55 protein-coding genes and 1 tRNA gene (2 of these 56 running past the window's edge) are annotated in these 57,671 nt (G+C 42.5%); 22 read left to right on the top strand and 34 right to left on the bottom strand.

Annotated features, from left to right (window positions below; genetic code table 11):
* The 4 genes from HY58_RS06260 to HY58_RS06250 form a co-directional block, all read right to left on the bottom strand.
* Window positions 1-1,887: the 5' portion of a 4-alpha-glucanotransferase gene (locus HY58_RS06260; protein ID WP_039129341.1), read on the bottom strand. Its footprint begins 804 nt before the window's first position; 1,887 of the gene's 2,691 nt are visible here — the first part of the coding sequence; it begins with the start codon at window positions 1,885-1,887; its stop codon lies off the left edge, out of view.
* A gap of 126 nt (window positions 1,888-2,013) precedes the next feature.
* Window positions 2,014-2,169, bottom strand: coding sequence for a hypothetical protein (locus tag HY58_RS19605; RefSeq protein ID WP_172644609.1), 156 nt, complete (start codon window positions 2,167-2,169; stop codon window positions 2,014-2,016).
* 137 nt (window positions 2,170-2,306) lie between these two features.
* Complete coding sequence (gene dnaK / locus HY58_RS06255) at window positions 2,307-4,202, bottom strand: molecular chaperone DnaK (RefSeq protein ID WP_039129338.1); 1,896 nt, start codon at window positions 4,200-4,202, stop codon at window positions 2,307-2,309.
* 164 nt (window positions 4,203-4,366) lie between these two features.
* Entirely contained in the window at window positions 4,367-4,876 is a 510-nt protein-coding gene (locus HY58_RS06250; protein WP_039129336.1) for a GtrA family protein, read from the bottom strand.
* A gap of 60 nt (window positions 4,877-4,936) precedes the next feature.
* Here HY58_RS06250 and argS point away from each other — a divergent pair, with 60 nt between their 5' ends.
* On the top strand, window positions 4,937-6,712 hold the full coding sequence (argS, locus tag HY58_RS06245) for an arginine--tRNA ligase (protein WP_156123593.1): 1,776 nt from the start codon (window positions 4,937-4,939) through the stop codon (window positions 6,710-6,712).
* 22 nt (window positions 6,713-6,734) lie between these two features.
* Here the strand turns inward: argS and HY58_RS06240 are convergent, their stop codons facing one another.
* A complete protein-coding gene (locus tag HY58_RS06240; protein ID WP_039129334.1) occupies window positions 6,735-7,760 on the bottom strand; it encodes a tetratricopeptide repeat protein in 1,026 nt (341 codons plus the stop codon).
* A 5-nt stretch (window positions 7,761-7,765) separates the two neighbouring features.
* A complete protein-coding gene (gene glgB, locus HY58_RS06235; protein WP_039129331.1) occupies window positions 7,766-9,721 on the bottom strand; it encodes a 1,4-alpha-glucan branching protein GlgB in 1,956 nt (651 codons plus the stop codon).
* Window positions 9,722-9,863: 142 nt separating this feature from the next.
* Between glgB and HY58_RS06230 the strand changes: the two genes are divergently transcribed.
* Window positions 9,864-12,629 carry an outer membrane beta-barrel family protein gene (locus tag HY58_RS06230; RefSeq protein WP_039129328.1) on the top strand — a complete coding sequence of 922 codons (2,766 nt, stop codon included), beginning with the start codon at window positions 9,864-9,866 and terminating at the stop codon, window positions 12,627-12,629.
* Between the two features lie 37 nt (window positions 12,630-12,666).
* Window positions 12,667-13,410 (top strand): GLPGLI family protein, encoded by a 744-nt coding sequence (locus HY58_RS06225; protein WP_039129326.1) that lies wholly within the window; start codon window positions 12,667-12,669, stop codon window positions 13,408-13,410.
* Between the two features lie 32 nt (window positions 13,411-13,442).
* Here HY58_RS06225 and HY58_RS06220 read toward each other — a convergent pair whose 3' ends face one another.
* From HY58_RS06220 to HY58_RS06205, 4 genes are all read right to left on the bottom strand, one after another.
* A complete protein-coding gene (locus tag HY58_RS06220) occupies window positions 13,443-15,293 on the bottom strand; it encodes a glycoside hydrolase family 13 protein (protein WP_039129323.1) in 1,851 nt (616 codons plus the stop codon).
* Window position 15,294: 1 nt separating this feature from the next.
* Window positions 15,295-16,701, bottom strand: a complete 1,407-nt coding sequence (locus HY58_RS06215; protein ID WP_253271512.1) for an MFS transporter — start codon at window positions 16,699-16,701, stop codon at window positions 15,295-15,297.
* A 177-nt stretch (window positions 16,702-16,878) separates the two neighbouring features.
* A complete protein-coding gene (locus HY58_RS06210; RefSeq protein WP_039129320.1) occupies window positions 16,879-18,156 on the bottom strand; it encodes a glucose-1-phosphate adenylyltransferase in 1,278 nt (425 codons plus the stop codon).
* Window positions 18,157-18,179: 23 nt separating this feature from the next.
* Window positions 18,180-19,598 carry a glycogen synthase gene (locus HY58_RS06205; protein ID WP_039129317.1) on the bottom strand — a complete coding sequence of 473 codons (1,419 nt, stop codon included), beginning with the start codon at window positions 19,596-19,598 and terminating at the stop codon, window positions 18,180-18,182.
* 149 nt (window positions 19,599-19,747) lie between these two features.
* Here HY58_RS06205 and HY58_RS06200 point away from each other — a divergent pair, with 149 nt between their 5' ends.
* Window positions 19,748-21,355 carry an MFS transporter gene (locus HY58_RS06200; RefSeq protein ID WP_039129315.1) on the top strand — a complete coding sequence of 536 codons (1,608 nt, stop codon included), beginning with the start codon at window positions 19,748-19,750 and terminating at the stop codon, window positions 21,353-21,355.
* Between the two features lie 21 nt (window positions 21,356-21,376).
* Entirely contained in the window at window positions 21,377-22,366 is a 990-nt protein-coding gene (locus HY58_RS06195; RefSeq protein WP_039129313.1) for an ROK family protein, read from the top strand.
* Window positions 22,367-22,481: 115 nt separating this feature from the next.
* On the opposite strand, the gene lipA is transcribed toward HY58_RS06195, so the two are convergent.
* Together lipA and HY58_RS06185 are read right to left on the bottom strand one after the other, a co-directional pair.
* On the bottom strand, window positions 22,482-23,417 hold the full coding sequence (gene lipA / locus HY58_RS06190; RefSeq protein WP_039129310.1) for a lipoyl synthase: 936 nt from the start codon (window positions 23,415-23,417) through the stop codon (window positions 22,482-22,484).
* A gap of 16 nt (window positions 23,418-23,433) precedes the next feature.
* On the bottom strand, window positions 23,434-24,237 hold the full coding sequence (locus HY58_RS06185; RefSeq protein WP_156123591.1) for a hypothetical protein: 804 nt from the start codon (window positions 24,235-24,237) through the stop codon (window positions 23,434-23,436).
* A gap of 50 nt (window positions 24,238-24,287) precedes the next feature.
* On the opposite strand from HY58_RS06185, the gene HY58_RS06180 reads away from it, so the two are divergent.
* A complete protein-coding gene (locus HY58_RS06180; RefSeq protein ID WP_039129305.1) occupies window positions 24,288-24,695 on the top strand; it encodes an OsmC family protein in 408 nt (135 codons plus the stop codon).
* 40 nt (window positions 24,696-24,735) lie between these two features.
* Here the strand turns inward: HY58_RS06180 and HY58_RS06175 are convergent, their stop codons facing one another.
* The 6 genes from HY58_RS06175 to HY58_RS06150 are packed head-to-tail and all read right to left on the bottom strand — an operon-like array spanning window position 24,736 to window position 28,746.
* Entirely contained in the window at window positions 24,736-25,992 is a 1,257-nt protein-coding gene (locus tag HY58_RS06175; RefSeq protein ID WP_039129302.1) for a DUF2851 family protein, read from the bottom strand.
* 49 nt (window positions 25,993-26,041) lie between these two features.
* Window positions 26,042-26,605, bottom strand: coding sequence for a nucleoside triphosphate pyrophosphatase (locus HY58_RS06170; RefSeq protein WP_052323906.1), 564 nt, complete (start codon window positions 26,603-26,605; stop codon window positions 26,042-26,044).
* Window positions 26,605-27,564: a geranylgeranylglycerol-phosphate geranylgeranyltransferase gene (locus tag HY58_RS06165; protein WP_039129296.1), complete on the bottom strand. Its 960-nt coding sequence runs from the start codon at window positions 27,562-27,564 to the stop codon at window positions 26,605-26,607. Before HY58_RS06165 ends, HY58_RS06170 begins: the two co-directional genes overlap by 1 nt.
* A gap of 57 nt (window positions 27,565-27,621) precedes the next feature.
* Window positions 27,622-28,137 (bottom strand): HAD family hydrolase, encoded by a 516-nt coding sequence (locus HY58_RS06160; protein ID WP_039129294.1) that lies wholly within the window; start codon window positions 28,135-28,137, stop codon window positions 27,622-27,624.
* Window position 28,138: 1 nt separating this feature from the next.
* Window positions 28,139-28,381: a Fe-S cluster assembly protein IscX gene (iscX, locus tag HY58_RS06155; RefSeq protein WP_039129291.1), complete on the bottom strand. Its 243-nt coding sequence runs from the start codon at window positions 28,379-28,381 to the stop codon at window positions 28,139-28,141.
* A 26-nt stretch (window positions 28,382-28,407) separates the two neighbouring features.
* Window positions 28,408-28,746, bottom strand: coding sequence for a 2Fe-2S iron-sulfur cluster-binding protein (locus HY58_RS06150; RefSeq protein ID WP_039129290.1), 339 nt, complete (start codon window positions 28,744-28,746; stop codon window positions 28,408-28,410).
* Window positions 28,747-28,821: 75 nt separating this feature from the next.
* On the opposite strand from HY58_RS06150, the gene HY58_RS06145 reads away from it, so the two are divergent.
* Complete coding sequence (locus tag HY58_RS06145; RefSeq protein ID WP_039129286.1) at window positions 28,822-29,838, top strand: SRPBCC family protein; 1,017 nt, start codon at window positions 28,822-28,824, stop codon at window positions 29,836-29,838.
* Window positions 29,839-29,843: 5 nt separating this feature from the next.
* On the opposite strand, the gene HY58_RS06140 is transcribed toward HY58_RS06145, so the two are convergent.
* Window positions 29,844-30,602 (bottom strand): Rossmann-like and DUF2520 domain-containing protein, encoded by a 759-nt coding sequence (locus HY58_RS06140; RefSeq protein WP_039129284.1) that lies wholly within the window; start codon window positions 30,600-30,602, stop codon window positions 29,844-29,846.
* 17 nt (window positions 30,603-30,619) lie between these two features.
* On the opposite strand from HY58_RS06140, the gene HY58_RS06135 reads away from it, so the two are divergent.
* Window positions 30,620-31,462: an alpha/beta hydrolase gene (locus HY58_RS06135; protein WP_039129282.1), complete on the top strand. Its 843-nt coding sequence runs from the start codon at window positions 30,620-30,622 to the stop codon at window positions 31,460-31,462.
* Between the two features lie 10 nt (window positions 31,463-31,472).
* Here HY58_RS06135 and HY58_RS06130 read toward each other — a convergent pair whose 3' ends face one another.
* Window positions 31,473-32,138, bottom strand: coding sequence for a protein-L-isoaspartate(D-aspartate) O-methyltransferase (locus tag HY58_RS06130; RefSeq protein ID WP_039129280.1), 666 nt, complete (start codon window positions 32,136-32,138; stop codon window positions 31,473-31,475).
* A 66-nt stretch (window positions 32,139-32,204) separates the two neighbouring features.
* Complete coding sequence (locus HY58_RS06125; protein ID WP_052323881.1) at window positions 32,205-33,965, bottom strand: phospho-sugar mutase; 1,761 nt, start codon at window positions 33,963-33,965, stop codon at window positions 32,205-32,207.
* Between the two features lie 97 nt (window positions 33,966-34,062).
* On the opposite strand from HY58_RS06125, the gene HY58_RS06120 reads away from it, so the two are divergent.
* Window positions 34,063-34,977 carry a DUF2279 domain-containing protein gene (locus HY58_RS06120; protein WP_156123590.1) on the top strand — a complete coding sequence of 305 codons (915 nt, stop codon included), beginning with the start codon at window positions 34,063-34,065 and terminating at the stop codon, window positions 34,975-34,977.
* On the opposite strand, the gene HY58_RS06115 is transcribed toward HY58_RS06120, so the two are convergent.
* Complete coding sequence (locus HY58_RS06115; RefSeq protein WP_039129277.1) at window positions 34,974-35,477, bottom strand: phosphoribosyltransferase family protein; 504 nt, start codon at window positions 35,475-35,477, stop codon at window positions 34,974-34,976. The two genes, HY58_RS06120 and HY58_RS06115, sit on opposite strands and share 4 nt — an antisense overlap.
* An 83-nt stretch (window positions 35,478-35,560) precedes the next feature.
* Here HY58_RS06115 and HY58_RS06110 point away from each other — a divergent pair, with 83 nt between their 5' ends.
* The 3 genes from HY58_RS06110 to HY58_RS06100 all read left to right on the top strand — a co-directional run bounded on the left by HY58_RS06110 (window position 35,561) and on the right by HY58_RS06100 (window position 38,364).
* Window positions 35,561-36,874: a (Fe-S)-binding protein gene (locus HY58_RS06110; RefSeq protein ID WP_039129275.1), complete on the top strand. Its 1,314-nt coding sequence runs from the start codon at window positions 35,561-35,563 to the stop codon at window positions 36,872-36,874.
* Between the two features lie 85 nt (window positions 36,875-36,959).
* Window positions 36,960-37,709: an SDR family NAD(P)-dependent oxidoreductase gene (locus HY58_RS06105; RefSeq protein WP_172644608.1), complete on the top strand. Its 750-nt coding sequence runs from the start codon at window positions 36,960-36,962 to the stop codon at window positions 37,707-37,709.
* 55 nt (window positions 37,710-37,764) lie between these two features.
* Window positions 37,765-38,364 (top strand): SGNH/GDSL hydrolase family protein, encoded by a 600-nt coding sequence (locus HY58_RS06100; RefSeq protein ID WP_039129273.1) that lies wholly within the window; start codon window positions 37,765-37,767, stop codon window positions 38,362-38,364.
* Window positions 38,365-38,396: 32 nt separating this feature from the next.
* On the opposite strand, the gene HY58_RS06095 is transcribed toward HY58_RS06100, so the two are convergent.
* Window positions 38,397-38,473: transfer RNA gene (locus HY58_RS06095), tRNA-Pro, on the bottom strand.
* 116 nt (window positions 38,474-38,589) lie between these two features.
* On the opposite strand from HY58_RS06095, the gene HY58_RS06090 reads away from it, so the two are divergent.
* The 8 genes from HY58_RS06090 to HY58_RS06055 are packed head-to-tail and all read left to right on the top strand — an operon-like array spanning window position 38,590 to window position 46,108.
* Window positions 38,590-39,861, top strand: coding sequence for a dihydroorotase (locus HY58_RS06090; RefSeq protein ID WP_039129270.1), 1,272 nt, complete (start codon window positions 38,590-38,592; stop codon window positions 39,859-39,861).
* Complete coding sequence (locus HY58_RS06085) at window positions 39,858-40,373, top strand: DUF4199 family protein (RefSeq protein WP_039129268.1); 516 nt, start codon at window positions 39,858-39,860, stop codon at window positions 40,371-40,373. Before HY58_RS06090 ends, HY58_RS06085 begins: the two co-directional genes overlap by 4 nt.
* 14 nt (window positions 40,374-40,387) lie before the next feature.
* Window positions 40,388-41,335: a glycosyltransferase gene (locus HY58_RS06080; protein ID WP_039129265.1), complete on the top strand. Its 948-nt coding sequence runs from the start codon at window positions 40,388-40,390 to the stop codon at window positions 41,333-41,335.
* A gap of 15 nt (window positions 41,336-41,350) precedes the next feature.
* Window positions 41,351-42,487, top strand: a complete 1,137-nt coding sequence (locus tag HY58_RS06075) for a glycosyltransferase (protein WP_039129263.1) — start codon at window positions 41,351-41,353, stop codon at window positions 42,485-42,487.
* Window positions 42,488-42,491: 4 nt separating this feature from the next.
* Entirely contained in the window at window positions 42,492-43,067 is a 576-nt protein-coding gene (locus HY58_RS06070) for an SIS domain-containing protein (protein WP_039129260.1), read from the top strand.
* Window positions 43,064-43,621, top strand: a complete 558-nt coding sequence (locus HY58_RS06065) for an HAD-IIIA family hydrolase (protein WP_039129257.1) — start codon at window positions 43,064-43,066, stop codon at window positions 43,619-43,621. The genes HY58_RS06070 and HY58_RS06065 overlap by 4 nt, the downstream gene beginning before the upstream one ends.
* Window positions 43,618-44,682, top strand: a complete 1,065-nt coding sequence (locus HY58_RS06060) for a hypothetical protein (protein ID WP_039129254.1) — start codon at window positions 43,618-43,620, stop codon at window positions 44,680-44,682. Before HY58_RS06065 ends, HY58_RS06060 begins: the two co-directional genes overlap by 4 nt.
* Window positions 44,669-46,108 (top strand): oligosaccharide flippase family protein, encoded by a 1,440-nt coding sequence (locus tag HY58_RS06055; protein WP_156123589.1) that lies wholly within the window; start codon window positions 44,669-44,671, stop codon window positions 46,106-46,108. Before HY58_RS06060 ends, HY58_RS06055 begins: the two co-directional genes overlap by 14 nt.
* A gap of 7 nt (window positions 46,109-46,115) precedes the next feature.
* Here the strand turns inward: HY58_RS06055 and lepA are convergent, their stop codons facing one another.
* The gene (lepA, locus tag HY58_RS06050) at window positions 46,116-47,909 is read right to left on the bottom strand and encodes a translation elongation factor 4 (RefSeq protein WP_039129248.1); all 1,794 of its coding nucleotides are present in this window, start codon (window positions 47,907-47,909) and stop codon (window positions 46,116-46,118) included.
* Window positions 47,910-48,013: 104 nt separating this feature from the next.
* Between lepA and HY58_RS06045 the strand changes: the two genes are divergently transcribed.
* Window positions 48,014-48,268 (top strand): acyl-CoA-binding protein, encoded by a 255-nt coding sequence (locus HY58_RS06045; RefSeq protein WP_039129245.1) that lies wholly within the window; start codon window positions 48,014-48,016, stop codon window positions 48,266-48,268.
* Between the two features lies 1 nt (window position 48,269).
* Here the strand turns inward: HY58_RS06045 and HY58_RS06040 are convergent, their stop codons facing one another.
* Window positions 48,270-49,304, bottom strand: a complete 1,035-nt coding sequence (locus HY58_RS06040) for a hypothetical protein (RefSeq protein ID WP_156123588.1) — start codon at window positions 49,302-49,304, stop codon at window positions 48,270-48,272.
* Between the two features lie 46 nt (window positions 49,305-49,350).
* Here HY58_RS06040 and HY58_RS06035 point away from each other — a divergent pair, with 46 nt between their 5' ends.
* Window positions 49,351-50,496: a hypothetical protein gene (locus tag HY58_RS06035; RefSeq protein ID WP_039129241.1), complete on the top strand. Its 1,146-nt coding sequence runs from the start codon at window positions 49,351-49,353 to the stop codon at window positions 50,494-50,496.
* Here HY58_RS06035 and HY58_RS06030 read toward each other — a convergent pair.
* The 9 genes from HY58_RS06030 to HY58_RS05990 form a co-directional block, all read right to left on the bottom strand.
* The gene (locus HY58_RS06030; protein WP_039129239.1) at window positions 50,432-51,367 is read right to left on the bottom strand and encodes a glycosyltransferase family 9 protein; all 936 of its coding nucleotides are present in this window, start codon (window positions 51,365-51,367) and stop codon (window positions 50,432-50,434) included. The two genes, HY58_RS06035 and HY58_RS06030, sit on opposite strands and share 65 nt — an antisense overlap.
* 28 nt (window positions 51,368-51,395) lie before the next feature.
* On the bottom strand, window positions 51,396-53,276 hold the full coding sequence (locus tag HY58_RS06025; RefSeq protein ID WP_039129237.1) for a monovalent cation:proton antiporter-2 (CPA2) family protein: 1,881 nt from the start codon (window positions 53,274-53,276) through the stop codon (window positions 51,396-51,398).
* A 3-nt stretch (window positions 53,277-53,279) separates the two neighbouring features.
* The gene (locus HY58_RS06020; protein WP_039129235.1) at window positions 53,280-53,888 is read right to left on the bottom strand and encodes an NAD(P)H-dependent oxidoreductase; all 609 of its coding nucleotides are present in this window, start codon (window positions 53,886-53,888) and stop codon (window positions 53,280-53,282) included.
* A 39-nt stretch (window positions 53,889-53,927) separates the two neighbouring features.
* Complete coding sequence (locus HY58_RS18745) at window positions 53,928-54,395, bottom strand: hemerythrin domain-containing protein (RefSeq protein WP_082022061.1); 468 nt, start codon at window positions 54,393-54,395, stop codon at window positions 53,928-53,930.
* A gap of 7 nt (window positions 54,396-54,402) precedes the next feature.
* Complete coding sequence (gene tpiA, locus HY58_RS06010) at window positions 54,403-55,164, bottom strand: triose-phosphate isomerase (protein ID WP_039129232.1); 762 nt, start codon at window positions 55,162-55,164, stop codon at window positions 54,403-54,405.
* Window positions 55,165-55,179: 15 nt separating this feature from the next.
* Window positions 55,180-56,367 carry a putative sugar nucleotidyl transferase gene (locus tag HY58_RS06005; RefSeq protein ID WP_039129230.1) on the bottom strand — a complete coding sequence of 396 codons (1,188 nt, stop codon included), beginning with the start codon at window positions 56,365-56,367 and terminating at the stop codon, window positions 55,180-55,182.
* 82 nt (window positions 56,368-56,449) lie between these two features.
* Entirely contained in the window at window positions 56,450-56,698 is a 249-nt protein-coding gene (locus HY58_RS06000; RefSeq protein ID WP_039129228.1) for a type B 50S ribosomal protein L31, read from the bottom strand.
* A 135-nt stretch (window positions 56,699-56,833) separates the two neighbouring features.
* Complete coding sequence (locus tag HY58_RS05995) at window positions 56,834-57,328, bottom strand: YajQ family cyclic di-GMP-binding protein (protein WP_039129225.1); 495 nt, start codon at window positions 57,326-57,328, stop codon at window positions 56,834-56,836.
* Window positions 57,329-57,415: 87 nt separating this feature from the next.
* Window positions 57,416-57,671, bottom strand: the 3' portion of a protein-coding gene (locus HY58_RS05990) for an outer membrane beta-barrel family protein (protein ID WP_039129222.1). 2,204 nt of this gene lie beyond the right edge of the window; 256 of the gene's 2,460 nt are visible here — the last part of the coding sequence; its start codon lies beyond the right edge, outside the window; its stop codon occupies window positions 57,416-57,418.

Raw genomic sequence — 57,671 nt, 5'->3', positions numbered from 1 at the left:
AAACCACTGCTCAATTTTGCGCTGAGTGTCAAATGGTGGTTTGAAATCAAATTGTCCGAAGCCCCTGTCATCGAGGAATTCTTCTTTAACGAATGTTGCCGATTCACCAAATCGTTCTTCAAGTATCTTCTCTGTAATAAATGGCTTGGTATAACGGTAATGGTTAAACCATATTTGCCTTTCACCAAATTCTTTCACATCAACCGGAATGGCTGGAACAAAATGGCCCATAATTCCTTCCACTGCGTCAAAGGGGATTGACCATATCCGGAAAAACCCGAGTATATGATCTATGCGGAATGCATCAAAATATTCACTCATCTGGCTGAACCGTTGTTTCCACCAGGTGAAACCATTCTCCTGCATCTTCTGCCAGTTATAGGTAGGGAAGCCCCAGTTTTGTCCCTTAATGGCAAAATCATCAGGTGGCGCACCAGCCTGCTGGTCCATATTATACAGTTCGGGACTCATCCATGCATCACAGCTATGGCGGTAAATGCCAATTGGAATATCGCCCTTAACGATGATGCCATGTTTATGGGCATAGGCAGTGGCGCTCTTCAATTGCAGGTGGAGATGATACTGAATAAAGTAGTGGAAACCGATCTGGTCGAAATGCTTTTGTTTGGGTGATACAAATTTCTCAATGGCCGCAGCATCATAGGTATTGTGTTGCTTCCATTGACTGAAATCGGCCGTATCATGTTTATCGCGTAGGAAACAGAAAGCAGCATATGGTACCAACCAATGTTTATTATGTTCAAAGAATGCCTGGTAATCTTTGTCTTCGGCCCAGCTTTCTTTTTGTGATTCATACAATTCTGTGAGCACGGCTATCTTGAACTTCATTACCTCTTCATAGTCCACCTCAGTTAACTCATTGAGTTCTTTTTGCTTTTTCCGGAAGGGCTTTAGGATTGAAGCATCTTTCTTTCCCGCAACCTCTTCAAGATTTACAAATACAGGATGGAGGGCAAAAGCAGATATCGCTGCATAGGGATAAGAATCTAGCCAGGTGCGGGTTGCAGTAGTATCATTGATTGGGAGAAGCTGAAGCATCTTCATGCCTACCGTGCGGGCCCAGTCTACCAGTAAATGCAGGTCGGTGAATTCACCCACGCCAAAGCTGTTCTTAGAACGCAAACTGAAAACAGGGATGGCTACCCCGGTACCTTTCCAGGTATCATTGGGAAGATGCACAAATCCGTCATGCACCAGTGTGATCTTTTTTTCGAGGGCATCTCCAAAAAGCGATCTGTTATCTCCTGCTTCAAAACGAATCAAGGTTTTCTCGTGAGTATCATAAACTCCATATTTATAATAAAGGGGGAAGCCTTCTTTGGGCAGGTCGAGGGTAATGGTCCACCAATTACCATCAGTATACAGTTGCAATGGCTTTATCTCATCCCATTCACCCAGCGCGGGAATACTTCCCACGATGCAAATCACTTCATGTTTTTTAAGAAGCGGTGCCTTTACTTTAAATATATGGGTGAAGTGCTTTGGGTGTTTTATCTTTTTATGTTCATGGTTTTCCAGTAATGTTTTTTGGAAGGGAGCGGTATAAAATGCGTTTTCGAATTCACCGGCATAGTTCCAGGTATCTACCACCTGCAACTCATCCGCCTTAAGGTCATGAAGTGGAATAACCCTGTCGTTCCCCCATTCTGAGATGATCCTGCCATTTTCATCAACAAGCTGGTATTGGTAATTAATCTCACGATTTCCGGATGGATCAACAACTACAGTTGCCTGCCAGAATTCCTCATTGAGGTAATTCATATTTACAGGATGGATTGTTTCACTGGAAGAGGAACTGAAATTGCCGGTTATCTGCAAGTGCTGCCCCATACGGGTACTATACCGAAGGAAAAAATGAATCTTCATACTGGTTGTTTGGCAAGACAAATAAAAGTAAAATTAAGAAGATTTGTGTATAATATACACATTTGGTTTTGAGGCCAATTAAAAAGGCCCCACCAGGTGGAGCCTTTACATATTTTCAGGATTCCGTTAAATAATATCCATGGCCTTTACAAAGCTGGTGAGGGCAAACGGAATGATCATTGTCAGGTATTCCCAGTGAAGAAAAATGGCGGTCAATAACAAAGCTGTGGATACGAAAAAACCGATCCACCATAATCCTGTATTCTTTTTTTGTGTTTCCATGCTTCAAAAAAATTTATGCTGCGAAAATAGCGCAAACATTTAAGAGGTAAGAGGTAAGATTTGGAAAAAAAAATGGACTCCGGTAAAAAACCGAAGTCCATCCACTATGTAATTCTTAAAATCTTACCTCTTACCTCCTACTTGACTTCTTCGAATTCTGCATCGGTCACATTTTCACCGCTGGCTCCCTGCTGGGCTCCTGCATCGGCTCCTGGCTGTTCGCCACCAGTTTGCTGTGCCTTGTAGATCTCTTCAGAAGCGGCGGTCCAGGCAGTATTCATTTCTGCAACAGCTGCATCAATGGCTGCGATATCCTGGCTTTTATGTGCCTCTTTCAGTTTAGTGAGGGCCGTTTCGATAGGCTCTTTCTTGTCGGCCGGAATCTTTTCACCGAATTCCTTCAACTGCTTCTCTGTCTGGAATATCAGACTGTCGGCCTGGTTGATCTTCTCCACTCTCTCCCTTGCCTCCTTATCGGTTGATTCATTGGCCTTAGCCTCTGCCTTCATCTTTTCGATCTCCTCTTTGGTAAGTCCGGATCCTGCTTCAATGCGGATCTTCTGCTCTTTACCGGTTCCCTTGTCCTTAGCCGTTACATGAAGAATACCATTGGCATCAATATCGAAGATCACTTCAATTTGTGGTACACCGCGTGGTGCAGGTGGAATTCCATCGAGGTTGAACATACCCAGGCTCTTGTTCTGGGATGACATGGGGCGCTCTCCCTGAAGAACATGGATTTGTACGCCGGGCTGGTTATCACTGGCGGTAGAGAATACTTCTGATTTCTTGGTCGGGATCGTTGTATTTGATTCAATGAGCCTGGTCATTACGCCGCCCATTGTTTCGATACCCAGGCTAAGCGGGGTAACGTCGAGCAGAAGCACATCTTTCACCTCACCTGTGAGAACTGCGCCCTGGATGGCAGCACCTACTGCTACAACTTCGTCGGGGTTAACACCCTTATTAGGTTTTCTTCCAAAGAATTTCTCAACGATCTCCTGCACTTTAGGGATACGGGTAGAACCACCTACCAAAATCACTTCGTCTATTTGGCTAGTACTCATACCGGCATCTTTCAATGCAAGCTCACAAGGCTTCAGGCAACGCTCAAAAAGTGTATCGGCAATTGCTTCAAATTTAGCCCGGGTAAGCTTTTTAACGAGGTGCTTGGGCACTCCGTCAACAGCAGTAATATAAGGAAGGTTGATCTCTGTTTCGGAAGAAGAAGACAATTCAACTTTTGCTTTCTCTGCCGCTTCTTTCAGACGCTGCAGGGCCATAGGGTCCTTGCGCAGGTCGATGCTTTCGTCTTTCTTGAATTCTTCTGCAAGCCAGTCCATGATCACTTTATCAAAGTCATCACCACCGAGATGGGTGTCACCATTGGTGGACTTCACTTCAAATACCCCATCCCCAAGTTCGAGGATGGAAATATCGAAAGTACCACCACCGAGGTCAAATACCGCGATCTTCTGGTCCTTGCCTTTCTTGTCCATTCCATAAGCCAGTGCTGCTGCTGTTGGCTCGTTAACGATACGGCGCACATTAAGACCAGCAATTTCACCAGCTTCTTTGGTAGCCTGGCGCTGAGCATCATTGAAATAAGCGGGAACGGTAATAACCGCCTCAGTTACTTCCTGGCCCAGGTAATCTTCTGCAGTTTTCTTCATTTTCTGCAAAACCATTGCGCTGATTTCCTGTGGCGTATAAAGCCTGCCGTCAATATCTATGCGTACCGTATTATTATCGCCTTTGGCAACTTTATAACTCCAGTGGCTTATCTCTTCGGTTACTTCGTCAAAACGACGACCCATGAATCGCTTCACAGATGTAATAGTGTTATGCGGGTTAGTGATCGCCTGGCGTTTGGCCGGGTCACCTACCTTGCGTTCTCCGTTCTTCAGAAATGCTACCACCGAAGGTGTTGTTCTACGTCCTTCATCGTTAGCGATCACGACGGGCTCATTGCCCTCCATAACCGATACACAACTGTTGGTAGTTCCCAGGTCAATACCAATGATCTTTCCCATATGTTTATTTTTCCTTTTATGAATGTGTTACGCTTATGATTGTCAATAGATATGCCAATGGAGGGAACTGTGCAAAAATGGCAGAAATGTCAGTGATTTAGCCGGTATACTGACAAATTACCCCTCAATATGGCGAGGTTATGGCGGCGGGGGGACAAATTGCCTTATTTATCTATGCGCTTTCGGAAGGTGTAATTACGCTGGGCCAGGTAACTGAATGTCACAACAATGAGTGTGGTTAACATTTTGGCAATAGTTGGAAAAATACCGAAAACCTCAACAAAGAGTTTAATGAAGGCATAATTGAGCAGAATATTCACTGTTACCAATAACATGTACCTGAAAAGCTGGACCCTTCCCCTGAGGTCGGAATCATGGAAAACCACTTTGCGGTTCAGGTAAAATCCAAGGGGGAAACTTACAAAAAAAGCCATGAAAAAGGCCATGATATGGGGACTTACTGCCAGTTCCTGCCCTCCCACCATTATGCCAAGAGACACTACCTGCTTTTGAAGGATAAAATTGTAGGAGATAAAATAGATGATGATATCCAGCAATGTATTACCACCACCGCAGGCGATATAACGAAAGGTCTGAAGAGGTATATACCGCCGGAATGGCGGATAGAAAAAGTCAATGAAGTCACTGACATTGCGTACAAACCAATTGGACATGGGCGCAAAAATAGTATATGCGTTCGATGTTTAGGGCTTCACCCTATATCTTTGCCTCTTATGGCAATCACTCAACATCTTCAGACCATTGTTAGCAACGCAATTCAGATTTTATATCCGCAGGTTACTGACCCCGGCGCTTTCCAGGTGAACCAGACCAAACCGGAATTTGAAGGCGATTATACTATAGTTCTTTTTGGTTTGGTGAAACTATTAAAGAGTTCCCCTGAAGCCATCGGCAATACACTTGGTGAATACCTGGTAAAGGAAAGCAATGGTTTTTTTACATCCTATAACCTTATCAAAGGATTTCTAAACCTGGTGGTTGCAGATAAATACTGGATTGAATTGCTGGAAGAGCACTATAATAATGACTCATTTGGAAAGGCTGCTTCCAATGGACAAAAAGTAATGGTGGAATACAGTTCGCCCAATACCAACAAGCCACTACACCTTGGGCACTTGCGTAATAACTTCCTGGGATGGAGCATAGCGGAGATCCTTAAAGCTAATGGTTACGAGGTTATCAAGAGTTGTATTGTGAATGACAGGGGTATACATATCTGCAAGAGCATGATTGCCTGGCAACGATTCTCTGATGGAGAAACACCCGGATTGGCACAGAAGAAGGGAGACCATTTTGTGGGCGATTATTATGTAAAGTTCAATGATGTTTATAAGGCTGAAGTTGAATCACTTGTTGCATCGGGTATGACCAGGGAGCTGGCAGAGAAAGAAGCACCATTAATGAAGGAAGCGCAACAGATGCTGGTTGACTGGGAAGCGGGAAAGCCCGAGGTTACCGATCTCTGGAAAATGATGAATGGCTGGGTGTATGAGGGTTTTGATCAAACCTATAAGCGCATAGGAAGTGATTTTGATATTGTGTACTATGAAAGTGAAACTTACCTGCTTGGCAAGAAGATCGTACAGGAAGGTTTGGGAAAAGGAATTTTTTACCGCAAGGAAGATGGAAGTGTGTGGATTGACCTGGTTGCTGAGGGTCTCGATGAGAAACTTGTTCAGCGCAGGGATGGCACTTCTGTTTATATGACACAGGATATTGGATTGGCTGAGCAGAAATATGAAGAATACCAGATAAGCCAGAGCATTTATGTTGTGGGTGATGAGCAGAATTATCATTTCAAAGTATTGAAACTTATTGCACAGAAACTGGGGCTTCCTAATGCCGATGGGATTTTTCATTTGTCGTATGGAATGGTTGAACTACCCACTGGAAAAATGAAGAGTCGGGAAGGAACTGTTGTTGATGCCGATGACCTGGTGGCAGAGATGGTTAAGATCGCAGAGGAGCATACGCTTGAGCTGGGTAAGGTTAAGGATTTTAATGAGGATGAACTCTCGGAGCTCTATGATACGATTGGATTGGGGGCATTGAAATTTTACCTGCTAAGAGTGGATCCCAAAAAGAAAATGATCTTCAATCCTGAGGAGTCAATAGATATTCATGGTTATACAGGTCCGTTTATCCAATACACACATGCAAGGATAAAATCTATTCTGCGTAAGGAAATGCCGGAAGATGAACAATCATTTACTTCTCCCCTTCTGCCGCTGGAGAAAAGTCTGCTTGTAAGTCTGGAGCAATTTCCGGCAGTGATAGAGCAGGCAGCTTTGGAGCATAATCCTTCAGCGGTGGCCAACTATATATATCACCTTGCCAAAACCTTCAATTCTTTTTATACAGAACTATCTGTAAGCAGAGCAGAAACGGAGGAGAAAAAACAATTTCGTTTGCGTATTGCAGTTATGACTGCCAATGTTATCTCGCAGGGAATGGCCTTACTGGGTATCAGGGTGCCGGAGAAAATGTAGTTTGAGTATAACAGTGGTTTCCTCAGAGCCCGAACATCGAACGCTTCTCCCGGTATTTAGCAAGTGAGGGATCCATCTTAATGGCCTTTTCACATAGGTCTTTTCCTTTGGCATCATCGCCCTTTTTGATATAGGCAACGCCAATCATATAAACTGCGCGGGCCTGGGTTTTATCATGCGCCAGAACCTGGTCCCAGTTGTTGATGGCGTCGTGGTAAGCACCAGCTTTATAGTATGCATCACCTATGGAGTATAATAATTCAATGTCGCCCGGCTTTCTTTCTTTGAGTTCATCATACAATTCAATAGCCTTGTCAAAGGCTTTGATCCCTACATAGGAGTTAGCGAGGTTCTCCAAAAAATCATTGCTGCGGGTATAGCCATTGGAGGCTGCTGCTTCAAACCATTGAACGGCTCTTACATCATCCGGAATGGCGGCATAGCTCATGCCTGCTTCATACATCCAGCGCGCATTTTTAGGTTCCAGTGCAAGTGCCTGTTCGTAACAACCTGCTGCCCTGCGGTAATTGCTCATTTCAATATAACTACGGCCTGCCATATAAGGGAGTTCGGCATTGGTCTTGTTGTTAACCCAGGCTTTTTCTATTGCCTTAAGTGCATTACCATAATGTTCCTGCTCGTACCATGATTTTGCAATGATGAGGTCATGATCTTTTCCTACTCCAAGTTTCCTGGCTTTAGTAGCCATCTCAATAGCATCTTTCCAGTGACGGGTATTATAATGTAACTCCATCAGTTTGCTGATGGCATTGGTATCGTTGGGCTGGAGGGAATGAATTTTGGAATATGCGGTACGTGCAACATCATATTTTCTGAGTTCGTAGGAGCTGTTGGCGAGGCCGTCCAATGCAGTTGCGTCAAGTGAATCAAGGGCAACTGCTGCGCGGTAGTGCTCGTAGGCCGGGAGGAACCTCAATTGTGAGAAGGCATCTTCTCCCTTTTTAATATGATAATCAAGACTGTCTGTCTGTCCATTTACAACTCCCAAAGTCCAGCAGCACAGTACGGTCAGGTACAGTGTTTTCATTTTTCTTATTTCAGCACGAGGGCACCCAGAGGTGGCAGGTGCAGGTTAATTTCAAAGAGGTTATCATCCCCCTCTTTTGGTGTAACTGCAATATCAGGATTAAAGACGTCACCCGTACCCCAATAAATTGCATTGTTACTGTTAAATATTTCCTTCCATTTCGTTTTACCCGAGGCATAAACTTTCCAGTTTTTTCTGACTTCGGGTGTCATATTTAAAATAATTAATAGATCATCGGCAGGTTCCAGGCCCTTTCTTCTGAATACTATCACTGATTCGGCCCGGTGGTTAAGATCAATCCATTCAAATCCATCCTTGTCGAACTGCTTCTCATACATTGCCGGTTCATTTTTTAGCAGGGCACAAAGATCTTTTACACATTCCTTCATTCCCTTGTGACCATCATACTGCAGCAGGTGCCAGGGTAACTCGCTTTTATAATTCCATTCTAATGTTGTGCCAAATTCGTCGCCCATGAAAAGAAGTTTGCCGCCCGGGTGGGTGAACATATAAGAATAGAGTAATCGGAGATTGGCAAATTTCTGCCATTCATCGCCGGGCATCTTATACAGCATGGGGCTTTTGCCATGTACCACTTCGTCGTGGCTCAGCGGAAGCATGAAATTTTCATCATAATAATACATCATGCTGAAGGTGAAAGAATCCTGTTGAAACTGCCGGTAGAGCGGGTCCTGTTTGAAATAGCGAAGGGTGTCATGCATCCAGCCCATCATCCACTTCATACCAAAGCCAAGTCCGTCATCAAAGGTGGGCTTAGATATTCCAGGCCAATCTGTAGCTTCTTCTGCTATGGTCTGTACATCAGGGAAATCGCGGAAGATGGTCTCGTTAAGGTCCTTGATGAATGCGATGGCTTCCAGATTGCCATCGCCACCGAATTCATTGGGTTCCCACTGCCCTTCCTTGCGGCTATAGTTGAGTTTGAGCATGGAAGATACTGCGTCTACACGGATGCCATCAACATGAAAATGGTTAAGCCAGAAGTGTGCACTACTTATAAGGAAGGATTTTACTTCTCCCCTTTTGTAATTGAAAATATAGGAGTTCCAGTCGGGATGGAAACCCTTTCGCATATCGGCATATTCATATGTATGGGTACCGTCGAACATAAACAATCCATGTGAATCATACGGAAAATGGGAAGGCACCCAATCCAGAATTATACCAATACCTGCCTGGTGAAAGGCATCTACCATGGTTTTAAAATCCTGTGGTGATCCAAACCTCGAAGTGGGTGCAAAATATCCTGTGCCCTGGTATCCCCAACTGCCATCAAAAGGATGTTCCATGATGGGCATGAATTCCACATGCGTGAATCCCATCTCTTTTACATAGGGAACCATTCTTTCTGTGATCTGGGCATAGCTGTTATAGGTCTCTTCATCATTTGGATCGGGCCTCATCCAGCTGGCGAGGTGCACTTCGTAAACACTCCATGGCGCATTGAGGGAGTTGTGTTTTTTACGAATCTTCATCCAGTCCTTATCCTGCCAGTCATAGCTGAGGTCCCAGGTAATAGATGCAGTAAGGGGCCTCTTCTCCCAGAAATTGGCGAAGGGATCACCTTTATCAAGTTCCGCACCCATAAAGCCCTTTATGTGGTATTTATAAACTTCTCCTAAACCCAAATCGGGAATGAAGCCTTCCCATACACCGCTTTTATCCCAGCGTGGATTTAATTCATAATCGAAATTCTTCCAGTCATTGAAATTTCCTTTAACGGAAACACTGGTTGCATTAGGTGCCCATACGGCGAAATAGATCCCCCATTTTTCCTGTACCTGTATGGAATGCGAACCAAATTTTTCATAAAGCCTGTAATTGGTGCCGGCCTGAAAATTTCGAATATCCTCATCCGTTAGGATGGAATAGTTCCAGACCTTTTTAGTGGTATCAATAAAATTGGTTTCTTCATATGGTGTATGAGGAGGTATTGACATAAGCATTGCAGTTGTTCTAAAATTAAGGAAAAGCGGGGCTACTTGAACACTCAGTTATTAAAGGCTTTAACTATTTATTAATTATAATAGGTATTGGTATTCAAATAATAATGCCAATTTTTGGCGGCACTTTAACCTGCTTATGAGAAAACTGCTATTCCTATTCTGTAGCCTGCTGTTTGCAGGTGCCATTTATTCGCAATCAATAACCGTAAAGGGGCAGATTGCTGATACCTCCGAGAAAAAACCTTTGTCAAACGCTGTTGTGGCAATCCTTTCAAAAGATTCGGTATTGCTTAAGCATACCCGAACCGGGGAAGATGGCAGGTTCACATTAACTGCCACTGGCGAAGGACCTTTTATTATGCTGGTTACCTATCCGAAATTTGCTGATTTCATGGACCAGCTTGCACCTAAGGAACCGGTGCTGGACCTTGGCGGGATCAATCTCATAAAAAAATCAGTGCTCTTAGAGGAAGTGATCGTTTCCCGGAAAATCGGTGCGATAAGGATGCGGGGTGATACGCTGGAATTCAAGGCCGACAGTTTTGCAGTAAGGGAGGGGGCTAATGTAGAAGAGTTGCTGAAAAAATTGCCGGGGCTCCAGGTGAATAAGAATGGCGAGATAACAGCCCAGGGAGAGAAGGTTCAGAAGGTTCTGGTGGATGGTGAAGAATTCTTTAGTGATGACCCCGCAGTAGTTACCCAGAACCTCCGGGCAGATGCAATTGATAATGTGCAGGTTTTCGATAAAAAAAGTGACCAGGCTGCATTCACAGGAATTGATGACGGGGAGAAAACCAAAACGATCAATCTAACGCTTAAGGAAGACCGTAAAAAAGGTTTATTCGGGAGAGTGAAAATTGCAGGCGGTATTCCGGGTTATTTTGAGAATGAAGCGATGATCAACCTTTTCAAGGGCAAGCGGAAAATGGCTGCCTATGGTACCATGTCAAATACCGGCAAGGCGGGTTTGAATTGGGAGGATCAGGAAAAATTTGGGGGTGGTTCTGATATGGAGTTCAATGAAGAGGAAGGCTATTTCTTTTCCTATAATGAGGGTGATGAGTTTAATACCTGGGGAGGCAGATACAATGGTGAGGGCCTGCCTAAGGCATGGAATGCAGGAGCTCATTATTCTAATAAATGGGATAATGATAAAAAGAATCTTAATGGTAGTTACCAGTTTTACAAGCAGGATGTTTTGAATGAGGGAACCACTACCAGTCAGTTTATATTACCAGATACACTATATTACAATGACCAGCGGCGCAAAACATTTTCCCAGAATATCCGCCACCAGGCTGGAGGCTTTTATGACCTTAAGCTGGATTCATTAAGCAATATAAAGATCACTGTTAAGGCTAACCGAACCAATGCGATTAACCAGTCCGATTATCTTTCAAGATCGCTTTCTGAAGAACGGGATCTGGTAAATGAACAGCAAAGGCAACTCTTCTCAAAAGGTCAAAAGGATTTTTTAAACGCCAGGGCTATCTGGCGGAAACAATTTGCGAAGAAAGGAAGAACCTTGTCGGTAAACTTCGATCAGTCTTATAATGCCAATGAAACGGAAGGACAATTACTTGCTATAAATGAGTTTTTCAACAATGGGGGTATAAAATACCGGACTGATACTACCGACCAGTTTAAGGAAAACTACCAGCAAAGCAATGCGATTGGTGGAAAATTCACCTATACTGAGCCGATATCGAAAAAGTGGTTCATTGTTGCTGATTATGGCTACCGGGTGAATAATAGTAAATCATTGCGAAGTTCATTCAATAAGGATAATGCCGGCAAATATGCTGAATTGGATAGCCTGTTCAGTAGCAATTATGCATTTGATTTCAATACCCATAGTGCAGGTTTGAATTTCAGGCATAATGGAACAAAACTGGTAGCTAGTTTTGGTTCGGGTATTTCCTTTGCAGACTTCAGGCAAACGGATCTGGTGACAGACACAGCTTATAAGTATAACTTTACCAACTTCTTTCCGCGGGCAAATATCCGTTTTAAGATGGGAGCACAACGCAGCCTGTCCCTCAATTATAATGGAAACACACGTCAGCCCAATCTCCAACAGTTACAGCCTGTAAGGGAGAACACAGACCCTTTAAATATCCAGGTTGGAAATCCCGACCTGAAGCAGGAATTCAGGCATAATATCAATTTTAATTTCAATGAGTATAAGGTTTTGTCGGGTCGCTACATGTATATAAATTCTGGTATCAACCTGGTTGATAATGCCATCAGTTCCAGCACTAATCTTGACAATGAGGGGAAGCGTACTTCCATGTTTATAAATATGGACGGCAATTACAATTATTACTCAAGTGCAGGGTTATGGATGCAGTTCAAGAAGATCAGTATGAATGTGAATTCATATCTTTTTTACAATGGCGGAAAAAATAATAACCTGGTTAATGGCGTAAAGAATACCAATAATTACTCCAACATGGGATTGAGATTGGGTGTGGGCAAATCAAAAGAGAAAAAGTATAATATTAACCTGGAATTTGGCCCTCAGCTAACCCAAAGCAAATCATCCGTTAGGCCTGATGTGATAACAAGATTCTGGACCGCCAGCACTGAGCTTAATGGAATGATATACCTGCCGCATGAATTCGAAATTTCCAATGAGCTTAGTTATAATTATCGTCAGAAAACAGATGTATTTGGTGAAGACAGGAATGTGTGGTTATGGAATGCATATGTGGCAAAGAAATTCTGGAAGAATAAGAATGGCGAGCTTAGGTTCAGCATGAATGATATCCTGAACCAGAATATCGGCTTCCAGCGAAATGCCAGCAGTAATTTTATTTCCGAGAATACTTATCTCAGTCTGCGGAGATACTGGCTGATGAGTTTTATATGGAATTTCAATCGCAGTCCGGGTGGAAAATAGCGAAGAAAAATTTATTTAGTAACCAGTGTGTAATATCATGAAAAATATAATCTCCATACTTGTTCTTGTTGTTTTCGGGGTGCAGGCGCAGGGCCAGCAACTGTTTCTTTACAGCGGTAAAATTGAATATGAGCGAAAGATCAATGTTCATCGTCAATTTGAAACCGATGATGAAGGCAGTGACTGGTGGCAGGATTTCATCAAGCGTCAGCCAAGGTTCATGGATAACTATTTTGATCTCAGTTTCAATAAAGATAAATCCATTTACAGACCAGGCAGGGAAACCGATGTTAAGGTAGAACCGTGGATGGTGGGACCGGCAAAAGATAATATTGTGCTCACCGATTTCGCCGGACTGAAATATACCAGCAGAAGAAAAGTATTTGAAGAAACATTCATAATAAGTGACAGCACCAATAAACTAGAATGGAAACTCAGTAATGAGCTTAGGACCATTGCCGGTTTTGAATGTCGGAAAGCCGTGGGTATTATTAGTGATTCAGTTTATGTAGTAGCATTTTATACGGAAGAAATTCCGGTAAGTGGAGGACCTGAATCATTCGGGGGACTGCCAGGAATGATCTTAGGCCTCGCGGTACCGCGACTGTACACTACCTGGTTTGCTACAAAGGTAGAGCTGACTGAACCGCCCGCTGCTGCTTTCACCATTAACGAAAAGGGTAAAAAGCTGGCTCCTCCCGCGTTGGCCCCACTGCTTAAAACATCCTTCAAAGACTGGGGGAAGCGTGGTGAGAAATTCATCTGGTGGTCACTCCTCTGATAATACCCGTCTGACGCATGTCAGGACAGGCGTCAGACGCCTAAATTTAAGACCAGCATACTCATCGGACGAAGGTTCAATGATCCTCCAAGTTCATAGGCTTTGCCGGTAGGTATATCAATACCTTTTTTGAAACCGTTGGTGCGTTCGCTAAAGCGATTGGTGTCAATGGTTTTTTCGGTAGTATTGGTATTCATTACACACATAACCGTTTGGTTGCCATCATACCGGAAGTAAACGTATACTCCATCCTCCGGAATATATTGCATTAATTTCCCCGTTTTAATGGCACTTGATGTTTTGCGGAAATTGGCAAGGGTGCGGAGGTGGTTGAATATATCATTCTCTTTAGGACTTCGACCTGTTGATATGAATTTGTTTTCTTTATCGCCAGGCCATCCACCTTTGAAATCGAGACGAACCCATCCATCGGGATTGGTAAAACCTGTCATCAAATTCTCATTCCCATAATAGAGTTGGGGAACACCGCGGAATGTAAGCAACCACGACAATGCAACTTTATACTTTGCAGTGTCTTCACCTATTACGGAATAAAAACGGGGAAGGTCGTGATTATCTAAAAAAATAACCTGCTTCATTGGATCGAGGTAAAGATAATCCTGTGCTGTAGTTGTATAAAGTTTATTCACCCCATCGGTCCAGCCGAAAGGTTTGGTCAATGCTTCCTGAATACCATAAAATAATGTCTGGAAATCAGTTGTTGCGGGAAGGTTGCTTTTGAATGGAATATTACCCATTGTATTGGCAGTAAAAAAACTCTGGTTTGGAACACCATGCACCCAGGTTTCACCGAAGATGGAAATATTGGGATATTCATCGAGCAGTGCTTTGTTACAACGATTCATGAAATCGAGATCATTGTAAATATAGGTGTCGATCCTCCAGCCATCAACGCCAAATTGTTCAACGCTCCAGATGGCATGCTGTATGAGGAAATTTGCCACAAAGGGATTTTGCTGGTTAAGGTCGGGCATCATGGGTGTGAACCATCCATCCACCAGTTTCTTCTTGTCTGCCTCACTGGCATATGGATCAAACAATGCCTGGTCTTTGTAATTGGTTTGTGTGTAGGCGGGCCATTCATGCAACCAGTCTTTCATAGGCTTATCCTGAACGAAGAAATGGTATAACCCAGTATGATTGTAAATAACATCCTGCACCAGTTTCATTCCCCGCTTATGGAGTTCTTCACCAAGTTTTTCATAATCTTCGTTTGTGCCTAAACGTGGTTCAACCTTGTAATGGTTAGTTATTGCATAACCATGTTCAGTTCGATCGGGCATATTGTTTTGCCATACTGGTAATAACCAAAGTGCGGTAATACCCAAGTCTTGCAGGTAATCAAGATTGTTGATGATGCCTTTCAGGTCGCCACCATGGCGATGATAAATTGAATCACGGTTGAGTGTCTGGTCTAAAAGTCCCGCTATTTTATCATTTGAGGGATCGCCATTACTAAAGCGATCCGGGATGAGGAGGTAGATCAGGTCTTCGGAACTAACTCCTTTAGCGAAACTCTTTCCCTTACCTTCTCTCCTGGCACCCAATGGGAATGAATATTTCTTTGTTGTTTTGCCCTGCTTCCAATTGATCTGTAGGTTACCTGGTTTAGCCGCCGCATTAACAAGCAGGTCGATAAAAACATAGTTAGGATTTTCTGCTTTATGCACTGAATCAAGCACTACACCCGGATAATCCAGGATATTGATCTCTCCCTTACCGATATCCTTGCCATGCATCATTACCTGCACTTTTGGATTAGTCATCCCCACCCACCAATTGGATGGATAAAAATTCACCTCCTGTGCGAAAGTGGACGCGGCAAGTAGCAGCATCACTATCGTAATTCTGAAATATTTCATTTCAATTTCTATTTAAATTGATCAGTTTTTCCTGTTTCATTTTAACCCATCCTTCATCATAAACAAACAACACGCTTACCGCAGCACATAGCATAAGGAAGCCGGCAAGTACAATGGCATAAATGGTTTGACCTTCGTATATATTTTTAACGATCCATCCACCAAAGAGACCGTTTACAATCTGAGGCATGGTGATAAAAAAATTAAATATCCCCATGTAAATTCCCAGTTTACCGGGAGGGATAGAACTTGAAAGTATGACGTAAGGCATTGCCAGGATACTGGCCCAGGCAAGGCCAACTCCTACCATCGAAAATTTCAGCATTGTGGGATCTTTGATAAAATAGATAGATATCAAGCCGATACCACCTGCCACCAATGAAAATGCATGGGTAAGTTTACGGCCGAAATTGCGCGCAATCACCGGCAGGAAAAGTGCATAAATCATGGCCACGAAATTGTAAACACCAAACGCTGAGCTAACTTTATTTCCAGCTTCATTATACTCTACCGATGTGGAGTAGTCGCCGCTCAATCCATATACATGGGTGGCAACGGCATCTGTTGTAAATACCCACATACTGAATAATGCGAACCAACTGAAAAACTGGACCAATCCGAGTTGTTTCATGGTACGTGGCATCTTTTTGAAATCCTTAAAGATTTCAGATAAGCCTGCGGTAGTATGCGATTCCTGTTTACCATGGTATTGTTCATACTCTTTAGGTGGATATTCCTTTGAGTAGAACACAGTGACAAGAATTGCAGCTATGAAGACGGCTGCTCCTATGTAGAATGAATACTTAATATTATCTGCCACCCCGTCAGCGCCAGCCTCCATGCTGAAACCGGTTTGAGCAAGTAATTCAGGCAATATAGAACCTGCAACTGCACCTAATCCTATGAGGAAGGTCTGGATACTAAAGCCCATGGTTCTCTGGTTGTCAGAGAGGTTATCTGCAACAAGTGCCCGAAAAGGTTCCATGGCAATATTAAAGGATGCATCCATTACCATCACCATCCCCGCGCCTATCCATAGGGCTGGCAGGATACCGGCCAGAGCACCTGAATTGGGTAGGAAAATCAGAGCGATTGAAGATAGAATTGCCCCAGTAAGGAAATAGGGTTTTCTCCTCCCCAGCCTGTTCCAGGTTCTATCACTATAATGACCGATGATAGGTTGCACGATCATCCCGATCACAGGTGCCACCAGCCAGAACAAAGGCAGGTGTTCTATATCGGCGCCGAAGGATCGTAGAATACGGCTTGTATTACCATTCTGTAATGCAAAGCCGAATTGTATTCCCATAAAGCCAAAGCTCATGGTGAATATCTGAGCAACAGTTAGTCTGGGTTTGGGCATGAGGCCGGCATTTTGCTGACCACCCATGTTTGCTGAAACAGCCATAGCAATCGTTATTTAATGTGTAGGAAATACACAGAAGCTAAGATAAGGGGAAACTATGACAGGTAAGAGGTAAGAGGTAAGATTTAAGAGGTAAGATTTAAAAGAAAAGCTACCGGTTAGTACCGATAGCTTTTTATTATCTTTTGCCAATTGCCTGTTCACTATTGCCAGTTGCCTTTATATAACAAATCCATTCGGAATTACCGCACCTTTCTTCACAACAACGATACCATCTTTTACAGTATAAAGTGGGTGGTCACTGTTTTCGAGGTGAGGCCCACCGTTAATGCGTACATCATTGCCGATGCGTACGTTCTTGTCAACGATAGCATTTTTAATATAGCATCGGTCACCAATTCCTAATATGGGAATTCCGGCTTCTTTAGCCTGGTTCATTTCAGGGATGGTCTCAAAATAGTCATTACCCATGAGGTATGAACTCACAACAGTTGTTCCATGGCCAATCCTGGTCCGGATTCCAACAACGGTGTTCTCTACACGGGATGCATTAATTATTGAACCTTCAGCAATTACTGTTTTCTCAAGTGTTGAACCGCTAATCTTAGCCGGAGGCAGCATCCGCGCACGAGTATAGATGGCGTTTTTGTTATCGAAGAGGTTGAATTCCGGAATATCCTGGGTGAGTCCGAGGTTGGCCTCAAAAAAGGAATAGATGTTCCCGATATCAGTCCAGTAACCTTCATACTGGTAACTGCATACTTTGTACTTGTCAATAGATTCAGGGATGATCTCCTTACCAAAGTCAGTGGCGTCTTTCTTTTCATTCTCGAGGAGATCAAAGAGAAGTTTCCTGTTGAAGATATAAATACCCATGGAAGCAAGATAGTTGCGGCCCTGGGTTTTCATGTGGTCACCGGTATCACTAACCCAGTCGGGAAGTACTTCCTTCTTTGGCTTCTCAATAAAAGATGTAATGTATATACCATCGCTTTTAAGGATTCCAAATTCCGGGGCCTCGCGATCACCAACAGGGATAGTTGCAATAGAAATATCGGCTCCATGTTTTTTATGGTTGTCAAGCATTTCACTAAAGTCCATCTGGTAAAGCTGGTCACCGGAAAGTATCAGTACATATTCACTTTCGAAAGGGTTGATATGTCGAAGACTCTGCCTTACCGCATCGGCTGTTCCCTGGAACCAGGTTGGATTATCCGGGGTTTGTTCTGCAGCAAGGATGTCAACAAATGCGGAACTGAAATTGCTGAAATGGTAGGTGTTCTTGATATGCCGGTTAAGTGAAGCAGAGTTGAACTGTGTAAGTACGAACATCCTGTTGATGCTGGAGTTCATACAATTTGAAATGGGAATATCAACCAGTCGGTATTTACCGGCAATTGGTACAGCGGGTTTGCTTCTGCTTGCTGTAAGGGGATAAAGTCTGGAACCGGCACCTCCTCCAAGGATCACTGCAAGCATCTCTTTGCTTATTGACATATCGTGGCTTTTATGAATGGTTATTAAGTTAATAAAGATTTATAAAGATCAATGTATTGCTGTGCACTTATATCCCAACTGAAATCTTTCTCCATAAGTTGTCGGCGGATATTATCAAAACGCATCTGGTCTTCATATAGAACCAAAGAACGATACACGGCATTAGTGATATCACCCACAGTGGCATGGTTGAAAGATACACCATAACCATCCGGCTCTCCATAATCTATTACCGTATCACGCAATCCGCCGGTTCTACGTACTACAGGTACAGTACCATATCGCATGGCATAAAGCTGGTTAAGTCCACAGGGTTCAACCCTGCTGGGCATAAGGAGAAAATCAGCTCCTGCATACATCTGGTGACTTAGTTTCTCGTTATAGCCGATTTTAGAATTGTAATATCCCATCCAATATCCGCGCATATCACTCAGCTGGGCTTCAACTTCAGGTTCGCCGCTTCCCAGGATCAGGAAATTCATTCTTTGGTCCATATAATGTAGCGAATCACCAATGGCTCCCGGCAATACGTCGGCAGCCTTTTCTCCAACCAGGCGGCCTATGAATACAAATAATGGTTTATCGGGATTGAGGTTAAACTCCTGGCAGAGTTTTTCTTTATTGGCACGTTTCCCTTTTGCCAGTGTCTCAATGGAATAATGGTCATCGAGGTAGGAATCAGTTTCCGGGTTCCACACATCCACATCTATGCCGTTTAGTATACCCACGCATTTACCCCTTTCATATTCAAATAGCGCTTCCAGTCCATTGCTTTCCTGGCGCATCTCGTGAAGGTAACTCCAGCTTACCGTTGTCACTTTCCAGGCACTGCGAATGCCTGCCGCCAGCGGGTTGATCATCCTGTTCCAGTCCAGCACGCCCCATCTCCACCCATCCCAATGCGGTATATAATCTGCTTTATCCCAGCCCATCCATCCCTGGTACTGGGCATTATGAATGGTTAGAACCGTAGGTATATTTTCCATATGCTGGTACTGGTAGCAGTGCTTCAGCATAAATGGAATAAGGGCGGTATGATGATCGTGTACGTGGATAAGATCGGGTTTATCTACCCAATGGCTAACCCAGTCGACTACCGCAATCTGGAATGAAGTGAACCTTTCGGTGTCATCATCGTAAGAATAGATCTTTTCTCTGTCGAGCAGTCCGTTTATGTCAACCAGGTATAGGTCAAAGCCGAGTTTATTGGTAGCTTCTTTAATAACGGTGTAATCGAACCAGGTATTACCGAGGTAGGAACTGCCTTTATGTACAACTTCCCATTTATTCTCATACAGAAATTTAGTTCTGTACATGGGCATCACCACTTTGGCGATATGGCCGGCAGCATTCAGATATTTAGGTAGTGCACCTACAACATCCCCCAGTCCCCCAGCTTTGGCAACGGGATAACATTCAGCAGAAACATGTAAAATTTCCATAGAAATAATTGCAGATGAATATAATAAGAAAATACGTAGCGGGGCCTTACGCACTAAAAAATTTAAATCAAATAAAATTCTTCCTATTTTCACTCTTCAAGCGAACGGCCGAATGACTACCATTCGGCGACTAAAAACTCTGATTGCTTATGTCGCAAACTAAACAACCAACCAACACCGGAGCTCTTGCCACACTTGTTATTGTATTTTTCTTCTGGGGCTTTATAGCCGCCTCCAATAGTATTCTGATCCCTTTTTGTAAGACACATTTCAGCCTTAACCAATTTCAGAGCCAGCTTATAGGTTCTGCATTTTATGGTGCTTATTTCATCGGATCATTGTTATTATTTATTGTTTCCAATGTATTCGGGTATGATATCCTGAATAAGATCGGTTATAAGAAAGGTATCATCTATGGACTCTGGATCTCTGTTGCAGGTGCATTATTGATCATCCCCTCTGCCAATGCGAACTCTTTCCCCGCCCTGCTGGGATCACTTTTCGTAGTGGCGTTAGGTTTCTCACTACAGCAGACATCAGCACAGCCATTTGCCATTGCGCTTGGTGATCCTGCAACAGGCTCACACCGTTTAAATCTTGCGGGTGGCGTAAATTCCCTGGGAACAACGCTTGGTCCCATCATTGTGAGTTTCTTCCTCTTTGGCAGCGTAGGCGCAGAAGTGGCTGAAGTTACCATAACGAATATCAATACCCTTTATCTCATCGTTGCCGGGGTATTCGCTGCTGTGGCTCTGTTTTTTGCCTTCTCAAAACTTCCTGAGGGAAAGAATGATGAAAGATTTGAAAAAGCCAATAAAGCTGCCGGCAGCCTCTTATTAATGACCGGTGTGATTTTAGCAATTATACTTATTGGACAATTCACAGATATCGCCAAACTCCCTCTCCTGCTGTTAGTTCTTGTTTCAGTAGTGACCATATTATTCTGGTCAAATGCTTCGGCAACCCGAAATAGTGAAGGATGGGGTGCCATGCGTTACCAACAGCTTATATATGGTATGCTTGGGATTTTTGTTTATGTAGGTGTTGAAGTTACAATCGATAATAATTTCGGTGCCTTACTCAAAACACCAGGATATCTGACTGAGGCCGGACTTGATGAAAGTGAGATATCCCATTATATCTCCCTATACTGGGGAAGTCTTATGATCGGAAGGTGGACTGGTGCAATTGGCGTTTTCAACCTATCAACGATGGGTAAACGAATTGCCACCATTGTGGTTCCTTTCATTGCATTTGCAGTGGTTCTTTTTGCCAACTATCTTAAGGGTAATGATGTTTCTGATCTCTACGCTTATTCATTTGTGGTGATATTGATGATCATTGCATTCTTCTATGGCCAGGAAAAACCTGTGAAGACGCTGCTTACCGTTGCTACTCTTGGTACAGTTGCCATGCTCATAGGAGTTTTCACCAAGGGTATTGTTTCTGTATATGCTTTTATGGCAGGCGGACTTTGTTGTTCTGTAATGTGGCCAAGCATTTTTGCGTTAAGCGTAGCCGGCTTAGGGAAATATACCAGCCAGGGTTCTGCATTCCTTATCATGATGATCTTAGGAGGTGCTGTTATTCCTCCTTTACAAGGTGCTGTTGGGGATATGGATGCCATTGGCATGCAGTACTCATACCTCGTAGCAGCAGCCTGTTTCGCTTTCCTGGCTTATCTTGCCATCAAGCAGAGAAGTGTATTGAAAACACAGGGATTAGATTTCGATAGCCAGGTAGGTGGCGGACATTAAAATAATTTTCATTTTATAATCATGAGCAAGATTCCTCTTGAATATGCGATAGGCGTAGATATTGGTGGTACAAATACCAAGTGCGGCATAGTTAACCGCCGGGGTGAAGTATTACAATATGAGCAGTTGAGTACACCAGAATATGAAACACCTCAAGACTTTGTGGATGCCTTATGTGTTCGTCTAACACTGATGACAGATAAGGTGGGTGGTCCTGAAGTTATTAAAGGAATAGGAATTGGGGCACCTAACGGTAACTACTACACGGGAACAATTGAGTATGCGCCAAACCTTCGTTGGGAAGGTGTGGTTCCCCTGGCCGATATGGTTTCAGAAAAGATGAATCTGCCAACAGCACTAACAAATGATGCCAATGCTGCCGCAGTTGGAGAGATGCAGTATGGTGCTGCTAAGGGGATGCGTGATTTTATTACCATCACACTTGGTACAGGAGTAGGAAGTGGAATCGTTGCCAATGGACAACTGATCTATGGTCATGATGGTTTTGCTGGTGAACTGGGACATACTATTATTCGTCCGGGTGGACGGAAACACTGGTCCACGGAGCTTTATGGCTCATTGGAAGCCTACGCGTCTGCAACCGGGGTTGTATTGACGGCAAAAGAAATGCTGGCCTCCAAACCTGATACGCCAAGTTTGCTAAGGAAGTATGCATTGGAAGATCTTACCAGTAAGCAGATTTTCGATTGTGCCATGCAGGGAGATGAAATTTCACAGGAAGTATATCGATTCACCGGCCAGATTTTGGGTGAATCCCTTGCAAATTTTGTTATGTTCTCATCACCTGAGGCAATCATATTATTTGGCGGACTTATCAAAGCTGGGAAGCTGATCTTTGATCCTACCATTGAACATATGGAAAGAAACCTGCTGCCGATTTTCAAGAATAAGGTAAAAGTAATCAAGAGCGATCTTCATGAAGCTGATGCTGCCATTCTCGGTGCCAGTGCTCTCGTTTGGGAAATGAAGCAGAGCCATGCTTCTTTGTGAGGGGAGTAAGGGAATAGGGAATAGGCAATAGTCAATAGATGAAGCGTTTAATTAGCAATGATTATAAAAATATAAGCTACCGTATTTCGGTAGCTTTTTTAATTCTTTCTATTCTTTATTGCCTATTGCCTTCCTTTTCCTGCTTCCATTTTTCCCTGCCAAAGCCAGGAATAACATGACGCTCACTGTGGTAGGAAGATCTTACCAGCGGACCGCTCTCAACATAATCAAGTCCGATCTCATAACCAATTTCACGATACTCTGCAAATTCATCGGGATGAACAAAGCGGTCTACCGGAAGATGCCTTTTTGTTGGCTGTAAATATTGACCAATAGTAACTACATCTACACCGTTATCATAAAGATCATGCAATGTTTGAATAACTTCTTCTTTCTTCTCCCCCAGCCCCAGCATAATACCACTCTTGACCCTCATTCCACCTTCTTTAAGAGTTCTCAGTACATCCATGCTGCGCCAGTATTTTGCCTGGATCCTAACTCTTCTGGTAAGCGTTTCCACTGTTTCGATATTGTGAGAAACAACTTCCGGGGCAGCATCAATAACCCGTTGGATCTGATCTTTAAATCCCCTGAAATCCGGGATTAATGTTTCAAGGGTAGTATCAGGATTTAATTGTTTAACGGCTTTTATAGTGTTGTACCAGATGGTAGAGCCACCATCTTTTAATTCATCCCTGTCAACAGAAGTTAGGACAGCATGTTTCACTTTCATTAGATAGATAGCTTCGGCAACACGTTGGGGTTCATCCCAATCTACCGGGTCAGGCCTGCCGGTGGCAACGGCACAGAAACCACAGCTTCGGGTGCATGTATTTCCAAGAATCATGAATGTGGCGGTTCCTTCCCCCCAGCATTCACCCATATTTGGGCAGTTTCCACTTTCACAGATGGTGTGTAGCTTATGTGTGTCAACCAAACCCCGAACATGCTTATAACTTTCGCCGATAGGCAGTTTAACACGTAACCAATTGGGTTTCTGTATCTTGGATTCTGACTCTCTGATTGCTGATACTACTGGTAATTCCTGCATAATCTACAAAATTACATTACTTCCGCTTACCAAACAGCACTGTTACATATGCATTGAAAAACATCCTTTTGGGGTCATTCTGTATCATCTGTACAACTTCCCTGGAATAAAACTCTATATTCAAACCGGCTTCGATGGCAGCAACAGCTTCATTAAACCGGCCATAATCAAATCGCAGTGCGGTTTTGAGGTGTGCACCCGGATTTAACTCTACCTCATCCCATCCCACAGTGAAACCCGATGCACCAAGGTATTGGTATTGAAAAAGGTCTTCCACATCTTCAAATTTTACACGTGTGCGCTCCTGTGTTACCAGGTCTTCAACATCTACATAATAGGGTTTTTCAAATCCAAGCGAAACACCACCAGCCCAGAGTGCCGTTACTGCCACGCCATTCTTATTGGATTTTCCCCCAATAAGATATTGTTGTCCATATCCTCCCTTCAGCTGGTAAAAGTTATTCGTTTTACCGAAGATGAACTGGTTTACATTACCGGTGAACAGATCGATACTGCCTGCATCTTTATCTTCCTTTGGGTGCTTTTTTTCATTGAATTCAAATTGCAATAACCTCGTTTTGCGTGGAGTCTGGAATTTTCCTTTCTCAAAGGAGATACCCCATCCATCGGTATTAAGTTTGATTCCGAAAATATTATGCTTATTGAATATCATCTCACCCTCTTCTTCCATTTTAAGGAGTGCATTTATACGATCTTTCTTCTCAGCCTTTTTATCTTTCTTACCTGCTGCCGGCTGCGTTTGCGACCAGGCAAGTGTTGTAAGAATAATTCCGAGCGACAATAACAGTATTTTTTTCACGGTAATGATTTTAGATAGCAGCTGGCGTAAATTTATGCAAAAATAACAGCATGACAGCATCCGTTGTTTACGAAGGCAATCTCCGTTGCAGAGCAATTCATACCCAGAGTGGATCAGTAATCGAAACAGATGCACCTACAGATAACCGTGGGAAAGGTGAAAGGTTTTCTCCAACTGATATGCTTTGCCTGGCTCTTGGCACCTGTGTTGTAACCACCATGGGTATCAAGGCCCAGGATATGGAAATTGACCTGGCGGGCACAACTATCGACATACAAAAATATATGCTTAGCGATCCCAGGCGTGTGGGCAAAGTGGATGTCATGATCCGTTTTCCTAAAACGTTAAACCTTAGTGAAAAAGACAAGACCATATTGGAAAGGGTGGGAAATACATGCCCGGTTGCGAGAAGTTTGTCTCCTGAACTGGAGATGAATGTGCAGTATGTATGGCAATAGGCAATAAGCAATAGGTTATAGGGTTTAATGCGAAGTGCTATTATTTGATTATTGTTTGACCGATTTTGCAATCGAGGCATCGTTGTGCACTACAATAACATTTTCTTAATTCAGTCAGGCTCTGGCTATCGGCTGCGTTGAGGGAAGAAACACCTGCATTTTTCCAACTCCTCAATATACTATTATGTTCCGGATCCATTGTTTCCATCCATTTGACGGATCGTTGCTGGAAATGTGGTTGTTGCTGTTTAGTTCCAAATGCAAAAACCAACGGCGCAATGGCATTTATGATCAGGTGCTGCTGCATATCCTTTCCCAGATGTTTGGGCTGAAAAGGAGTAGGCTCCTCAAGTGTATAATGATAGTGCCAGAAATCATTGGCAGTAATCTCTAGTAATTTTTCTAGTTCTGTTAGGGAGCTGGCCTCCAGAATATTGAAATGTAATCTTCCTGATTGTTTTACAAGCATGGCAAGCTGTGCAAGTCGTATAGCCGGAAAGCCGGCGGGCCGCATCCTTAATAACTGGGCATGACCATGTACATTTTTTAACTGGTATTTATTCCTGAGGAAGAAGTATTCTCTCTGCAATAACTGCACGTATGGATCAACATTGGATTCCTGCAGCAGGTTGGCTTGTCCAAGTAAGAGAGCTTCAAGCTGGATCACATTATTGCGATGTCGTGCAAGTATCCTGGTACTAATGCTACGGGCTACCTGTTCAAAGAAGGCAGCATTCACAGGGCCGCCAAAATGCCTGGCTATCCACCACCATGTAGCTTCTTCCCAACTATTTTTTGTGTCGTGGAGACTGCTCAATAATAAGGATGCTTTTCGTCTCAGCCTTTCCTGCAGCAAAACCTGCTTCCATTCATCCCATGTTTCTGTGTTCACCAGATGCAGCAAATCCTGACAGGGTATGCTATGCGGTTGTTCCATCAATTTATTATACTTATCCAGCATTATAGATGAAACCCGATGCTGCAATACGAGCGTAGGCATATGTGATGAAAGTAAACTATCATCATCTTCCCATACAACATGCAGTATCACGTTCCGGTAATGTGGGTCATCTGCATGATTATGCTGGTACCATTGTGAGCTTTTTATATGTATCTCTATATTTCCTGCCCATAGTGTACCATTCAAACGAATTCTCGCGTCAAGGAAATCAGGACCCTGGTGTTTGTTCCACTGACCTGTATCAAGAACCACAAGTTCCTCCCCGCTTTCTGTAACAAGCTCTGTATACCGGTAATATTTCTCCTTCCAGATATATTGCAATAAATTTTCTTTCATGTATTACAATATAGAAAGCACAAGCAGCCCTGTCAACCGTTAAATCACCCTATTGCCAGTTTTGTAGTATATGAACAACCCTGCTGACTGGAAGGCCCATAACATTATAAAAATCACCGTTGATGCTTTTTATTCCGGTTACACCAATCCATTCCTGGATGGCATATGCGCCGGCTTTATCATAAGGCATGTATTTGTCAACATAGAAAGTGACCTGCTCAAATGTTAAAGGATGGAATAAAACAGTTGTTGTATCCGAGAAAGAAACTTCCTTCCTTCCTTTACGCATAACCACCCCAGTAATTACCTGGTGCTCCTGGCCCGACAATCGTTGAAGTATCTGTATAGCATTATTTCTGTCGGTGGGTTTGCCAATTATTTCACCATGCAGTACCACCACGGTATCTGCAGCCAGAATGAGGTGGTCATGGCTTAGTTCTTCCTCTACCAACATGGCTTTTTTGCGGGCAATATATATTGGTATCTCGGCTGTGGACAGGCCTTCCGGAAATGTTTCTTCTGTTGGCCGAACAATAATGTCAAATTCTATCTCAGCCCATTCAAGAAGTTGCTTTCTTCGAGGTGACTGAGAAGCGAGTATAATTCTTTCCATCAGAGGTACCATTTAAAGAAGATCATTGATAATATACCGGCAAACATTATCCATTTTATTTTCTGGCTCAGGCGATGATAATCGGCCGTAACAGAAGCTTTTCTAAGATCAATAAAGGTTTGGCCAAGAGGAATCACTACTGCAAAGGTGCAATACAGTGCCCCTATCCACCATCCCTGCAGCAATCCATAAAGTTGCATGATGACGAGAGCGCCGCAAAGCACAAATAACCAGATTGAGGCAAACATTTTAGTTGCCGGAATACCCCAAACTATGGGCATGGTCCTGCATCCATATTTTGCATCTCCATCCCGGTCCTCCACATCTTTTATCACCTCTCTGATCAGGGAGATAATGAAAGCAAAACTGCTATAGATCACCGTGAATTTAAATACGGAACGAATAATGTTGCGATAATTCGCTTCATCAAACCGGCTCACGCTTAGCTCCGCAAAATATATAACCAGTATAACCCAGGCCGTTAGAAGTGAGATGAGGATATTTCCAATCAGTAACTGTTTCTTAAAAGATGTAGAATATAACCACAATAACAACACACAACCGGTATTAGCGAAACCGATCACAGGGTTCTTTAATTTCCAGGAAAGCCAGAATGCTATGGCAATTCCAGCTGCAGACAATAACAGGTGCCAGAGAATTGCCCATCTACGGCTGATGATCCGTTGTATAACAATATTACCCGGCTTATTCACCTGATCTATATTGAGGTCGAAATAATCATTGATTATATATCCTGCTGCAGCTATCAATACGGAAGATATTACCAGTAAGGTAAAATAATAGTAATTTAACTTTAGGGGAAGATCGGATTGAAACAGGCTATTATCATTACTGGCTGCCGGTATCAAAATACAGGAGTAGAACAACACCTGGGTAATAATGATGAAGAATAAATTAGGCCACCTGATTAACCGGAAAAAAGCAGCGATAAGTTTCAAGCCAGTAGTTTGAGCCGCTAAAATATAAATAAAGAACCGCTTTGCTGAATCCTATATCTATTTGCTGGAAACACTGCTGTCTATACTCCAATGGCCTCGAAGCTTCATTACCTTTTCAATAACATCACGAACACAGCCCTCTCCTCCCCGCGCGGGACTGATATAGGTTGATATATGTTTAATTTCGGGAACCGCGTCTGAGGGAGAACATGGCATTCCAACCATCTCCATTACACTATAATCAGGGATATCATCTCCCATGAACAAAATTTCCTGCCAGTGAAGATTATGTTCGCTGCGGTATTGCTCCAGAACCTCAACTTTGTTATCAACTTTGAGGAAAACATCATGAATACCTAATTTATTCAGTCGCTGGCGAACGGCATCAGAAGTTCCCCCCGAGATCACAACCACTCTATACCCTTTTTTTATGGCCAGTTGGAGCGCATATCCATCTTTTATATTCATCTTGCGTACCTGCTGACCATCATCAAACAAAATAATAGAGCCATCAGTCAACACTCCATCAACATCGAAGGCAAAAGTGGTTATTTGTTTGAACTTATTGAGCATACTAAGATTTCTGGTTATCTCTCCATTCGTAAACCCAGCTACTTTGAATCATTTCAAGGTGACCCTCATTGGATTCTTCCCGTTTGCCGGTGAAGTTAGGTATTTGAAGTACCCATTCAAGCAAATCAGTAAAACGGATCCGGTAGATCTTGCCTTCATTGAATTCATCACCAAAACGCTCATACAATTTAAGCGCGATATCTTCATAATCATTCCAATGTATGGGAGGTTCAAAGTGTGACATAGCTCTTTACGATTTGTTGTGTAGTATTATTCTCCGAGAAATTGGGTTTGATCAGGAAGGGTCACTGAAAGAGTACCTGATTTTCCCGGTAAAAGTATGCATTGGCAACCCAGCCTTGAATTTAATCGTGGATTAACGGCCCGGTCAATGAAATCCTCTTCTTTCTCGGAGAGTTCTTCAACCAGGTCCTCTCCTTTATTTATGTATAAATGACAGGTACTACAGGCGCATACCCCGCCGCAGTTATGATGTAATTCAATATTATTATCAAGTGCAATTTCAAGCAGGCTCTGATCAGGTGCAACATTATCCAGCGTTACGGAAGGAATACCTTTTTGCTCGAAAGAAAAAGTGATTGAATACATCTATGTCCTTTTAGGGGTGCAAAAATATTGGTTCTGCGAAGAATTTCCTACTTTAATGTTCTCTAACCAATCAATATGAAATCAATCACCCGGATCCTTCTCTGGATCGCAGCAGTTGTGGCCTTGCTGGTTCTCATTGGCGCCATCTTACCCGGAACTGTTATGGTTCAACGCTCCATAGATATAAATGCACCTGCTTCTACAGTTTATGGGGTGGTAAATGATCTTAAAACATATAATGATTGGATGCCATGGAATCAGAAAGATCCGGATATGAAACTGGAATATGGTCCTCTTACAGAGGGGAAGGGTGCCTGGTATACATGGCAAAGTGAAAATGACCAGGTGGGAAATGGAAAATTATCCATAATAGAATCAATACCGGATAAGAAAGTGACAACAAGCCTGGAGTTTGAAGGATTTGATGAGCCATCAATTGGTGGTTGGGATATAAAGCAGGTGGGCGAAAAAACGAGTATTACCTGGAGCATGAACGCTGTACTTGGACATAATCCCATAAACCGCTGGTTTGGACTGTTTTTTGACAGGATGATAGGGCCTGATTTTGATAATGGCCTAAGTCAGTTAAAGCAGAAAATAGAATCAGGTAAGTTTAAATCAAAGCAGGTTAGTATGACCATTGAACCCATCCGCACTGATGCTATGCAGGTATTAACAATTATGGATACAGCTCGAACTATGGGGGATATTGGTCCTTTATTACAGAAGGCATATGGTGAGATTGATTCACTAATGAAAGACCATGCATTAGAGTATGCTGGAATGCCTATGGCCTGGTATTATTCTGAATCAGAGCCATTTCTTATAGAGGCGGCCATACCTGTAAAATCTGCCCCCGCGGTAACATCAGGAAGAGTAAAATTCAGGAAACTCCCTCCCGGAAATGCAGTGGTAGTGCACTATTATGGCCCTTATGAACAATCGAGCCAGGCGTATGACAGAATCAAAGAGTGGCTAAAGGCTAATAACAAAAGGGCAGTTGGCTCTCCTTATGATATTTATGTTGATGATCCTTCAAAGAAGAAATCAATGTATGAAGTGAGAACAGATATTGTGCAACCTATCGAATAGAATTATCAACTCCCTTTTTTTATTTCTTCGCTCAGTATCGAATAAATCTGTTGCCAGTGCGGGTGATTTTTCATCATATCAAGGTGGGCTTTAATAGTACCAACATCTCCCCTGCTTGCCGGTCCGGTTTGCCATTTTGCAGGATCAGTTCCATCCATCCTTAAAGCAGTTTCGCTGATCAATGGAAGTAATAATTTAAACTCTGTTTTGTTTTCTTCACAAAGATTATAGGCGATTCTGTAAAAAAGGTTCGGGAAGTTGTTGACCCAAACTGCAGCAAGGTGCATTCTTGCACGCTGTTCGTCGTCAACTATTTGAAAATCGGCGCCAACTGAACTCACCAGGTTAATCAGCAGTTCGATATCAGGTGGGTTGGAAGCATTGATGAGGAAAGGGAATTGGGCTGTAACTGGCGCCGACCCTCTTAAACTCTGAAGCGGGTACAATACTCCATATCGATCACTAATACCCGATAATACCTCCTTAGAAACTGTTCCGGCTGTATGAACCACCAATTTTCCCGGCAGGGATAGATACCTGCCCATTTCAGGGAGCGCTGAATCGGATATAGCAATAATATAAAGAACAGCATCAGGATTTATCTGCTGCCAATGTGTGGTATATGGTATCCCCAACATTTCGCAAAAATCTGAGGCCTTATTTTCATCACGGCCATATACCTGGAGTAATTCGTGGCCAGCATTTTTAAATAATACTGCCAGTGTTTTAGCAACATTTCCAGAACCTATCAAAACAAGTTTCATCTAGTATATTTGGTTGCATGAAAATAGCACAAAAGCTTGCCATCAATTACCTCCGGGCAAAATTGAGTCTTACTTCAGTTTTTTCTAAGAGAAAAGCTGCAGAACAAGCCTTTGAAATTTTCTGCACCCCCTTCCGTAAAACAAAAAGAAAGGAGCCACCTATCTTTGACAAGGCCGACAGGCTTTATATCCAGGTAGAGGGATACAGGGTTGCTGTTTACAGGTGGAATAAGGGAGGTATCAGAAAGGCAATGATTATACATGGTTTTGAATCTTCTGCACGAAATTTTGACCGCTATATCATACCTCTCATCAAAAAAGGTTATGAAGTGATAGCTGCCGATGCTCCGGCTCATGGGGCATCTGAAGGTTCCCAGATCAGTCTGCCGGTTTATATGAGAACAATCGCTGCAGTTTACAATGGGTTAGGTCCCATAGAAAGCTTTATGGCACATTCCTTTGGCGGCCTCTCGTTAGTACATTTCCTGGAAAATATTCAGCATGGTGACCAGTACAGAATTGCGCTTATTGCACCAGCAACAGAAACAGTAACAGCCATAGATTCTTTATTTAAATTCCTGCAGCTTGATGTAAGTATCAGGGATGAGTTTGAAAAAATCATTATAGAAAAAGGAGGTTTTCCATCCCAACATTATTCCATTGCCCGGGCGCTCACCAATGTACATGGCAGGATACTCTGGGTACATGATGAAGATGATGATATCACCCCTCTAAAGGATGTAAAACCTATAATGAATAAAAATCTTCCTAATATTGAATTTATGATCACCAAAGAATTAGGGCACCGGCGAATATACCGGGATAATAAAGTTGTACGGAAAGTGATTGAATTTCTTTAAAAAAAATTGATTAAGAACCATTCCCTTCCCTGCCTTCCAGCATGGGTACAAAAGAAAAATTGGCAAAAATCTCTTCACTATAGGAACCGTCGGCATGTTTGGTTAGTCTTAACATGCGTTGTACCGCACCATCCCCTACAGGTATCACCATTTTACCACCAGTCTTAAGTTGGGCAATGAGTTTATCGGGGATAAAAGGCGCAGCGGCAGTGATGATGATTTTATCAAAGGGTGCATAAGTGGGCAGGCCCGCGAACCCATCACCATAAAAAAATTTAATGTTTGAGTATTTTTTTAAGTAGTGGAACTTTTTATTTTCTTCAAACAGGGCTTTCTGTCTTTCAATTGTAAATACCTGTACGCCCATTTCCGCTAGTACAGATGCCTGGTAAGCGCTTCCCGTTCCGATCTCCAGCACTTTGTCGAAGGGCTTTAATTCAAGCAGCTGTGTCTGGTATGCAACGGTATATGGTTGAGAGATCGTTTGACCAACAGCAATGGGAAAGGCTTTGTCTTCATAGGCCTTTTCGTCAAAAGCTGAATCAAGAAAATAATGACGTGGAATATCATTGATGGCTTCAAGTACTCTTTCATCGGAGATGCCTTTTTCTTTTAAGAGTGCCACCAGTCTTTTTCTAAGTCCCTTATGACGGTATGTGTCTTCGAAAGTTCTCATCGGGCACAAGATAAGGAAAGAGGGTGAACGATGAATTCCTCATCATTTACCGCTTAATATAGATGATCACAATTTCATATCGCTTATTATTCCTTTTATTCGTGCATCCATTTCTTGTTCAGCCGCAGTGAAAGAAGCTGCGTCGGGAAGAGTAGTGTTCACACTGAAGTAGAATTTTATTTTGGGCTCGGTTCCACTGGGCCTTGCGCTTATCTTGCTATCATCTTCAAGAACAAATTGCAATACATTGCTCTTGGGTAATGCAATTGTCCACTCCTCACCGGTCTGCAGGTTACGGCCCTTCTGCAGTTCGTAATCCAGGAGCATCACAACCGGCGATCCATTGATCATCTTTGGCGGGTTGCTGCGGTATGATTCCATCATGGCAGCGATCTGCTGCTGGCCATCCATTCCCTTTTTAGTAATCGAAATAAGGTGTTCTTTATAGTAGCCATATTGAACATAAAGATCAATAAGTTTCTGGTAGAGGCTCCGTCCCTTATCTTTCTCATATGCCGCCATTTCACATAGCATTGCTACGGCACTGATGGCATCTTTATCACGGATCTGGGATCCTATCATTAAACCATAACTCTCTTCACCACCTACCACGTAATTCTCTTTTCCTTCTTTCTCTTTGATTAGTTCGGCGATCCATTTGAATCCTGTAAGAACATTGTAACAGGTAATTTCATTTTGGCGGGCGATCTCATCAATCAGTTCAGTAGTAACAATGGTTTTAACGACCATATCATTTGGTTTTGACAAACCCTTTGCCTTGCGCGCTTCAATCATATAATTGAAGGCAAGCACTGCAGTCTGATTACCATTCATGAGTACCCAGTTACCATCATTATCTTTCACGCCAATGCCTACGCGATCAGCATCGGGGTCGGTACCGAGGAGGATATCCGCATTAATTTCCTTTGCTTTCCTTAAGCCATAGGCCATCGCATCTGCCTCCTCCGGATTAGGATAGCCAACTGTTGGGAAATTCCCATCCGGAACGCTTTGTTCTTCAACAATTGTCACATTTGTAAAGCCAAATTCTTTAAGCACCTGGGGTACCAGGGTGATACCCGTTCCATGGATTGGTGTATAAACAATTCCCAGGTCTTTCTGCCTTTCTATGACATCGGGATAAACACTAAGGCCCTTTACCATTTTTATATACGCCTCATCAATTTCGGGACCTATGATCGTTATGTTTTTTTCTCCGCCATCCCATTTTACCTCATCCATAGAGGCGATTTTCTCCACTTCAAAAATTACGTTATTGTCGTGAGGAGGAACCAATTGTCCACCATCATTCCAATAAGCTTTATAACCATTGTATTCTTTTGGGTTATGTGAAGCTGTGCATACAACACCGCCCTGGCAGCCGAAATGGCGAATGGTAAAACTCAGTTCGGGGGTGGGTCTCAGCGCCTCAAACAGGTATACTTTGATTCCATTGGCCGCAAAAACGTTTGCGGTGGTTTCTGCGAAAAAACGGCTATTGTTACGGCTGTCATGTGCAATGGCTACCTTGATCTCCGAATCGCCGTAAGTTTTTTTGAGATAGTTGGCAAAGCCCTGTGTTGCCATCCCGATCGTGTATTTATTCATGCGGTTGGAGCCAACACCCATTATACCGCGAAGACCGCCAGTTCCAAATTCCAGGTTCCGATAAAAGGAATCTGTTAACTCAGCCGGGTTTTCTTTAGATAGATTCTGAATTGATTCTTTTGTGGTGGAATCGTAATTTCCATTTAGCCACTGGTCTACTTTTGCTTGAATTGCTGCATCCATAATAACTGCTTTAAAATAGGCGTTGAAGGTATACATTTTCAGTTTTCAAAACTGATTGTTCTTTCTGAACGTACTTTTATCAATTGAAACTAAAAATTTCGTGCGGCTTCCCCAAAATATCATAGTATACTGTTTGCTATTATTTATACTGCAAAACTTTTGCGGCAGTATATATGCACAGGATTCTGCTTCTTTGTCTCCCACCCTTTCCAATAAAAGGAAATGGCTGGTTGCAGGTGGGCATGCCGCCATGTGGACGGGTACTTATTTTGCTCTTGATAAAGCCTGGTATGATGGGTATGAAAAACGGGGCTTTCACCTTTTCGATGATGGTAAAGAATGGAACCAGATGGATAAGTTGGGGCATGTGTGGACTGCCTATCAACTGGCGAGGGCATCAGGAACAACCTGGCAATGGGCTGGCATCAAACCATCAAATGCTACATGGCTGGGAGGGGCCAGTGCGGTCGCTTTCCAGAGTATTATTGAATTACAGGACGCCTATTCTGATAAATGGGGGTTCAGCTGGTGGGATATGGCTTCCAATGTCGTTGGATCAGGTGCTTATGTTGCCCAACAATTATCCTGGGGCGAACAGCGTATACAGGTCAAAATGGGATATTTTCCACAGGATTATCCCGGCGAACTGGTAAGCAGGCGGAATGAACTTTTTGGCAGAGGATCTATCGAAAGAATCCTGAAAGATTATAACGGGCAGACCTACTGGGCAAGTATCAACCTCAGGAGTTTTATGCCTGAAACCAATATTCCGCGTTGGCTAAACCTTGCAGTGGGGTATAGCAGTGACCTCATGGTAGGGGGAATGGATAATACCTTTACCGATGAAAACGGAGAATTAAAAAATTATAATTCTACTGATCGTACAAAACGTGTTTATTTATCGGCAGATGTTGATTTAACGAGGATAGTTACCCGAAGCAAATTCCTAAGGACAATATTCTTTACAATTAATGCTATCAAGATACCCGCGCCGGCTATTGAATTGAATACACGGCGGCAATTGCGTCTGCATGCAATACATCATTAATCCATGTAGGCACCAGTTATTGTTTGTCCATCCACTTCTACATATATATGTTCCTGTAAAGTTGTGGCGATACTGATTCCGACATAGTCAGCTTTTACCGGGAAAGCCTTATGAGTCCTTTCCACCAGTGCCAGGATCTGTATTTTTCGGGGATGCCCTTCAAGGAATGGTTTAAGGGCATATAGCAATGTTTTGCCACTATTGGTCACATCATCCACCAGAACAATCACCCGGTCGGTAAAATCTAACCGGCTGCTTAAGGTAATTTCAAGGGGATGTCTCTTGTCGAGGCTTATTTCAATTATTTCGGTACTGATTCCTGCGATCTCTTTTAATTTATCTGCAAGGATGCGGGCCATTACCACGCCATTATCTTTAATGCCGGCAAGTATAACGGGATCGTTTTCCTGGCTGAGTTCTTCCGCCATTTCATATGCCATCCTTTCCATCTTTCTGGCAGCAGATGGGGCATCCAGTATATATTTACGTTCGTTACTCATGGATCAGATTGAGGGCGAAAAATTACAACAAAACATCGAGCCAATACTAAAACGCTTAATTTAGCCACACAATACCATACTCAATGCAATACCTGCAACAAATCGCCTTCGTATTGTTGGCTGCGGCTGCTATCATTTTTTTTTCATTTAAAGTAAAGGAGATCAGAAGAAACATCCTGTTGGGCAAGGATGAACCATATAATGATAACCCCGGGGCAAGATGGAAAAACCTGATTTTGCTCGCCTTCGGACAAAAAAAGATGTTTAAGAATCCCTTGGTTGCCATTATGCATTTTATAATTTATGCAGGCTTTATAATTATCAACCTGGAGGTTCTTGAGATCGTACTGGATGGTATTTTCGGTACACATAGATTATTTGCGCCTTTGCTGGGCCGACTCTATAATTGGCTTATTAATAGTTTTGAAATTCTGGCATTGGGTGTGCTCATTGTTTGTGTAGTTTTTCTTATCCGAAGAAATATACTTAAGATCAGAAGGTTCATTAGCCGGGATCTTGAGGGCTGGCCACGCAGCGATGCCAATTATATCCTTATCACGGAGATCATTCTGATGAGCTTATTCCTTATCATGAATGCCGCCGATACAACTTTGCAGGAACGTAATGTGGGACATTTTGCTGACCATCTTACGGGTGATTTTGTTGTATCTGGAATGTTGAAGCCATTGATTGCGGGCATGTCAGACAGCAGCCTTATGGCGCTGGAGAGAGGTGCCTGGTGGTTGCATATTATCGGGATCTTTGCCTTCCTGAATTATCTGCCCTGGTCAAAACACCTGCATATATTACTGGCCTTTCCTAATGCCTATTATGCCCGGTTGGAACCACAGGGCAAAATGAAGAATATGCCTGCTATCCAGAACGAGGTTTTGTATGCAATGGAACCTGAAATGGTACCTGCAGAAAGCGTGGGAGATCCATCATTCGGAGCTAAAGATGTACAGGATCTTAGTTGGCGAAACCTGCTTGATGCTTATAGTTGCACGGAATGCGGACGATGCTCAGATGCCTGTCCCGCTAATATTACCGGAAAACTACTTTCACCCAGAAAGATCATGATGGATACCCGCGACCGCCTGGTTGAGGTTGGCAATAATATCAGGGCTAACGGCAGCTTTCAACCGGATGGTAAAACACTCCTCCATAATTATATTTCAACAGAGGAACTTAGAGCCTGCACTACCTGCAATGCCTGTGTGGAAGCCTGTCCGGTGAGCATCAGTCCCCTTGAGATTATACTTGAACTGCGCAGATCCCTTGTAATGGAAGGGAGCAATGCGCCACAGGAATGGAATGCTATGTTTAGTAACGTGGAAAATAATTTTGCTCCATGGAAATTCAGTCCCGATGATAGGGATGCCTGGGTGAACTCCTGAAAGATGATTTTAAACTTCCCATTAATTGACCAGGGTCAATATCTGCCGATAGCTTTTTTAATATCTTGGATAAAATATTTCAGCCATGGGAATCTTACAAAATAAAGTGGCAATAGTCACTGGTGCCGGCTCAGGTATTGGCCATGATATCGCCTTACTCTATGCTTCTGAAGGAGCAAAATTAGTTGTATCTGATATTAACGTGGACCACGGTGAATCAACCGTTGCAACAATAACAGATAAAGGAGGTGATGCTATTTTCATTAAGGCAGACAGCTCCAGCCCTGATGATAACCGGATATTAGTGGAAAAGGCAGTTGAGAAATTTGGCGCGCTGCATATTGCTTGTAATAATGCTGGTATAGGCGGGCCAATTTCACCCACCGGTGAATATCCAATTGATGGTTGGCAAAAGGTTATTGATATTAATTTAAGTGGTGTGTTTTACGGCCTTCGATATCAGATCCCTGCTATGTTAAAGAGTGGCGGGGGTGCCATTGTGAATATAGCATCCATATTAGGCATGGCAGGTACCAGGAACTCCCCTGCTTATGTAGCAGCCAAACATGGTGTGGTAGGATTAACTAAAGCAGCCGCACTAGAATATGCTGATAAGAAAATCAGGATAAACTCTGTGGGTCCGGGCTATATCAAAACCCCTTTACTCAGCAGTCTCGATGAAGCAACTCTTAAGGGTTTGATAGGTATGCATCCGATTGGACGGCTAGGAGAATCCCATGAAGTTGCGGAACTGGTGTTGTGGTTAAGTTCAGATAAAGCTTCATTTGTGACCGGCTCCTATTATAATGTTGATGGCGGGTACCTCGCACCTTAGCACAATTCTGCAATTAATGCGCTAATCATCGACATGATTTAGTTATTTTGTTTTCATGACATTAGTTGCAAACTATCTGGCCCTTGGCGATTCCTATACAATTGGTGAACAGGTTTCCATTTTTGAAAGCTTTCCTTATCAGCTTGTTCAATTGTTAAGGGCAGAGGGGGAGTGTTTTTCAGCACCGGAAATTGTCGCCAAAACTGGCTGGACTACAGATGAGCTTCAACAGGGAATAAATAATACAAGGCTACTGCCTGGTTATGACCTTGTAACGCTGTTAATAGGGGTGAATAATCAATACCGGGGACGAACAGCCGATAATTATGAAGTTGAGTTTCTGAACCTGCTTGACCAGGCGATCCGTTTTGCCGGCAATCACCCAGGTAATGTTGTGGTGTTGTCAATACCTGATTGGGGCGTAACGCCTTTTGCCGCTGGTCGAAACCGTGATGCAATCAGCAAAGAGATTGATGTATTTAACCGAATAAATCGGGAAAAATCGAGGTTGATGAAAGTACACTATGCTGATATCACAGCGGGAACGAGGGAAGCTTCCACTGATCATAGTTTACTTGCAAACGATGGACTTCATCCCTCCGTAAAAGATTATGCCCGATGGGCAAAAATAGTAATCGAAAGGTATATCAAATAAAAAGCCCATTGTAACTAGTGCTACAATGGGCCTGGTCGGGACGACTGGATTCGAACCAGCGACCTCTTGCACCCCATGCAAACGCGCTACCGGGCTGCGCTACGTCCCGAAAATCCGCCATCAGAAGAACATGATTTTTTTACTAATTGCGGGTGGCAAAAGTACATCAAAATTTGATTTCACAAAAATCAAATAACAGTGTTAATTTTGCCCAACGTTACACTGATGAAAGTATTATTACAACAGGTTGTTATCAACGATCCCCGCTCCGCTTTTCATGGTTCCACGAAAGATATTCTGATTGCCGACGGCAAGCTCCTCCGGATTGATGACGCTATTGAAATGGCAGATGTTCGCACCATTAACGTTGAGGGTGCTGTAGTGTCACCAGGCTGGGTTGATCCGTTCTCCCATTTTAACGATCCAGGGACTGAGCATAAAGAAACACTTGAATCGGGGGCAGCAGCAGCTGCTGCCGGTGGTTTTACGACCGTGTTTGTGATTCCTAATACGAAGCCTGCCATCGATACCAAATCTACAGTTGAGTACATAGCTGCAAAATCCACGCACCTTCCTGTTAGTATTCTTCCAATTGGCGCGGTAACCCGGAATACTGAAGGCAAAGAGCTTGCTGAGATGTATGATATGCGTGCCAGTGGAGCTATAGCTTTTAGCGATGGCATAAGACCAGTTCAATCAGCAGGACTCCTGGTTAAAGCATTGCAGTATGTAAAGGCATTTGACGGAGTGATCATTCAGGTGCCTGATGATACCAGCCTTGCTCCTCATGGATTGATTCATGAAGGGATCATTTCAACCCGCCTTGGATTACCTGGTAAACCCATGATGGCTGAAGAACTGGTTGTGGCGAGAGATATAAAACTGGCCCGTTATGCCGACAGTCATATTCATTTTACAGGAATCAGTTCACCCAAATCGATAGAGTATGTTAGAAGGGCAAAGGAAGGCGGACTTAAAGTAAGTTGCTCCGTAACCCCATATCATCTTTTTTTCTGTGATGAAGACCTGTTGAATTACGATACAAACCTTAAAGTAAATCCACCTCTGCGAAGTCGTAATGATATGCTTGCTTTAAGGGAAGCGGTTTTGAATGGATGGGTTGATTGTATTGCGACACATCACCAGCCGCATGATTATGATGCTAAGGTGCTGGAGTTCGAGTATGCGAAGTTTGGAATGATTGGTCTCGAATCGGCTTTTTCAGCAGTGCATTCTGTGCTTCCGGACTTATCATCTGAACAGCTGGCCTATTTATTCTCCATTAATGCGAGGCGCATCTTTGGAATTGCCGATGCGATCATAGAAGAAGGCTCGGCGGCAGAAATTACCATTTACAATCCTGATGAATCAATCAAATTCGATAAGGCCATGATTCAGTCAAAATGCCATAATTCACCTTTTATTGGTCAGGAACTCAGGGGTAAGATCATAGGTGTTGTTTCGGGCATCAAAACCAGTTTTACCCATTCCAGATGATTAATAAGTTTGCATTATTGACAGGTGCCCTTGCCGGAATACTGTTTGCAGCCAGTTTATTTATATCCTGGCAAATGGGAATTAATTCACTTGCAGCTTTTCATAAACTATATGCATTTTTGCCGGCCATTTTCTTAATCGTGTTAGCTTCTGCATGGTGGATGCAGCAAAGGCAGGGCTGGCAATTGGAAATGAAGCATATCATAAGGTTTTCGTTCCTGAGTTATATTGTTTTTGAAGCATTTTATTTTTTTGCGAATTACCTTCTTTTTGATATAACAGATCCATCCGCATATCCAAGACTGGTAGATACATTAAACCAGCAGGATGTAGCAAAACTTCGTGCAGAAGGTGCTCCGGAGGATAAGATCGAGGAAACGATCAAGATGGGTGAATATGCCAAAGAAGCGCTCGGCTTTGGTCAGCGTATGATCGGAATCGGACAGGCATTGATATTGGATTTCATTAAATCCGTAATTATTGGTACCATTATCAAACAATTCAAAAGGTAAATCAAGCAGCCCGAATGGATCTTTCAATCGTCATACCATTATTGAATGAAGAGGAATCGCTTCCTGAACTATGTGCCTGGATCCAACGGGTTATGCAGGATAACAGGTATAATTATGAGATCATCCTGATTGATGATGGCAGTACAGATGATTCCTGGAAAGTGATTCGTGAACTACAGGAGAAGGATCCTATGCATATCAAAGGAATCAAATTCCAGCGGAATTATGGGAAGTCTGCGGCACTTAATGAAGGGTTCCGGGCTGCCCAGGGTGATGTGATAATTACCATGGATGCAGATCTTCAGGATTCTCCCGATGAGATCCCGGGACTAAGACAGATGGTTTTAGAGGAAGGATTCGACCTGGTTAGCGGATGGAAGAAGAAGCGCTATGATAATACACTCACAAAAAATGTCCCCTCGAAATTTTTTAATGCCGCAACCCGGAAGGTTTCAGGCATATACCTTCACGATTTTAATTGTGGGTTGAAGGCATACCGGAAAAAAGTAGTTAAAAGTATAGAAGTATATGGTGAAATGCACCGGTATATCCCCGTTATTGCGAAGTGGGCTGGATTCAGACGCATTGGTGAAAAAGTGGTTGAACATCGTGCACGAAAATATGGCGTTACTAAATTTGGCCTCGATCGTTTTGTAAATGGATTTCTCGATCTGGCTTCTATAACTTTTGTTGGCAAATATGGTAAAAGGCCAATGCATTTTTTTGGTATGTGGGGAACTTTCGCGTTTTTACTGGGTGCGGTTTCGTTTGCCTATCTCGTTATCGCCAAGATCATCAATCCCGAAGTAAGCCTGAGTAACAGGCCTGCATTTTTTATTGCACTGGCTGCTATGATCATCGGTTCCCAACTTTTCCTTGCAGGCTTTCTTGGAGAACTTATCTCCCGGAATGCATCAGGAAGGAATCTTTATCTTGTTGAAGAAAAACTGGGATTGGGCTGATGCCCGTCAATCAACATGCCACTTAATATCGTCATATTAGGTCCGGCCCATCCCTTCCGGGGTGGCGGAATCACCACTTTCAATGAACGACTGGCAAAGGAACTTCAATCTGCCGGCCATATGGTTAGGATTGTCAATTTCAGCGTGCAGTATCCATCCCTATTGTTTCCCGGAAAATCACAATATACAGATGAACCTGCACCACCCGGGTTAACGATAGTCCGGATGTTGCATTCTATGAATCCGATCAGTTGGGTCAGAACCGGCAGATACCTGAATAAGCTTAAACCAGACCTTATTATCGTACGCTTCTGGCTTCCCTTAATGGCACCAGCATTCGGCACTGTTCTGAAACTTGCAAGGAAGAATAAACATAGCCGGATCATTGCTATAACCGATAATGTTATTCCGCATGAAAAAAGGTTTGGAGACAAAACACTTACGCGTTATTTCATTGGTTCCTGCGACGCGTTTGTTACAATGAGTGAAAATGTATTGAATGATCTGAAGAACTTCAACGCAACAAAACCTGCCATCCAATTACATCACCCCCTCTATGATAATTTCGGTGAAAAAGTCACAAAGAGCACTGCAAAAAAATGGCTGGATGTTCCAAATGAAATTACGCTCATTCTATTTTTTGGGTTTATTCGGAAATACAAAGGTTTGGATATACTTCTTGAGGCCATGCAATGGGTAGATCGGCCCGATGTGCGATTATTGATCGCTGGTGAGTTTTATGATGATCCTGCCTATTATCGGAATATTATTTCTTCATATGGATTGATGGATAGAGTGATTTTAAGGAACAGCTTTATTCCTAATGAAGAAGTAAGATATTATTTTAGTGCCGCAGACCTTGTTGTGCAACCCTACAGGAATGCTACACAAAGTGGAGTAACTCCACTAGCGTATCATTTCGAAAAGCCAATGGTTGTTACCAATGTTGGCAGCCTGCCGGATTATGTTCCGCATGGCAAAGCAGGATTGGTGACGGAAGCAGAGCCAAAGTCTATTGCAAAGGCAATTAATGAATTCCTCCGGCTTGGTGAATCCTATTTCAAGGAAGGGGTTGAAGCTGAAAAGAAAAAATTGGGCTGGGGTCATTTCGCAAAGGCTATTGAAGAGCTTTACCAGAAAATTAAAAATTAGAAATATGATGAGCCGAATCAAAGCAATAATCAATGAATCCATTTCAGTGAAAACTGTGCTGGTTCAAGATCAGCAAATGCTGGTAAAGATCGGGCAGATCGTGGATTTAGTAACAGAGGCCTTCCGCCAGGGCAACCGGGTATATTTTTGTGGCAATGGAGGAAGTGCAGCTGATGCTCAGCACCTTGCCGCTGAATTCAGTGGCAGGTTTTATAAGAATCGAAAAGCGCTTCCAGCAGAAGCTTTACATTGTAATACATCGTACCTCACTGCTGTAGCTAACGATTACAGCTATGATGAAATTTATGCCAGGCTTGTGGATGGAATAATGAACAGCGGTGATGTTCTGTTTGGATTTTCCACTTCTGGAAATTCCGGCAATATTATAAAGGCTTTTGAGGTTGCAAAAACCAAGGGAGTTGTTACGATAGGGTTTACAGGTGATACTGGTGGAAAGATCAGGGAGCTTTGTGATTATCTAATAAATATCCCCACAGGTATAACGCCCAGGATACAGGAAAGTCATATTATGGTTGGACATATCATTTGTGAATTGGTGGAGGAAAAATTCTTTGCATGATCAAACTCCATGAGATCGATAAAAGCTGGTCACTATTCCTGGACCGCGACGGCGTGATAAATCATGAAAAGCATCTCGACTATATTTACAATTACGCTGAGTTTGTATATTATGAAGGTGTTGAAGAGGCAATGACAACCTTTGCACGAAATTTTGGGAAAATTTTTATTGTTACTAATCAGCGAGGGGTTGGGAAAGGTTTGATGACAGAATCTGACCTGAATGACATACACAGAAAGATGGTAGAAAGGTTTCAGGAATTGCATTGTAATATCGACGCAATTTATTACTGTACCTCACTCGATAACAGCCATCCCGACCGAAAACCGAACCCAGGCATGGCTTTCAGGGCAAAAGAAGATTATCCGGAAATTGATCTTTCAAAATCAATTGTAGTAGGTAACAACCTAAGTGATATGGAATTTGGACGCAATGCAGGGATGCTTACGGTTTTTGTTCAAACCACCCATCCTCACCAACCCCTTCCCCACCCCTTAATAGACCTCGCATTCAAGGACCTGTTAAATTTTTCAAGGGCATTGCCACCGGCATGAAAACTGTAACTTCACTGCTCCATATGGATATGAAAAAATCAATTTTCGCAATTTTCTTGTTGTCACTGGCCTTTTCCGTTTCCGCACAAAGCCGTATAACGGAAGCTAATTATACAGATCTTTCAAAGAGGGAGCTGTCATTAAAAGGTTATGCGGATAGCATGATCAATGCGCAGAATGCCGGTACACGTTTTAGGAGCGATAGCGTATTTGTGCGCAACTTTGTTAAGGCATTACAGGTTCAGCACTCTTTTGATTACGCTTTTGATTCGATACAATCAATATCCCGGCTATATGCTCCGGATAGTAGCTTTCGGATATTTACCTGGCAATTGAAGAAGGACGAATATTTCTATTATCAGAAAGGGGCAATTCAGAAAAGGACCAAAGATGGATCCTTGCAACTCTATCCCCTTTTTGATGCATCAATGTTCACAGCAAAACCCATGGATTCGGTACGCAGCAGGCGAAACTGGATAGGTGCCATTTATTATAAAGTGATTCAAAAATCCTGGCAGGGGAAGAATTATTATACCCTTCTTGGTTTTGATGGATTCACGGTGAGCAGTAACCGTAAATGGATGGAAGTACTGACCTTTGATGAAAAAACAGGAGAGCCAATGTTCGGGGGACCATACTTTACTGTAAAACCAGATACGGCAAAGAAAGCGATAAGTCCATACCGTTACCTCATGGAATATAAAAAGGAAGCCAGCACTACATTCAATTATAATGGTGAAATGGATATGGTAATCTTTGATCATCTAATATCAGAATCAGATGAACCACATCGGCCGCAAACCTATATTCCGGATGGAGATTTTGAAGGCTTTCAGTGGAAGAATGGTATGTGGGTGCATGTCAGCAAAGTATTTACTGATGTGCCTGACGAATTTAAAAAAGTAGATCCTTTACTGGGTAATGCACCGGCAGATGATGCTATCCGTGATAAGGATGGAAATATTGATGAGAAGAAACTGGAAGAGCGCTCCCGTCAAAATGATCAGAAAGCAAAGGAAAAAGTAAAACCAAAACCGAAAAAACCGGGTGGCGGACAATAGAAACAGGATTCCTTTCAGGCAACTGCTGTTGCAGTATAGCAATACTGCGCTCAATATTATTTTCCCCCTGATTCTCTTTCCATATATGACCCGTACCCTGGGCCCCACGGGTTATGGCGTGATTGGATTCTATGAATCATTAATGCTGGTGGTTAATGTATGGGCAGCATTTGGCGTTAATTATTATGGCCTTCGATTGCTCAGTAAATCTGCTATAGGTGATACTGATAATTCCAATACCGTCCTTCATTTATTACTGATCAATACGATAATGGCTATATCGGGAGTCCTTGTTTACCTGATATATGTATTCAACAAGCCTATTCCTGTTTCTGGTTTTGAGATTACACTCCTTTATGCATTTATTATGGTGATATATATGTATCATCTTGATTGGTATTTCCAGTCACAGGAAAAATACAGGTTCCTTCTTCAACGGACATTCTTTCTGAGATTATTCGTTCTTGTTAGTGCGTTGTTTTTTGTCAGAAAGCCAGAGCACCTCATATATTATATTATCATCAGTACGCTAAATTATACCCTTATAGCCTCCAGCGCATTCTGGCAGATGCGTGATGTTTTTTCGCATTGGCGATGGGATCCCGCCTTGTTTAGACGACTTTTTGTTGCATTATTTCCCTTTGCATTGCTGGGAGTGCTGAGTTCATTATATTTCACCGTTGATACTATTCTGCTGGCCAGAACAGGAAACATTACCGCCCTTGGTCATTATACAGTTGCTGCTAAAATGGTGCGACTTGGATTGAATGTTTTTATTGCTGCTTCGATCGTATTCTTTGTCAGATTATTTCGCACATCGGTTGATAAACGGCTCCAAACCGATAGTATGTTAATGACCCTTCATCTTAGCATTCCGATTGGAGCTATGCTTTTCTTTTTTGCTGAACCTGTCATTTTGTTTATATCGGGGGAAAGTTACCTGCCTGCGATCACAATACTCCGAATATTTTCCATTCTATGGGTGATTGTTCCTTTACATGATTTTTTCAATATACAAGTGCTCATGGTCCATCATCGTGAAAAGCTTCTGGTAAGAATATACCTCGCAGCAACAGTAATATCATTAATACTGAATCTTTTATTGATACCGGTGTGGTTTACAGAAGGGGCAGCAACTGCTGTTGTTATCTCAGAAACATTTGTACTATTGGCGGCCATATGGTTCTCCCGCCCCTATTTCCGGATGAATGCTCAAATGGCAAGGGAAATAATTTATTGTGCAACCGCATACCCTGTAGCCTTATTAGCATGGAAACTTACTACTGTTATGGAGATGGGTGCTTTATGGCAACTACTTGGAGGAACAATTGTTTTCCTTGCCGGATATTTATTTCTGCAGGTAGTGATATTCAGGAATGCATTTCTATTAAGGATGCAACTGGCAGTTAAAGGAGCAATATCTTAGGACTGTCCTAATCATCCAGTTTAAGCACTGCAAGAAATGCTTCCTGTGGTATTTCAACTGCACCAATCTGACGCATACGCTTTTTACCTTCTTTCTGTTTCTCCAATAATTTTCGCTTACGGCTGATATCGCCACCATAACATTTCGCGGTAACATCTTTGCGCATAGCGCTGATGTTTTCCCTGGCAACTACCTTGGCGCCGATTGCTGCCTGTATTGCAATAAGGAATTGCTGCCTTGGCAGGAGTTCTTTTAATTTCTCGCAAAGTTTGCGGCCAAAATCATTAGCGCGGGCGCGATGTATCAGGGCACTGAGGGCGTCTACCCTTTCAGCATTCAGCAGGATATCCATTTTTACAATATCAGCTTCACGATAACCAATAGGATGATAATCAAACGAAGCATACCCCCTGGTTTGGCTCTTAAGTTTATCATAGAAATCAAATACGATTTCCGTAAGCGGGAGTTCGAATACCAGTTCAACGCGCGTTGTGGTAAGGTAACTCTGGTTTATAAGAATTCCTCTTTTTCCGAGGCAGAGTGTCATGATATTCCCAATGTATTCGGGCTTAGTGATGATCTGTGCTTTGATGAATGGTTCTTCAATTCTATCGATCCGGCTTGGATCGGGCATTTCAGTCGGGTTGTTTACAATCACTTTTTCACCCTTGCTTGTGTAAGCAATGAAACTCACGTTGGGTACTGTAGTGATAACAGTCTGATTAAACTCACGCTCCAGTCTCTCCTGGATGATTTCCATATGCAGCATGCCAAGAAATCCACAACGGAAGCCGAAACCAAGTGCTTGTGAAGTCTCCAGTTCATATGTGAGTGAAGCATCATTAAGCTGCAGTTTATCCATGCATTCACGCAATTCCTCAAATTCGTCTGTTTCAACGGGGAAGATTCCTGCAAATACCATTGGCTTTACTTCCTCAAACCCCCTGATCATTTCAGGCGTGGGATTATTTGCCAATGTAATGGTATCTCCCACCTTTACTTCCTTGGCATTTTTAATGCCCGTAATAATATATCCAACATCACCTGCCAGTACCTCTTTTTTCTCGGTCATCTTCAGTTTCAGGATACCTATTTCATCTGCAAAATATTCCTGGTCGGTAGATACGAACTTTACTTTATCACCCTTACGGATTTTGCCATGTAGAATACGGTAATATACGATGATGCCTCTAAAACTATTAAATACACTGTCAAAGATCAAGGCCTGCAGAGGTGCTTCAGGATTTCCTTTAGGGGCTGGAATTCTTTCCACTATTGCTTCGAGGATCTTGTCCACTCCCAATCCTGTCCGACCACTTGCAAGAAGTATCTCCTCTGGTTTACAGCCCACCAACTCAACAATCTGGTCTTTTACTTCTTCTATCATGGCACCATCCATGTCTATCTTATTTATCACCGGAATAATCTCCAGGTCATTGTCGATGGCCAGGTAAAGATTACTGATGGTCTGTGCCTGAATGCCCTGTGTAGCATCTACCAGCAACAAGGCACCTTCGCAGGCAGCGAGTGCCCTGCTCACCTCATAACTGAAGTCAACATGGCCGGGTGTATCAATCAGGTTGAGTATATATTCCTGGCCATTAAGATGCTTATAATTGATTTGAATAGCATGGCTCTTGATGGTAATGCCTTTTTCCCGTTCCAGATCCATATCATCCAGTACCTGGTCCATCATATCACGATCGCTGATAGTACCGGTGCTTTGCAGCAGGCGATCTGCGAGGGTGCTCTTTCCGTGGTCAATATGGGCAATAATGCAAAAATTCCGGATATTCTTCATCTGGTGGTTTCTTAAATAAGTGTGCAAAGGTAAGCAAAAAGGTCGCAGTAATCCCTTTATACTAAGCCAAAAACAACTACTTTTGCAGCAAATTTTCAAGGGATATGGATCTAAATCAACAATTTGAGCAGGCGGTAACAGAAAGTAAGGAGCTTAAAGATCGACCCAGCAATGATACTCTGTTACAGCTTTATTCCTTATATAAGCAGGCAACTGAAGGTGATGTGAATGGCGAAGCTCCTGCGATGTTCGATTTTGTGGCTAAGGCAAAATACGAAGCCTGGTCGGCACTTCAGGGAAAGACCCAGGATGAGGCCCGGCAGGAATATATTAACCTTGTTCAAAAACTAAGGAATTGATTCAGATCCCACCTCTAATGGTGGGATTTTTTATGAGGTTTTCCATTTCCCGCAATGCACTACGCAAATGTTTCCCTTCGCTGATATCATTTGCCATGTTTCGCATATTAATGATTGCCCTTTGGTAATCATCGTCTGTTAGTGCAGATATTAAACCTGGAATTTCATCCAGACTATTTATTAGCCACCCTATTCCATTTTCTCGTATATAGCCTGCCGAACCGGCGAATACTGGCGCCAATACGGGCATTCCAGCTAGAATATAAAGTGATAATTTATGATGGTTTATATACTGCATATATTCACCAAGGCTACCTGATGCCTGATGAATTGAATCGCCATCCCATATAAGTCCGAAACTCCCCTGAATCATTGCCGGTAGCTCATACGGATCGAATACGCCATACCATTTACAATTGCGGGCTGCTTTTAAAAGAGGTGATGGGTCGGGCCCATAAGTATGAAAATACAATTGTGGTAATTGATCTAGTTCATCAAGAAATTTGCTTTTTCCGAGGTTGCCTGCGAAACATATTTCGTTGCTTATTTTACGTAGTATGAATTGCGGCTTTGTAAGAAAATCGAAAGGCCCCCATTGAACAAATTGGGCAGCAGGCAGCTGGTGCGATAAATATTTCATCATCGCGTTATTATGCACAACGAAATAATTAAATGAAGCCATCTGCTTTAATTCTTTAATAAGCAGGCTCGGGTTACCGTCTTTTAAACCATCGATATCTGCCACAAGCAAAATAATGTCGATATTCTTTTCCCTGAATTGGCTGATCATCAACTGGTACATACGGGGATAAAGTGGAAACTGACAAACAACCAGAGATTTCGGAGATATTTTTCTGAGAATACGTTTCATTGCGAGCCATCTCCTAAATGTTCCTAAAAGACTCTGGCTTTCCGGAAGCCTGACAGGGAGGTAACCATCAGCAAGTAATATCTTTTCAGCATCGGTATTACCAACTCCTCCATGCATAAAGCGAATGGAGTGATACGTGTGCAGAAAATAACGGTCAGATGCCATAACGGGAATAATACGTAATATTAATTTGGTAAATGTATGAATTGCAATGAAGCTTGGTATCCAGGAAATAGAACATTTTGAGGGCGTATATCCTGTAATACGCTTATTTGATAATGGCAATAACAGCATTTACCTGTTCGTGAACCAGGAAACTGCTGATCGCCTTTACGATTTATTTGGTACAGATGCGAATCGGTATGTATGGGTAATCCGGTTAAAAAGCGAATCTACCTGGTCATATTGCAGGCGGATGATCGACATTATAAAAAAAGACGAAATTTCTTTCCTTTACCTAAATACAGTTAGTATGCACCATGTAGTGTATGCATGGATGTTATATCGGTTACCAAAGTTGCAAACAGTTCTCACCGTTCATGATGTTAATTGTCTTTTTCATGATAAGCCTGGATTATCTCCCAAAAGCATAATAAAATACATTGGAAAGAGAATGCTTTCAAAAAGGATTAATGCTTTTAACACAGTATCTGAAACAGTTAAACCTTACCTGAATTCTGAAAGTGGAGGGTCAAGGACCATATTTACTGTACCCGGGGCAGTTTATGAAGAAAAATTACCAGTAACACTTATTGATGATAATATTAAGATTGTAATACCTGGTTCAATAGACCGGAAGCGTAGAAATTATGAGGTGGTTTTTGAGCTCCTTACCCTTACCCTGGATATTCCTGTTCAATTCATATTACTGGGGGGAGGCGAGGATGATTATGCGCGATCAATCTGGCAAAGATGTTCAGAAATTGAAACCAAAAGAATCGCTTGGTATGAAACCAGAATTGTTGACCAGGAAGTATTTGATATGTGGATGGACAGCTGTCATTTTGTGTGGGTGCCATCAGTGGTTGAAACCAGTATTTGCGATGGTATTCCTGAAGTATATGGCATCACAAAATCATCAGGGAACATTTTTGATATTATAAAACATGCTAAACCTTTTATAGTACCCCGATCACTGGAAATAGACCCGGTTATGGAATTATCTTCTTTCCGCTACGAAAAACTGACAGATATAAAAGACTATTTAAATAATATGATAAGCAACAAAGCCGCTTATCACGAAAAGGCATTGGCAGCAGCGAATGTTTCAGGTTCATTTACCATAGAGGCAATCAGGAAGAAACAGTATCCCCTGTTTGAATCAGGGTTGGATAAAATTTCCCATAATGCTGTTTGAATGCATTATAAACTGTTTCAAAGGGGATGATCTTTGAAACTTCGGGGTCATTTCCCGTGGAATAGAAATAATCATTCAGCTTTGGATTGACTATTTTCAGTAGCAGGTTGTAGTCGTAGATTTCGGTTGGACTGGTACAGTTGAATATGGCAATGCCTGGAATGCCATAAGCCAGTGCAATATGCATGGCAAGTGTATCACCCGACAAAACAAAACCGCATGAATTTATTTCACGCAGATAATCACGTATATCTTCCCGCTTCTCAAAATATATAACCTCAAATCCTTCTTTTTCCAACTGGTTACCAAGTGCCTCATAGCCATGCCACTGTTTATATGCCCATCTCGCACCTGCTGTTTTCTCAATACCTACCCTACGTTTATTTCTTTCAACAGGTGGTTGATATATCTGGTATGGCTGACCGTTAAACTGAACTCCCAGACTTTGAAAGAAGAGTTCCTGGAAACTGTATGGATTTACCTTTTTTAATTCATTGGCTGCTTCCTTGCCTAAAGGCGAAATAAGACTCATGTCGAGCCATGGATTAGAGTCATTGGTATACTTTATTCCATTATCCCAGTATACTCCAACCAGCTTTTTTGTATTGAGAGAACTGGCTAGTTTGGCGCAATCAGCTTCTTCTTCCTGTGAGAGTACGAGGTCATAAACATCAGATAATATTTTATCGGGATAATTATTTATATCGAAAACACCTATCTCCTGATCAAGATCCTGAAAAAATGCAATATAGGGTTCGCTTGTAAGCCAAACTACACTATCATCCTTAAACAGATTTAATACTGAAGTAGTTCTAACAACATCTCCGGCGGCTCCTGTTTTAATAACCAGGATCTTTCTTTTCTGTGTCATGGCGCTAAAAATACAAGTTTGCTTTTAATTATTGGTCCTCCTGCTTAGCATCCAGGATAAGACCTTCTTCTTCCCAACCCTTATCAACGGATAGGTTTGGCATTCTATTGTCATTTTGAATGATCTTTTCCATTTCGTCTATGAACTCCCGGGAAGTATTGATGTAAAGTTTCTGGTCACGTATAGATGAAAGTTTTTTTAGTGACCATTCATCGTATTTCCGGAAAGTTATAGCAGCCCTATGAGCTGTATATGCCCGGAATCCCAGCTTTTTCATAGTATCCACCCCCATTCGAAGTGAACTATCAAGTGTTTCACGATATATATTAAGCATACCCGCATTCATCTGGTCATATGCATCATTACGGTTAGCCGCTCTCACCATGATCTGCAGGTTTGGAAAATGCTTTTTTATGGTTTCGATCATTTCCAACCTCTTTTCTGCATCTGATATTGTTACCAGGATGATCCTGGCTTGTTCGGCACCTGCTGCATGAAGAAGATCATACCTCGATGCATCTCCATAATAAACCTTAAATCCCATTTTACGAAGAAAGTCCACCCGGTCAGAATCAATATCAAGGATAGTTGTTCCAATTCCATGTGCTTTCAGGAACCGACCAACAGTATTTCCAAAATGCCCGAATCCCGCAATGATAACCGGGTTTTTCTCATCTATTATATCAGCGGCTTTTTCAAGCTTTTCAAGTGTTCCAAATTTTGGCTGGATAAATTTTTCGTTCAAAATAAAAAAAAGGGGTGTAAGTGCCATACTAAGGGCTACCGCTGCCAGTATCATATCAGCGGAAGTATCAGGTATGATTCCTTCCTGCCTGCTGTAAGCCAGTAAGACAAATGCAAACTCACCTGTTTGGCATAAGCCCAGGGAAAACAAGGCATTCTGGTCGGTACTGAGTTTGAAGGATTTTCCGAGTATCCATAATATAATCCCCTTTACTAAAAGAAGTGCAAATAATAATCCCGCTAATTGCAAAGGTTCTGAAGCAATAAGATTGAAATTTATAGACGCTCCTACTGCAATAAAAAATAACCCCAATAGCAATCCTTTAAATGGTTCTATATCACTTTTCAGTTCATGCCGGTATTCACTATTGGCAAGTACCACACCTCCAAGAAATGTTCCCAGGGCCGGACTCAATCCCACCAGACTCATTAATACTGTTATGCCTATTACGAGTAGTAAGGCAGTGGCGGTAAAAATCTCCCTGATCCTTGCCCCTGCCACCAATCGGAGTAAGGGTTTAACCAGGTGCCGCCCTGCAAGCACTATTCCGCCAACTGCTCCCAATACGATCAATGTCTGAAGCCATCCGGGTTGTTGGGCTATAAATGAACCTTCCGTTTCATGATTAGCTTGAGAAGCTGACAATGTAGATAGTAATGGAAGAATACTGAGCATTGGGATCACTGCAATATCCTGGAATAACAAAACAGCAAAGCTACGTTGTCCGGCTTCACTTTTCATAAGCCCTTTTTCCTGCAATGTTTGAAGTACAATTGCTGTTGAACTGGGAGCGAGTATCATTCCTGTAGCAAGGGATTGTTGCCAGGTGAAACCTAAAGCGGCTGTAATGCCTGAGATCACAATAACGGTGATCAAAACCTGTAATCCCCCGAGGCCCACTATCGACTTTCTGAGTTTCCATAGAAGTTCGGGTTCAAGTTCAAGGCCAATAATAAACAACATGATCACCACGCCGAATTCTGCTACATGCATGATATCAGTACTCCTGTCGCCTGCGAGATTAAGAATTGCAGGTCCGATCACAATACCAGCAATTATATATCCAAGAACAGAACCCAGGCCTGCTTTTTTAACCAGGGGAACCAGTATTACAGCTGCAGTAAGGTAAACCAGGCTCTGGAATAAAAAAGATTGCTGATCCATTTATTATGATTGTATGGATGATGGTATCGGGATAAGATCATTCATATAATTGCAGGTACTTTTTTCGGCAACGCTGAAACGATCATCAGCGAGGGCAAGTAGTAATTGCTCATATTGAACCGCATGCAGATGCATATCTGTATCCGTGAGCTTATGGGTGCCATGAATTACAAAAGGAGGCCAGTATTCCATATTGCAAAGGGTTGCACTGTGTTCAAAAGGAAGCAGGTAATCACGGATCTTTCTGTTGTTCTTACCCGTTGGAAGATATGATTGAAGTGAGCCGCCGCAACTAATAGCATTAAGCATAATTTTTCCTGTGAGAGCCTTACCCGTACGGCCATATGCCCATCCATGTTCAAGTACAAGGTCCATCCATTGTTTAATAATGGCAGGTGCGCTATACCAATAAAAAGGGTGCTGAAAGATAATAATATCATGCTGAAGCAGGATCTGCTGTTCCCTTTCAATATCAATATGGAAGTCAGGATAGTTTTCATAAAGATCATGAAAACGAATTCCCTGCTGGGAAGGAATATGTTTTACCAGTTTAAGATGAACCCTGGATTTTTCAAATGCGGGGTGAGCAAAGAGCACAAGGACTTTAGCCATTCTGAAAATTACATGAGTAAAAACTTGACATGAAAAAAACTATTCCCAGAAATGATTTTTATAGCTATTGCAAACAGGCTGGTGATCATCCTCATGAAACATTAACTTCTGGAGTTTATCTTGCGGAACAAATGATTGCATCGTTTGAAAAACAATACGTTCTTCATACCGTACATGCTGATCAAGTTGGTCGGTGAGATCAGATAATAACCTGTAAGTTACTCCTTCCTGTTTCAAATGTTCCATTCCGGTTCGAATCAATTCATGATCACGCAGTATGGTTTCTGCAAAAACCTTCCCTTCAGGATAACCTTTAAGCACAGGGATGAGCTTTGATTCTTCTTCTTTAAAATGAGGCAGAAGATCCTGCTCCCAGCTTTTAAGGAAAAAATCTGTCATAACTCCTACAGGGGCCTGTTTACTGATGCCTTTGCGGATCAGTAAACAGGTCATCAAAGCAGCCTTATGCTGCCTCGACAATGGTTGTAGTGCATCAGCCCTTTGCATAATATAATTATTTAAGTGCTTCCATTATTGCTATAAACTCCTCTTTTACAAGAGACGCCCCACCTACCAGGCCACCATCAACATCTTCACCATTGAATATTTCGCGGGCATTGGCGCCTTTCACACTGCCTCCATAAAGAATGGAAATTGAATCAGCGATGTCATTTCCAAATTTTTCTTTCAGAACAGCCCTGATATGGGCATGCATTTCCTGGGCCTGCTCTGCCGATGCCGTTTTACCTGTACCAATAGCCCAGATAGGTTCATATGCTATGATTAGTTTCTCTGCCTGTTCTGGCTGAAGGTGAAACAAAGATTCTGCCAGTTGTGTTTCCACATAACTATTCTGGCTCCCTGCTTCACGAATGGATAACGGTTCTCCACAACAGAATATGGGTTGAATTCCCTGGCCGAGAAGAAGGTCGATCTTTTCTGCCAGTTGGGCATTTGTTTCATTAAAGTATTCACGACGCTCACTATGACCAATAATGCAATATTTTATGCCGATGGAGTATAACATTTCAGGTGCCACTTCACCTGTAAACGCTCCTGATTTTTTATGGTGGCAATTCTGTGCAGCAACTGAATAGTTAGATTCATTGGCCACTTCGCTGTTGGCCATAATAAGATAAGGAAAGGGTACAGCAAATATAACATGCTGGTGAAAGTCAAGCGGAGTTTTAGCTTTCAGGATTTCATCCAACAGTTTTTCTCCCTGCTGGTAAGTCAGATTCATTTTCCAATTTGCTGCTGCGATTTGCTTTCTCATTCTATTGGTGTTGATTTAATAATTATCGTAAATGTATTTTAAGATATTCTCTTCTCTTTCACTCAATACCACATCTTTCAGTTTTTTCCAATTTCGTATATCCCTGATGGACTTATCATAATCATATTTGCGTATACCATCTGCGCCCCAGGAAAAATTGGGAATGTATTTGGGTAATAATCCTGATCCAAAAATACTGCATGATACGCCCACCACAGACCCGGTATTAAAAGAAGAATTAATGGAAGCCCTGCTATAATCTCCCATCAACAAACCACATTTAATGCCCGTCATTGCTTTATTTCCTTCACTTGCAGGGGAGTACACAAGCACCTCTCCTGCATTGTTTTTTATATTTGACGCTGAACTGCCGGCTCCGATATTACACCATTCTCCAATTACTGAATCGCCAAGGTATCCATCATGTGCTTTATTGGAATACCCCATCATGACTGTATTCTTTATTTCACCACCAGCAGTACAGGCAGGGCCAATGGTTGTGGCACCATAAATTCTTGATCCCATTTTGATTACAGCGTCCTCACAAACGGCGAGCGGACCACGGATGGTTGTTCCTTCCATTACCAGTGCATTTCTTCCTATATAAACCGGACCTGTAACCGCATTTATTATTGCGTGTTCTACACTTGCGCCTTCTTCGATAAAAACCTGCTCCTCATTGCTGACCTTATTTGTTGGTGATATTGGCGCTGATCTTTTGTCTTTTGTAAGGAGATCAAAATCAAGCCGGATGGCAGTATCATTCAGGTGGAAAATATCCCAGGGATATACGATTTTAGGTGTATCATCCTGAAAGGATATTGTTTCACGAACCCTGATTTTATGGAGGCTTGTGACATCACTGGAATGAAAATGAAATGCTATTGCCCCGGCAATGGGATGGGTAAGAAACTGACCGGGCTCCAGGGAAATAACAGCCTTTGCCATTGAAGGGGTTGGAATAATATTGGAATGAACCAAAAGATAATGACCCTCATTGATTTTGGAATCAATGGTTACAGAACGATCGCCCTCCTTATAATCTCCTTCCCATTTATCATACGATGGAAGTTTCAGCATCAACTCCCATTTTTCCCGGATGGTGAATATACCAATTCGGATATCCTGTATCCGACGTGTCAAGGTAAATGGAAAGAGGTTTTCTGGCTGGCAATATTCTTCGGAGAAGATAATGCATTGCATGCTTTAAAGGTATGCAAAAAAGCATGACTGAAACATGGAGGAGGCACCAATAAAAAAACCGGCATTTGCCGGTTTCTTTCTCTTATTTTTTCGCGTATTTCTTTTTGAACTTGTCGATACGACCTGCCGTATCCAACATAACATTCTTACCTGTAAAAAAGGGATGTGAGGTATTGGAGATTTCCAACTTGATAAGCGGGTATTCGTTACCGTCTTCCCACTGCACAGTTTCTTTTGTTGCGGCGGTTGATTTACTGAGGAAAGAGACACCATTACTCATGTCCCGGAATACTACAAAGCGATAATTTTGTGGATGGATACCTTGTTTCATAACTGCTATTTTTAAGGCAGTACGGATTTTGCCGTACTATTTTAATTATTTACGAAAGCGCAAAATTAGCGCATTTAGACTGTTTCTTCCAAAGAAATCTGCTTTGAACCCTAAAAATTCATAAAAAATTGAATATCAGGACTTCATATTAATATACTGAAGCGGAATATTCAATCCCCATGTTTTACTGGCCTGTATTACCGCCTGAAGGTCATCGATCTTTTTTGCTGTTACCCGCACGATATCTTCCATAATGGCAGCCTGAACTTTCAGCCCACTATCCTTAATAAGTTTCACGATCTTTTTGGCATCCTCCTGTTTCAATCCATTACGAACGGGGATTTCCTTTTTAAACAGCTTACCACTCTGGAAGCCTGGCTTTGCCTCAAAATCATAAATATTGGCATCCAGGCCTTGTTTGATAGTGCGGCTGATTAGTACATCAGTAACCTGGTTTAGTTTCATATCACTTTCTACCTCAATCACCAGGTTATAATCTTTCTTGTTCAAATCGATCTGTACATGCTGATCTTTGAAATCAAAGCGGTTGGTTATCTCCTTTTTTACTGTGTTGATGGCATTATCCAGGGTCTGGATATCTACTTTGCTGACCAGGTCAAATGATGGCATATATTAGTTTTACTCTACAAAAATAATGATCGTCCCGTAGAAACGGGACGATCTAACCTTAAACTAACTAACACTCTAGAGAAATATTTATTGCTGGTTACCTCCACCAACACGGTTTTGTTCATCTGTTACGCTTCCGGTTCTCCGGCGCTGCGGACCACCATTTTGTAATTTGCCAAACCTGTAATTGAAGCTTAGCGCTGCTCTACTGTTATCCCAGCGGGCATTGATCTGCGTATCAATTGATCCAAACTGTGTATATCCCCTGAATCTTTGGATATAGAATGGATCATTGATAGAAAGTTTGAGGGTGCCTTTTGATTTCAGTACCTGCTTGGATAAA

Origin of the sequence: Flavihumibacter sp. ZG627, assembly GCF_000814325.1 — a bacterium.
GTDB lineage: Bacteria > Bacteroidota > Bacteroidia > Chitinophagales > Chitinophagaceae > Flavihumibacter.
The sequence above is the reverse complement of the archived record's forward strand: the minus strand, read 5'-3'. Positions and strand labels throughout refer to the sequence as shown.

Bases quoted from the DNA above. Each gene is read 5' to 3' on its own strand.
- HY58_RS19605 (WP_172644609.1), bottom strand. From the start codon at position 2,169: ATGGAAACACAAAAAAAGAATACAGGATTATGGTGGATCGGTTTTTTC.
- dnaK (WP_039129338.1), bottom strand. From the start codon at position 4,202: ATGGGAAAGATCATTGGTATTGACCTGGGAACTACCAACAGTTGTGTA.
- HY58_RS06250 (WP_039129336.1), bottom strand. From the start codon at position 4,876: ATGTCCAATTGGTTTGTACGCAATGTCAGTGACTTCATTGACTTTTTC.
- argS (WP_156123593.1), top strand. From the start codon at position 4,937: ATGGCAATCACTCAACATCTTCAGACCATTGTTAGCAACGCAATTCAG.
- HY58_RS06240 (WP_039129334.1), bottom strand. From the start codon at position 7,760: ATGAAAACACTGTACCTGACCGTACTGTGCTGCTGGACTTTGGGAGTT.
- glgB (WP_039129331.1), bottom strand. From the start codon at position 9,721: ATGTCAATACCTCCTCATACACCATATGAAGAAACCAATTTTATTGAT.
- HY58_RS06230 (WP_039129328.1), top strand. From the start codon at position 9,864: ATGAGAAAACTGCTATTCCTATTCTGTAGCCTGCTGTTTGCAGGTGCC.
- HY58_RS06225 (WP_039129326.1), top strand. From the start codon at position 12,667: ATGAAAAATATAATCTCCATACTTGTTCTTGTTGTTTTCGGGGTGCAG.
- HY58_RS06220 (WP_039129323.1), bottom strand. From the start codon at position 15,293: ATGAAATATTTCAGAATTACGATAGTGATGCTGCTACTTGCCGCGTCC.
- HY58_RS06215 (WP_253271512.1), bottom strand. From the start codon at position 16,701: ATGGCTGTTTCAGCAAACATGGGTGGTCAGCAAAATGCCGGCCTCATG.
- HY58_RS06210 (WP_039129320.1), bottom strand. From the start codon at position 18,156: ATGTCAATAAGCAAAGAGATGCTTGCAGTGATCCTTGGAGGAGGTGCC.
- HY58_RS06205 (WP_039129317.1), bottom strand. From the start codon at position 19,598: ATGGAAATTTTACATGTTTCTGCTGAATGTTATCCCGTTGCCAAAGCT.
- HY58_RS06200 (WP_039129315.1), top strand. From the start codon at position 19,748: ATGTCGCAAACTAAACAACCAACCAACACCGGAGCTCTTGCCACACTT.
- HY58_RS06195 (WP_039129313.1), top strand. From the start codon at position 21,377: ATGAGCAAGATTCCTCTTGAATATGCGATAGGCGTAGATATTGGTGGT.
- lipA (WP_039129310.1), bottom strand. From the start codon at position 23,417: ATGCAGGAATTACCAGTAGTATCAGCAATCAGAGAGTCAGAATCCAAG.
- HY58_RS06180 (WP_039129305.1), top strand. From the start codon at position 24,288: ATGACAGCATCCGTTGTTTACGAAGGCAATCTCCGTTGCAGAGCAATT.
- HY58_RS06175 (WP_039129302.1), bottom strand. From the start codon at position 25,992: ATGAAAGAAAATTTATTGCAATATATCTGGAAGGAGAAATATTACCGG.
- HY58_RS06170 (WP_052323906.1), bottom strand. From the start codon at position 26,605: ATGGAAAGAATTATACTCGCTTCTCAGTCACCTCGAAGAAAGCAACTT.
- HY58_RS06160 (WP_039129294.1), bottom strand. From the start codon at position 28,137: ATGCTCAATAAGTTCAAACAAATAACCACTTTTGCCTTCGATGTTGAT.
- iscX (WP_039129291.1), bottom strand. From the start codon at position 28,381: ATGTCACACTTTGAACCTCCCATACATTGGAATGATTATGAAGATATC.
- HY58_RS06150 (WP_039129290.1), bottom strand. From the start codon at position 28,746: ATGTATTCAATCACTTTTTCTTTCGAGCAAAAAGGTATTCCTTCCGTA.
- HY58_RS06145 (WP_039129286.1), top strand. From the start codon at position 28,822: ATGAAATCAATCACCCGGATCCTTCTCTGGATCGCAGCAGTTGTGGCC.
- HY58_RS06140 (WP_039129284.1), bottom strand. From the start codon at position 30,602: ATGAAACTTGTTTTGATAGGTTCTGGAAATGTTGCTAAAACACTGGCA.
- HY58_RS06135 (WP_039129282.1), top strand. From the start codon at position 30,620: ATGAAAATAGCACAAAAGCTTGCCATCAATTACCTCCGGGCAAAATTG.
- HY58_RS06130 (WP_039129280.1), bottom strand. From the start codon at position 32,138: ATGAGAACTTTCGAAGACACATACCGTCATAAGGGACTTAGAAAAAGA.
- HY58_RS06125 (WP_052323881.1), bottom strand. From the start codon at position 33,965: ATGTATACCTTCAACGCCTATTTTAAAGCAGTTATTATGGATGCAGCA.
- HY58_RS06115 (WP_039129277.1), bottom strand. From the start codon at position 35,477: ATGAGTAACGAACGTAAATATATACTGGATGCCCCATCTGCTGCCAGA.
- HY58_RS06110 (WP_039129275.1), top strand. From the start codon at position 35,561: ATGCAATACCTGCAACAAATCGCCTTCGTATTGTTGGCTGCGGCTGCT.
- HY58_RS06105 (WP_172644608.1), top strand. From the start codon at position 36,960: ATGGGAATCTTACAAAATAAAGTGGCAATAGTCACTGGTGCCGGCTCA.
- HY58_RS06100 (WP_039129273.1), top strand. From the start codon at position 37,765: ATGACATTAGTTGCAAACTATCTGGCCCTTGGCGATTCCTATACAATT.
- HY58_RS06090 (WP_039129270.1), top strand. From the start codon at position 38,590: ATGAAAGTATTATTACAACAGGTTGTTATCAACGATCCCCGCTCCGCT.
- HY58_RS06085 (WP_039129268.1), top strand. From the start codon at position 39,858: ATGATTAATAAGTTTGCATTATTGACAGGTGCCCTTGCCGGAATACTG.
- HY58_RS06080 (WP_039129265.1), top strand. From the start codon at position 40,388: ATGGATCTTTCAATCGTCATACCATTATTGAATGAAGAGGAATCGCTT.
- HY58_RS06075 (WP_039129263.1), top strand. From the start codon at position 41,351: ATGCCACTTAATATCGTCATATTAGGTCCGGCCCATCCCTTCCGGGGT.
- HY58_RS06070 (WP_039129260.1), top strand. From the start codon at position 42,492: ATGATGAGCCGAATCAAAGCAATAATCAATGAATCCATTTCAGTGAAA.
- HY58_RS06065 (WP_039129257.1), top strand. From the start codon at position 43,064: ATGATCAAACTCCATGAGATCGATAAAAGCTGGTCACTATTCCTGGAC.
- HY58_RS06060 (WP_039129254.1), top strand. From the start codon at position 43,618: ATGAAAACTGTAACTTCACTGCTCCATATGGATATGAAAAAATCAATT.
- lepA (WP_039129248.1), bottom strand. From the start codon at position 47,909: ATGAAGAATATCCGGAATTTTTGCATTATTGCCCATATTGACCACGGA.
- HY58_RS06045 (WP_039129245.1), top strand. From the start codon at position 48,014: ATGGATCTAAATCAACAATTTGAGCAGGCGGTAACAGAAAGTAAGGAG.
- HY58_RS06040 (WP_156123588.1), bottom strand. From the start codon at position 49,304: ATGGCATCTGACCGTTATTTTCTGCACACGTATCACTCCATTCGCTTT.
- HY58_RS06035 (WP_039129241.1), top strand. From the start codon at position 49,351: ATGAAGCTTGGTATCCAGGAAATAGAACATTTTGAGGGCGTATATCCT.
- HY58_RS06030 (WP_039129239.1), bottom strand. From the start codon at position 51,367: ATGACACAGAAAAGAAAGATCCTGGTTATTAAAACAGGAGCCGCCGGA.
- HY58_RS06025 (WP_039129237.1), bottom strand. From the start codon at position 53,276: ATGGATCAGCAATCTTTTTTATTCCAGAGCCTGGTTTACCTTACTGCA.
- HY58_RS06020 (WP_039129235.1), bottom strand. From the start codon at position 53,888: ATGGCTAAAGTCCTTGTGCTCTTTGCTCACCCCGCATTTGAAAAATCC.
- HY58_RS18745 (WP_082022061.1), bottom strand. From the start codon at position 54,395: ATGCAAAGGGCTGATGCACTACAACCATTGTCGAGGCAGCATAAGGCT.
- tpiA (WP_039129232.1), bottom strand. From the start codon at position 55,164: ATGAGAAAGCAAATCGCAGCAGCAAATTGGAAAATGAATCTGACTTAC.
- HY58_RS06005 (WP_039129230.1), bottom strand. From the start codon at position 56,367: ATGCAATGCATTATCTTCTCCGAAGAATATTGCCAGCCAGAAAACCTC.
- HY58_RS06000 (WP_039129228.1), bottom strand. From the start codon at position 56,698: ATGAAACAAGGTATCCATCCACAAAATTATCGCTTTGTAGTATTCCGG.
- HY58_RS05995 (WP_039129225.1), bottom strand. From the start codon at position 57,328: ATGCCATCATTTGACCTGGTCAGCAAAGTAGATATCCAGACCCTGGAT.